Origin of the sequence: Cryobacterium sp. Y57 (genome assembly GCF_002929505.1) — a bacterium.
Classification (GTDB): Bacteria; Actinomycetota; Actinomycetes; order Actinomycetales; family Microbacteriaceae; genus Cryobacterium.
This window is the reverse complement of the sequence record NZ_PJJL01000064.1, coordinates 57672-114291: the sequence shown is the minus strand read 5'-3', so window position 1 is coordinate 114291 and position 56620 is coordinate 57672. Positions and strand designations below refer to the sequence as shown.

The following is a 56620-nucleotide window of genomic DNA, read 5'->3' as shown; positions in this document are numbered from 1 at the left end:
GCCATCATGGTGGAGCGCACCCGCTACCGGGATTCGGTCGGCGCCGAGGTGGAGCGGATTCCGTCCGACTGCCCGTCGGTGACTGCCTGGCTCGCAGCGACGGCCAAAATCACCTTCTCCCGCGCGGAGCACCAGTTTTCCGCCTGTCCAGCAGGGGCGGAAGATGCCCGGCTGCTCGATGTGCGCCGCGGATCCCCGATGCTCATGCATAAACGGATGAGTTTCAGCCGCGACGGCGTGCCGCTGGAATGGTCGGTCGACCGCTACGTCGCCGACACGATCAGCCTTGTGGTCGACAACTCCCTCAACGCCAACGCCTTGCGCTGGAAATGACTGCGAGAGCTAGCGTGCCAGAGTGGGCCCCCGGCATCCATTCACCGGAGCGCCACCGGCTCGGCTAACCCTTGGTCGACCCGGCGAGCAGTCCGCGCACGAAGAAGCGTTGCAGGGCGAAGAACACGATCAGCGGAACCAGAATCGACAGGAAGGCACCGGCCGTGAGCAGATGCCAGTCCTGCCCACGGGCACCGGAGAGTTCGGCGAGCAGTTTGGTCATCGGGGCGACCGCGCCGTCCGCGAAGATCAGCGCCACCAGCAGGTCGTTCCAGACCCAGAGAAACTGGAAAATGGCGATCGACGCGATGGCCGGCATGGTCAACGGCAGTACGATGCGAAAGAAGATCTGTCCGTGGCCGGCACCGTCGACCCTGGCCGCTTCAATGACCTCGCTCGGTATCTCCGAGACGAAGTTGTGCAGCAGGTAGATGGCCAGGGGAAGAGCGAACATGGTGTGCGCGATCCACACTTGCGAATAGCCGCTGCCGGGATTGAGTGCCGCGACGACCGGAAACCCGAAAACCGTGCCACCGGAGAAGAACTGCAGCAATGGCACGAGGGCCATCTGAATCGGCACGATCTGCAAGGCAAAAACGCCGATGAACATGGCGTTCTTACCCCGAAAGTCAATCCAGGCGAAGGCATAGGCGGCGAGGCTGGCAATCATCAACGGGATGAGCGTGGCCGGCAAGGTGATCGCGATCGAGTTGATGAATGACCCGGCCAGGTTGAGCTGGCTGTTGCCCGCCGCCAGCGCCGCCGTGTAGTTGTCGAAGGTGACCCCGGTGTTGGTGAAAATAGTCCACCAACCGGTGGTGCGTACCTGCTGCGCCGGCCGGAAGGACGACACCAATAGTCCCAGCGTGGGGATAGACCACAGCACCGCGATGAGGAGCGCCCCAATGGTCGCCCCGCGGCTGGTGAGCCGTTTTTTGGTGTTGCGGGCGATAGGCGACTCCATCCGGCGCACGCCACGACGAAGTCGTCGCGTGGTCTGGGCGTCCACAGGAAGCCGTACAGGCATAACGGAGCTCATCGAATTTCCCTCTGCTTCTTGATCTGACGGGCGTTGTAGACGACGATCGGCAGCACCAGCAGAAACAGCACCAGGGCGAAGGCGGCTGAACGGCCCTGCTCGAAATTCTTGAACTGGGTGTACATCTCGTTAGCCACGACGCTGGTCTCGTTTGACCCGGCCGTGGTGGTGCGCACAATGTCGAAGACCTTGAGCGAAACAATAGAAATTGTTGTCAGAACGACCACGAGGGCGCTGCGGATGCCGGGGACGGTCACGTTCACGAACTGCTCCCAGGCGTTGGTGCCATCGAGCTCGGCCGCCTCCATTTGCTCGGTCGGTACGCCCTTGATGGCGGCAGACAGCACCACCATGGCGAACCCGGTCTGTACCCAGATCAAAATCACGATGAGAAACAGGGTATTGAACGGGGACACCGAGAGAAAGTCGACCGGCTGCCCGCCGAACATGACCACGAGCTGGTTCAGCAGGCCGATCTGCTCCTGGTCGGCTGGGCGGGCCGTGTAGACGAAGCGCCAAATAATGGATGCTCCCACCAGGGAGATGGCCATCGGCATGAAGACCAGAATCTTGAAGTACTTCTCACCGCGGCTCTTATCGATGAACACGGCGTACGCGAGCCCGGCGATGGTCGAGATGGTCGGAACGATCAGCACCCAGACAACGGTGTTGAGCACGATACGCACGTTCTCGGGCTGGGTGAAGATCCAGGCGAAGTTGTCCAGGCCAACGAACCGGTCACCGCGAGCGCTCATGAAGGCCTGCACCGTGGTTTGAATGGTCGGAATGACCAGGCCGATGCCGAGCAGGATAACGGCCGGGGCGAGAAAACCGACCAGCTGAAAGAGGTAGCCAGCCCCCTTGCGCGCGCGGTAGTCGATGTAGAAGAAGCCGAGTCCTAGGGCACCGGCCCCGATGATGGCCCAGGTGTAGGAGTTGGCAACCAGCAAAATCAGCAGTGGTGCCAGAACGCAGACGGCAAGACGAATGATCGTGTAGCCCCGGCCAGAGCGTGGGGCGATCTCGACGAAAAACAAGATGGCACCAACAACGACACCGAAAGCCAGGATGACGATGGGGACTTGCGCCAGCGCCGGTAATTGCGCCAGCCAGGAGAAGAAAGCGGACATCTGAAACCTTCCGAGTACGACAGTAAACCCTGGTATTCGCCCGACAACCGGTGAAAACGTATCGATAACGCACACCTGCCACGCACGGTGTACCGCCCAGTTCGAAGCGGACGGCACACCGTTTTCATGCCTGAGTGATGGCTGCTTCAGCTAGCTGGACGGCCAGCCAGCTTCGATGCTCGTGAGCACCTCGTCGGTCGGGGTGCCGTTGATCCAGCTGACGATGCCCTTCCAGAAGGTTCCCGATCCCACAGCGCCCGGCATCAGGTCGGAACCGTCAAAGCGGAAGGTGGTTTTCGGGTCCTGCAGGATAGTGATCGCTTCCTGCAGAATGGGGCTCGTTGCTTTGGAAGCGTCGAGGCCCTTGTTTGCGCTGATCACGCCGCCGAGACCGACCCGGCTATTCGCCCAGTCAGCGCTCGAGAGGTATTCCAGCACCTTCTGGGTGTCGGCGTCATCGGAGAAAGCTCCGACGATTTCGCCGCCACCGGTGACTGCCTGGCCACCGGCCTTGACCGAGGGAGTGATGAAGGCCCAGACGTCGGCATCCGGTCCGACTGTTCCGCCCGCGTCCTTGATGAATCCGTCGAAGAAGGAGGCCTGGTGGGTCAGCGCGCAGGTGCCGTTGGAGATGGGGGTGGCCACATCTCCGAACGGGGTGCTGTTGATCGACTTGACGTCGCCAAAGGCGGCGTTGACGTAATTGGGGTTGAGCAGAATTTCACCGACGGAGTCAAAGGCCTTTTTGATGGCCAGGTCAGTGAAGGGGATCTCGTTGGTGACCCATTTGTCGTAGGTCTCGGCGCCGGCCTGGCGCAGCACGAGGTCTTCGACCCAGTCGGTGCCGGGCCAGCCGGTGGCGTCACCGGAGCCGAAGCCGGCGCACCAAGGTTGCGTGCCGGTCTTTTCCTGGATGGTCTTGGTGACGGCGAGCAATTCGTCCCAGGTGGTGGGAACTTCAACGCCCCACTCCTGGAATTTCGCCGGCGAATACCAGATGAAGCCCTTGACGCTGGCCATCAGCGGAGCGCCGTACAGGGTGCCGTCCACGGTGCCGTAGGCCTTCCAGTCGGCCGACCAGTTCTTGTCGACATTAGCTGTGACGGCGGCGGGTGCTGGCTTGAGGAAGTTGCGGGACGCGAGGTCCTTCATCAGCCCGGGCTGCGGAAAGATCGCGATGTCGGGAGCGTTGCCGCCCTGCGCGCGGATAGAGATCTGGGATTCGAATTCCTTCGACGATTCATATTGAATGTCGATCTTGTTGTCTTTCTCCCAGCCAGCCCAGGACTGCTCGAGCAGCTGCGCTTCAGTGTCGGCGATCGTGCCGTAGACGGTGACGACGCCATCGCCCTTCGCGCCCGAGTCAGCGGTGGTGGCACCGGGTCCGCCGGAACAACCAGCCAGTGCCAGACCAGCTATCGCCGCCATGGCAATCGGTGCTGTAATTCGACGGTGCAGGGAAGGCCGCATCTTGTTTCTCCTCTTTGAGTGGTGCCGGATCAGGTTGTGCACGTGTGAACTGTGAATAGAGCTGGCGTTACCGAGGTGGAATCAACCGTTGGGACAGGTCTTTTGATCGGATCTCGGGAACCGGTTCCAGACCATAAATTACGTCACCCGAACGGGGATAGCAAGTCCGGAAATATAACAAAATGGCAAAGATCAGAGCCATATCGTCGCCCGATATCAAAGTTTAGCGGCTGCATCGTAGGAGAATCAAGGGATATCATGGAACCGATTCCATGCCCGGCAAACGCACGCTAGGGTATGAGAAGCAGTCACCACAGACGGAGGCACAGATGAGCGCGATCGCCGATGTCGCGCGCCTCGCCGGAGTGGCCAAAGCCACGGCCAGCCGTGCGCTGAGCGGTCGTGGCTATGTCTCCACGGAGACCCGAGCAAAGGTCATCGCTGCTGCCCGGCAAATTGGGTACGTCGCGTCACCGAACGCCGCAAGTCTTGTGACCGGCCGCACCCAGAGTGTCGGTGTGATCATCCCGTACATCAGCCGCTGGTTTTTCGGGGAGGTCCTGGAGAGCCTGGAATTAGCCTTGCTCGAACACGGCTACGACATGACGCTCTACAACCTTCCGCCTGCTTCCCCCGAGCGTGACCGGGTCTTTGAGTTCTTCCTGGCCCGCAAACGATTCGACGGTATTATCTCGGTCTGCGTCGCGCTGAGCGAGCAGGAGGTCGACCAGCTGCATCGCCTTCGCCGTCCCCTCGTCGGCATCGGCGGGCCCATCCGCGGCGTGGCCACAATCGAGATCGACGACGTCGCGGCCGCGCGACTGGCCACCGAACACCTGCTCAGCCTCGGTCATCGCGACATCGTGCACGTGGGTGGCAGCCAGGCCGACGAGATGGACTTCGAGGTACACAGTAATCGGCTGCGCGGTTTTGAGGCTGCGATGACGGAAGCCGGACTGCCGGTCAGTGGATGCTTTTACTCCTCTGATTTCACCATGCCTGGTGGGTACGCCAGGGGCCTGGCCATTCTCGGAGATCCGCGCCGTCGTCCTACCGCGATCTTCGCGGCGAGTGACGAGATTGCCTTCGGGCTGGTTCTCGCGGCCCGCGAGCTGGGTATCCGGGTACCCACCGAGCTCAGCGTCATCGGCATCGACGGGCACCCGCACTCCGAGATGTTTCGTCTGACCACCCTCGCGCAGCATCCGCGCACCCAGGGCCAACTCGCCGTGCGCACGCTGCTGGACGGACTCGCCAGCGGGAGCAGCATCGGCGCATCGACCATTTTGCCCACCAGCCTGGTCATCCGGTCGAGCACCAGTGCGCCGCGCGCGCTTCGCGCTTTGCGGGCCGAATGACGAGCGATTCACGCGCCGGCGTGCGCGACCAACCGGGAACTCATCACCACGAATGAATGACGGCGGGTACGACACAGGGGGCGCCGTCTCCTTACGGAAATGACGCCCCCTACGCAATGACCGGCACGAAGCCGGTCGGCTACGCCTCAATCAGAGCCCCTCACGGGGCCGAGATTACTTGAGGGTAACGGTGGCGCCGGCTTCTTCGAGCGAAGCCTTGGCCTTGTCAGCAGCGTCCTTGGCAACGCCCTCGAGGACGGCCTTCGGCGCGCCATCGACAACGGCCTTGGCCTCGCCGAGGCCCAGGCTGGTGAGCTCGCGCACAACCTTGATGACCTGGATCTTCTTGTCGCCGACGGCGTCAAGGATGACGTCGAATGCGGTCTGCTCTTCAACCTCTTCAGCAGCAGCGGCGGGGCCAGCGGCTCCGGCAGCGGCGATGGGAGCGGCTGCGGTGACCTCGAAGGTCTCCTCGAACGCCTTGACGAACTCGGAGAGCTCGATGAGGGTCAGGCCCTTGAACTGCTCAAGCAGGTCTTCAGTGGAAAGCTTTGCCATGATGTACTCCTTTTAGTTTCTTAAAAATTCGTGAACCGTGATGCCAGGCAGATGCCTAGTTCGCGGACTCCTGCTTCTCACGCAGCGCGTCGATGGTGCGAACAGCCTTCGACAGCGGTGCCTGGAAGAGATAAGCGGCTCCGAACAGCGATGCCTTGAAGGCGCCGGCCAGCTTGGCCAGCAGCACCTCGCGGGACTCGAGGTCGGCAAGCTTGCCAACCTCCGCTGCGGTGAGCGGATTACCGTCAAAGTAACCGCCCTTTACCACCAGGAGAGGGTTTGCCTTGGTAAAGGCACGCAGGGTCTTCGCGACGGCGACGGGGTCTCCGTGCACGAAGGCGATAGCGGACGGACCGACAAGTTCCTCGTCGAACGAGGTGATGCCGGCCTTGTTGGCCGCAATCTTGGTGAGCGTGTTCTTTACCACGGCGTACGTGGCGTCCTCACTGATGGACGTACGCAGGCTCTTGAGCTGCGCAACAGTGAGACCGCGGTACTCGGTGAGCAGAACGGCGGTCGAGCTCTGGAATTTCTCCGTAAGCTCGGCGACCGTTGCTTCCTTGTTCGCCATGGTGCTCCTCATTAATAATCATGTGCCGGGTAGCCCGGGGCGCAGACATGAAAAAAGCTCCAGCGCAGGGCGCCGGAGCTTGGAGAACAACCTAAAAGACTGTACCTGAACTTCGAACACCTGCGCGGGCCGTTCACGTGAATGAACCTTCGTCTGCACTTCTGTCTTTCAACAGGGCGCAGCAACCGGCGGTCTGTGGCTAGAGATCAGCATAGGCGAGCGGTCGACGCTGTGCAAATCGCAAGCGGATGACAAATGGTTGACATTGGTCTACTAGTTACGTATAGTTGGCCGTTGTCAACTACTTGCAGGAGTTTCATGAGTCGCGCATCTCGCCGCAGCACAGCATCCGTTCGCCACGCCCCCAACGCCAACGGGTCGATGAGCCATCGCCAGGTTTTGGAGTCCCTGTCCGGCCTGCTGCTGGGTATCTTCGTCTCGATTCTGGCCGGCACGGTCGTCGCCACCTCGTTGCCCCTGATCATCTCCGACCTCAAGGGCGACCAGTCGGCCTACACCTGGGTCGTCACCAATACACTGCTGGCGACCGCCGTTTCGACACCCATCTGGGGCAAGTTTGCCGACCTGTTCAACCGTAAACTGCTCATTCAGCTCGCCCTGGTGGTCTTCGTGCTTGGCTCAGCACTGGCCGGATTCGCTCAGAACACCGACACGCTCATCGTGTTCCGCATCATGCAGGGGCTCGGTGGCGGCGGTCTTGCCGCCCTCAGCCAGATCATCTTGGCCGACATCATCAGCCCCCGCGAGCGCGGCCGGTACGCCGGACTGTTCGGCGCCGTCATGGCTCTGGGCACCATTGGCGGGCCGCTGCTCGGCGGCGTCGTAACGGATGCTTTCGGCTGGCGGTGGAACTTCTTCATCGCGCTGCCCGTTGCTATTGTGGCCATCATCCTGCTGCAGGTCACCCTGCGCCTGCCCGAACGCATCAAGCGCGTGGTGAGCATCGATTACCTGGGCATCGTGCTGATCAGCTCCGGCGTGTCGCTCCTGTTGATCTGGGTCACCCTGGCCGGCAACTCGTTCGACTGGGCATCGCTGCCGTCATTGGCCATGGTGCTCGGCTCGGTCATTTTGCTGATCTGTGCCGTTATCGTCGAGTTCACGGCAAAAGAACCAATCATTCCGCTCGACCTGTTCAAGAATCGCACCGTCACCCTCGCCGTTATCGCGAGCCTCTCGGTGGGTGTCGCCATGTTCGGCACCTCGGTCTTTCTCAGTCAGTACATGCAACTCGCCCGCGGTGCAACGCCGACCGAGTCCGGCCTGCTCACCATCCCGATGATGGGCGGCCTGCTGATCTCCTCCACGTTCTTCGGCAACCTGATCAGCCGCACCGGCAAGTGGAAATCGATCATGGTCTCCGGCAGCGTGCTCGTACTGGACGGTTCGCTGCTGCTCGGATCGCTGCGCTACGACACGAGCCTGGTCTTCGTGGGCGTGTTCATGTTCATCCTCGGCGCCGGCGTTGGCATGATCATGCAAAACCTCGTGCTCGTCGTGCAGAACACCGTAGACATCAGCCACCTCGGTGTGGCCACCAGCACCGTCACCTTCTTTCGCAGCCTCGGCGGCACCGTGGGCGTTGCGGTGATGGGCTCCGTGCTCGGCACCGTGGTGGCGCAGTACATCCGCGACGGTGCCGGCGCTCTCAGCCCGGCCACTCAAGCTGTCGCCGCAGAGACCCTCGGTGAGGGCACCATTCCGCAGGTGTCGCTGCTACCGGCGGCCCTGCGCGTTATCGTGGAGTCGGCCTACGGAATCGGAGTGGGCGACGTGTTCCTCCTCATGGTGCCGTTGGCCGTGATCACCCTCGTGACGATCGCTTCGCTGCCCAACATTCCGCTGGGAACCATGACCGGCATCGACCGGGAGCGGAGCGCCGCTGCTGCTGGCCAGGCCGCTTCACCGGCGACCGGCCGGATCCTGGTCGACGTGAGTGCGGCATCCGTTGCCCTGCCGACGTCAGCCACCGAATTGGGCGAGGGTAAAATTCGATCATGACCATACTCACCACGGATGCTGCCGTGGCGGCCGTCGAGGAGCAGATGACGGTACTGGCGGGGAATATCCGCGTCAGTATGCGCGACACTGCCCTGTTCATCGACCCGACCCTGCAACCGTTCGGGCTCAAGTTCATGCGCACGCTCGAGCGTTGCGGGCCAACCCACGCTAGCGCCCTGGCCGAGAATCTGGTGGTCGATAAGAGCATCATCAGCCGCCAGGCCAGAGCGCTGCTCGATCTGGGGCTGATCAAGACGCAGACCGACGTCGACGATGGACGGGTGAAGTACTTCGCGCTCACCCCCCTGGCCGTGAAAAAGCTCGCCGAGGTGCGAGCCAACAAGTCGACACGCCTGCTCAGCCGTCTGCAGAACTGGTCGGGCGACGATCTCACCCGGTTTGCCGAGCTGCTCGCCCGGCTGAACACTCCCGACTGAACACTCAGGGCTGACCCCCGTCAGGCCAGCTCGTCAGGCCAGCTCGTCAGGCCAGCTCGTCAGGCCAGGGGCAGCGAGACGCGGAAGGTTGTCTGGCCGGGGCGGCTGTCGACGGTGACCTCGCCGTGGTGCGCGGCGACGACCGCCGCCACGATGGCCAAACCGAGGCCGGTGCTTCCGGTACTCGGCGCGCCCGTGGCGTTGGCGGCGCGAAAACGTGAGCTGTCGCCGCGGGCAAAACGCTCGAACAGGGTGGCTGAAAGCTCCTCGGGAATGCCGGGACCATCATCCGTCACCGATACCACCGCGTGTTCGTCGTGCTCGGCGAGCGCGACCAGAACCGTGGTGCCAGCATTGGTGTGCACTCGCGCGTTGGCGAGCAGGTTGGCGATCACCTGGCGCAGACGCGGTTCGTCGCCGATCGCCTCGAGGGGTTCGTCGGGCAGGTCGAGGGTCCAGACGTGATCGCGGCCGGCGGCGTGGGCATCGCTGACGGCATCGACGAGCAGCATGGTGAGATCCACCGGCTGCATGTCGCGCTCGCGGCCCTCGTCGAGGCGGGCGAGCAACAGCAGGTCTTCGACCAGCCCCGTCATGCGCACCGACTCCGACTCGATCCGACCGAGTGCGTGCATCGCGTCGGGCGGCAATTCCTGGCCGCTACGCCGGGTGAGTTCGGAGTAGCCCCGAATGGAGGCCAACGGCGTGCGCAATTCGTGACTCGCGTCGGCGACGAACTGGCGCACTTTGCGCTCGCTGGCCTGCCGCGCTTCCAAGGCGCGGTTGACATGGTCGAGCATGCGGTTGAGCGCCGCGCCGACCCGGCCCCCTTCGGTACGCGGGTCGGTGTCCCCCGCCGGAACCCGATCATCGAGGGACACCTCGCCGCGGTCGAGGGGCAGCTGCGCCACCCGAGTGGCCGTCGCTGTCATGCGTTGGAGGGGACGCAGGGCCAGCCGCACCACCCAGGCGGCAATGACGGCGACCACGACAAGCCCCGCGAGCGAGACCAGGCCAATGATCACAGCCAGCTGGGCTGCGGTGGCCGCCACTCCGGTCAGGGGCAAACCGACCAGATAGAGCGTGCCGGAGTGGGACGTATCGACCTGCACCCGATAGTCACCGAGCTCACCGCCGAGATCGACGGTTACTGGCGCCAACTGGTTGACGTGGTCGGCGAGAAGCTGCACCTGCTGGGTGGTGAGCGCTTCGATCACGCCGCTGCGGTCGTCGGTATAGCCGGTTGTGACGGTGGATTTATCGTAAACCAGCGCGAGCAGACCGGGCGGTTGGGCGGGTCCACTGAGAATACTGTCGGCTGTCGGCGTGCCAAAGTAGCGGCTCCCCGGAAGGTCGCCGGAACGATCGCCGTCGTTGTCACCGACACCGCCAAGCGCAACGCCCGATCGGTCAACGGCGGAGGCCAGCTGCACGTCGAGGCGATCAAGCAGGGACGCGCGCAAAATAACCACGCTCACCACGCCGATCGTGACGCTCACGAGCGCGAGCAGCCCGACCACGGTGAGCACGAGACGCCGCTGCAGAGTCCAGGGCGAGCGGAGTCGGTTGAGGCGGCGCGGCATCCGCTGCTTGGTCATACCGTCTTGAGCATGTAACCGGCGCCACGCACCGTGTGGATCATCGGCTCCCGGCCGGCATCGATCTTCTTGCGCAGGTAAGAAATGTAAATCTCGACAACGCTCGACTTGCCGCCGAAGTCGTAGCTCCAGACCCGGTCGAGAATTTGCGCCTTGCTGAGTACCCGGCGCGGGTTACGCATAAGAAAACGCAGCAGTTCGAATTCGGTCGCGGTCAGTTCGATGGCTTCGCTATCGCGGAAGACCTCATAGCTGTCTTCGTCGAGGGTGAGGTCGCCGACGTTGATGCGGGGGTCGGTTGAGTCTGCAACGGCGAGGGTGGAGCGGCGGATAAGGCCGCGCAGCCGAGCGACGACTTCCTCGAGGCTGAAGGGTTTGGTGACGTAATCGTCGCCGCCGGCGGTGAGCCCCGCGATGCGGTCGTCGAGCGAGTCCTTGGCGGTGAGAAAGAGCACGGGAGTCTCGTAGCCGTCGGCGCGCACCCGCTGCAGCACCTGCAGGCCATCGATGTCGGGCAGCATGATGTCGAGCACGATGGCGTCCGGCCGAAATTCGCGGGCGATGGTCAGCGCCTGACGGCCTTCGCCGGCGGTGCGCACCTCCCAGCCTTCGTAGCGCAGGGCCATCGAGAGCAGATCGGTGAGCGTGGGCTCGTCGTCAACGACCAGAACCCGGATGGCGCTGCCGTCGGCCTTGGTCAGGCGCGGGCCGTGGCCGGTGTGGGTGCTCTCACGTGTGCTCATTCTGATGAGTATCCGGCAGTTGCCTATGAACGCGCTATGAGTGCACCGTCGGATGCCTGTGGCCCGCCTAGCCGTCAAGGGCAGCCAGCAAGGCCGGCGCGGGCACGAACGCCGCGCTGGCGAAGAGTCGCCGGCAGCCGTCGAGCTCGACCTGGATCGGACTGTCCAGCCGGGTGCCGGCGCGCTGGGGCCAGATCACCGCGAATCGGGTGAGGTCGGCCGTGCACTCGGGGGCGGGCAGAGCGGATGCTGCGGCCGGAAGCAGCGCTGTGGCATCCGCTCCAAGGATGGTCGCGCTGTCGAAGGTACCGAACGGCAGGGTAAGCATGGAGCCCAGCGCGTGGTTGCTGGATTCCATGCCGTCACCGTCCCTCAGCTTCCCGGACTCGGATGCGGTGGTCGGGTCCACCGTGTAGAAGCAGACGCTCGCGCCGTCGACGCCCTCGTAGGACACAACTTCTGCCGGGGGCACGGGAACCGGCAGGATGTTTTCGCCGACCTCGCCGGTGGTAGTGGACGTCGGCAAGCCGGTGACCCCGAACTGCAGCGATTGCTCAGGCGTGCCAGCGCTCATGACGCAGCCGGCGTCGAGGGCCGGGCGGGTGATCTCGAGCACGAGTGGCAGTTTTACCGTGCCGGTCAACGCGAGCTTCTCGAGCGCTTTCCACGTCGCCCGCTTGGTCTTGCCGCAGGCGGTGCTCGGCCAGGCCACCCGCATCGCCTCACCCGGAGCGTTTTCAAGCCACAGCTCCGGCACGAACTCCATGTCGGCGGTGCAGGCCTGATTGAACCCGGCCTCGTCGCTGGGTTCGGCGAGCGCAGACAGTAGCGGACCGAAGTCTCCGGTGCGGGTCTCGACCGTCACGGCTGCCCAACGGCCTTGGTCGTCGTCGACGCTACCGGAGAAAGTACAGAGGTACGCGGCGACCGGTTCAAAGTCGGCCGGAACCATGCCCGGCTCCGGGGCGTCGGGGTGCGTGGCCGTCAGATCGGTCTGGGGGGGGGCAGCGCCTTCCCGGAAAACCATCCATTCGTTCTTGAGGTTGGGCGCCTGGCAGTCGACGCCGGCGACGAGCTGCGCCACCGGAGTGCCAGTCGCAGCCGGGTAGCCGGGGAGGCCGGCGCATCCGCTGAGCAGCAGGGCCAGCGTGACGGCCCCGGCGAGCGTGAATCGTACTGGAAGCTGCAGCGCCATCTGTTCCCCCGATTGGTTGCCGTCGTCTCAGGCTAGCGAACCCCGGTCTCGTCGCGATAACAATTCTCACGGCAGCGGATGCGTGACTACCGCTGGGCAGACGGGCCTGGCGTCGGCCGCACGAGCGGCCTCAATCAGGCCGCGCCCCGTGGCGGTGGCGCGCCGACCGGTCCCGCGGGGACACAATAGAGGAGTGCCAAATTCCACGCTGTTTCTGTTCAACCTGGACCAGACTTTAGCGCACCCCGCTGTATTGACTGTGCTGCCGACAGCGGAACGTCCACCAGCACCGGCGCCGCACACATTGCGCATCGTCGCCGACTCGACCGACCGGGTGGCCTGGCTGCGCGCGCGTAACCAGGGCATCACCGCAACGGATGTCGCCAAACTGTCGACCCCGAAATCCATCGTGAACGCCGCACACGACAAAATGCACGGTACGAGCTTCTCCGGCAACAGTTACACCGACCATGGTCGCGCCCGAGAACCCGTCATCGCCGCGTGGGTGCTGGAAAACTACGGCATCGAGCCGAGCACGAACCTGTTTCGGTCGCTCGGGCATCCGCGGCATCTGGCGACCCCCGACGGCGTCGGCGTCGTAGCCGGCGGCGACCTGCACCTGGCCGAGATCAAGACCACGAGCAAACCGTGGCGCAGCATTCCGCGCAGCTATCTGCGGCAGGTGTGGTGGCAGCAGTATGTGCTCGGTGCCGACCGCACCCTGCTGGTCTGGGAAGAGCACCTCGACTTCGTACCGGTGGCGGCCGTACCCGAATGTCGCTGGATCGAGCGGGACGAAGACCAGATCGCCATTCTGGTCGGGCTCGCCAATGCCCTGATCGACAATCTCGACGAGCAGGCTCGTCGCTAGTCTCCCTCTTTTTGCGGACGGGGCCTGGGCCCCGTCCCCGGGCCCAGGTTATAAACTAGGCCCGCGTTCGGGGCCCGGGCCCCGTTCGCAGTGCATGGGCGGAGAATGCAGCACAATGGGGAGCATGGCTCCTGAATTCGAACTGCCGCAGACCATGCGCGCCCTGGTCATCGACGAGACCGGCGCCCCCGAAGTGTTGCACTTGGCCGATCGAATGCTGCCACGCCAGATTGTCGACGAGGTTCTCGTCAAGGTCATCGCGGCCGGTCTCAACCCGATCGACGCCAAGACGCGCTCCGGCACGGGTGTCGCGGCCGCCATCGAGAGCTACCCGGCCATTCTCGGCAACGATTTCAGCGGAATCGTTGTGCGCGCTGCCTTCGAGGCCGCGCCCCTCCAGCCGGGCGATGCCGTCTATGGCATGGGCCGGGTGCCGCGCATCGGTGGCAGTTTCGCCGAGTATGTCTCGGTGTCGAGCATGAGCGTCACCCGCAAACCCGCCCGGCTCAGTCATGCCGAGGCGGCCGCGGTTCCCCTTGCGGCTCTGACCGCATGGGGCATGGTCAAGCTGGCCGGAGCCGCCCCCGGGCAGTGCATGCTCGTGCACGCCGCCAGCGGCGGCGTCGGCCACTTCGCAGTGCAGTTCGCCCGGGTTCTCGGCGCCCACGTGACCGCCACGGCATCGACCCGCAACCTCGATTTTCTGCGCGAGCTCGGCGCCGACGAGGTCATCGACTACACGACAACGCGCTTCGAAGACGTGGTCCACGACCTCGACTCGGTCATCGACCTCATTGGCAACGTGCATGACGACACCGGCACCCGTTCCCTCGGTGTGCTGCGCCCCGACGGCCTGCTCGTGAACGCGCCGACCGGCAGCTGGCCGACCTTGGCAGCGGATGCCGCAGCAGCAGGACGACGCGCAACCGATTTCAAGGTGTCCCCCGACGCACGCGTGCTCGACGAAATCTCGGCGCTGCTCGACGCGGGTATCGTGCGGGTGCACGTCGACTCGCTGTTCGACCTCGCCGACGGTGCCGCGGCCCATCGGCTGCTCGAGGAGGGTCATACCCGTGGCAAGATCGTGCTGCGCGTGTCCTAATCGTCAAGCGATTGACCGGTCATCACGAGCGCTCAGCCGCGCCCTTCCCCGTCGCGCCCGCGACGCCCGGCTGGCTGGTATCGGCTGTTCGCGAGCGAGTTCGTTTGCGATCAAGCACGCCTCCGGCGACCATGAATCCGGCGTAACCGAAAAGCGCGACGGTCAGCACGGGGATGATCCAAGCCCGGTTTGCCCCGTTGACCACGTTGTTGACGTAGCCGACGTAGGGCACCGCGTACCAGAGCCGGCCCTGAACCTGCTCAGCCAGCACCGGATCGTCGTCGGGCACGCTGTTGTTGTCACCCTGCACGATAAAAGAACGCGATCCGTCTGAGCTCGACGTGATCGAGATGATGCGGTGGGTCACGACCTTGGCATCATTCGACACCATTTGATACGTGACGACGTCGCCGATGCGCAGCGTCTCGGCGGCGACCGGACGCACGATGACCAGAGTGCCCGGTGGAAGCCCCGGCTCCATGGAGCTGGTCAGCACGGTCAGCGGGGTCGCGCCGGTCACCTTGGGAATCACCACGAGCAGCACCCCAAGACCGACAACGAGCAGGAGCAGGGCCGCGCTGAGCGCCAATCCGAGGTACCGCCAGATACTGCTCTCGGGGGGTGCGGGCGAAGCGGCTGCAAATTCCTGAGGTCGGTCGACAGACGCGAGTGTCTGATGTCCGGTCACGGCTCGCGCCGACGCCGGGTGACGAGAAGCCCGCCGACACCGAGCATCAGCCCTCCGCCGATGAGCGCGGGAATGGGCAGGTCGACACCGGTGCGCGGCAGGGCAACCGACCCGAGCGGCGCCGCCAGCACTGCCCCTGCCGCTGCCGTTGCCGTTGCCGTTGCCGTTGCCGGGATCAGTACGCCGTCGTCGTCGCACGCCGAAGGCCCGAACGGTCCGGCCTCTTTATCGCGCAGGGCGACCAGGATTCCCAGGTCGGCGCGCGTGTTTTGGGCGGTCAGCCCGGTCACGTTCATCATCTCGATGGTGAGCGCAACTCGCAGGGTTGCTCCGGCAGCGAGCGGCTGGGCCGGCGTGAGTACGGCGCAGTCCTCACCACCCCGTAGCGGAACTGTCGTCACGATGTCGGACGCGACGTCGTGGACACTCAGTGTGAGGTAGTCCGTCAGATCAGCGGATGCCCCGCCCGGCTCGCGCAGGCTCAGCCGCACGTTCGCGGGCGCGTCGCTCGGGTTCTGAATCCACAGCTCCGAGCGCATCGACCCGCCAGGAATCAACGTGCCGAAAGAGTCGAACAGCCCGGCAGGCAGGCTGCTGGCAAAATGCACTCCGTCGCTGCTGACCCGCATGTCGGTTGCTGCCCCGCGATTGGCCGTGTCGTTCAGCGCAGCACGCGCAGGAGTGGCGACCCCGGTAATCGCGACGAGCACAAGCACGCCCGCTGCCACGCGCGCTCCGATCAGATATCCGCTCATGGTGTCACCTCGACCAGGGTGAATTGCTGGTTGTCCTGGCTGGGAATCGTGGTGTCGCAGGACTGCATGGTGAGCGCGGTACCCGAAGCGCCCGATTGCATACAGTGTTTACTTACCTGCATGCTGCGAATCTGGAATGCTCCGGTCGTGTCATCAATGCTGATGAGAGCGAAGTGTCGCTCCAATCTCTGTGGTCCGCCATCTTCGACGCTCAGTGTCACGTCGGACGAGCCCTGCTTCTTAGCCCTGGAATCCCACACCCTGGCGTTCGTTTTTGCGTTGACCGTGTAGGCGCCCTCTCCATCCGCGACGAAGCGAAAGCTCGATGATGAGGCCGTCGAGCACAGCGTCGTTGCAAGAACTCTGCCTTCTTCTTGCGGAGCTGCGGCATCGACGCAGCTTCCGTCTGCGGTAACGACGTGGTACCAGGTATTCGGCGCCGGCACCTTTCTATCCGTCGTGACAGCGAGCACGTTCGAGGCTGCCAGACGGTTGTTGTCGCCATCCACGGAATACACCGTGTAACCGTAGGCAGTATTTGCCGTCAGGCCCGTGTCCGTGAAGGTGGTTGCGGTCTGCACCGACGAGACTGCCGTACTACCGCGATACAGCTGGTATCGCGTCACGGATTCATCGTTGGGCGCATCCCAGCTCAACGAGATGGAGCTGGCCGTCTTTCTAGCCGCAGCCAGCGACCGCGGCGCAGTGTCAGCCACTTTCTGCACGATTGTCAAGGTCGTCACCGGTGAGGTCCAGTTGGCGGCACGCGCTTGCAGATCCATTCGCGCCGTCATCGTCGTGCCGAGCGCGTTCCCAGCGGCCGCGCTGGTGATGGCGGTCTGCACGCAATAGCGCGCCGAAGCCCCCGCCGCCAGGGAGCCGCTGAGTACGACTCCACTCGCCCAGGTGCTGCTTCGTGTGCTGGTCGACGGCGTCGAAGCGCAGGTACCGGCCTCGGCGATCGCCCAGGTGCGCACGGTGATTGCCTCGGCGAACGAGGTCGGGGTAGACGAGGCTGAGCCGAGCACCAGACTGTAGCTGGCTGGCACACCTTCGTTAGATACCGAAATCAGCTTGGTGGTCGAGAGGCCGGTGGACGTGTACGTCGTCGCGAGCTCGGCAAACCCCGTCTGGCTGATCGTCACGGCGCCCGACCGAACGGATGCCGTGGGATGGACCGCCGCGGCGGTCCAGAGGGCTTGGGCAGCTCCAGAGCCTGAGAGGGTCAACAAGACAGCGCTCGCGATCGTGAGGGCTGACCGGGTAGCGGGCCAGCGAGGCCGGGATACCCGTCGGCGAACAGTCGAACGCCGTGTTCGCAGTCGCAGGGAACGCGGGAAGTGACGGTGCAATTTCACGGGCTAGACCTGTCGTCCATCAATCAAAAGTCCGAAACTGGTCGCAGTCTGGGATTGGCTGGCGCTCTGGGCATCCGCTGACAGCCCCACCGAGACGCAGAGTATTGCCGTAGCCCCCGGGGCGAGGGTCGTACCGAGCTCGGCAACCGGCGCGGAACGAAAAGTTCCGGTAATGGTCGGTGTCAGGCTCGACGTGCACTCGCTCACCGCCGACACTGTTCGAGCACCCACGATCAAGTCCTCAGACAATGCGGTCTGGGCCGTCGGCGGCGTCAGTCCAAAAAGCCGAAGCGCGAGCGACACAGTGCCGTCGTTTCGCACTTCGACCGTGCCGACATTTCTCGCTCCCGGATACAACGGGGCATTCGACAGCACGAGGGGTGACGTGATGCTGAGGGCTGCCGCTCCGGCCTGAATGGTCACCGCCTGGCCGGCCGAGGCGCTTGAAGTGAGCAGGGCATAGGTTCCGCCGACAGCGGCCGTCGCCAGGAGGGTAGCGCCCAGAATCGCCGCGCTGGCGAGTAAATACGTTTTCAAAAGATCACCGGCTTTCGCGAATCGAAAGGACACTGCGTGCTGGCCGTTTTCGGGGTGCCCACCGTCGAATGGTGGGCACCCCGGCACAGACCGGTTACTGCTGGGTAAGCGTGACCGCCATGTCTTGAAGGGTGACCGAACCGAGCATCATGGTGTTCTCACGGCCCAAGGCGCCGTTCGGGAAGGTGATTGTCACCTCGACGGTGACGTCTTCATCGACCACTCCCGTTCCGGGCGTGACGACATATTTCGTCGAGCCGGTGGCCACCGTCCGGTAGGACTCGGAGTAGTTGTCGGTAATTCCAGTACCCCTCGCTGTCAGAACCGCGGTCCCCTCGAGATATTCTGCGAGATTCTCATCGGCAGGAACGCTTGTCTTTGTAGCTTTGATCGAACCCGGGGCAAGCGCCAGATCGGCGACGAGGTTATCGCCACTGGCCGTGATGTGCATGGACTTGGTGTACACCAGCACATCACCGGGCGAGGCTTTGAAATTGGCAAGCACAGGGATCTCCGTGCCCTCGGCGGTTTCGTCCTTCACGCTCCAGATTCCTGCGACTTCGACGCCGTTGGACACAGTGGGGGTAACGACCAAGTTGCCGGCGATAATCGTGCCGCCGGAAACCGCAGCCGAGGAGTTCCATAGTGCGAAAGTCGTGCCGCCGCCGAGTAGCAGGGTGAGACCGGCAGCGCCGGCAATCGCGGCTTTAGTGAGCTTGTTCATGAGTAAAACCCTTCGAGTACTGGTCTGAAAACTTCGGGTGATCGCAGGCCAGAAATCGGCAGGCGTGGAGCAACGGTGAGAGAACCCGCCAAGTGGCCGGCGTGGGGTAAGCACGCCGTTGTTGCGGTTGGCTGCCACGGCTCTGGGTATCAAGCCATGAATTGCGACAAATCGCCGATGATTTTTTCGGCTGTAGCGCCATCCGCGATTCACACACTAGATGGGACAGACGGATATGTCTGTCCTACTCAAACCCCCAGAATAGGGAATTGGGTTTTTGAGCAAATACGGTGTTTTTATCCAGTATCCGTACAGTTTTATGCTGATTTTCGTCGTTTTTTACAGTCACACCGAGGTTTTCGCGTCTGAGCTTCCTCGGTGCACCATAGAAGGTCAGTCCAATACAGAGCGTTCTACCTCCGAATTGGTCTACTCGCCGGAAGGGTCCACACTGGAGTTCTCTGGAGGAGACGCCCATGACTGCACCCCCCGCCATCACCCCCCACCCCGACGAGCCCGCCGGCCCCGTCGTCGTCTGGTTCCGCGACGATCTACGGGTTGCCGACCATCCGGCCCTGCACGCCGCCTTGGCCCGTCAACGACCGATCGTGGCCGTGTACGTGTTTGACGACGAATCTCCCGGCGTGCGTCCGCTCGGAGGTGCGGCTCGCTGGTGGTTACACCAAAGCCTGCGATCTCTGGCTGCGACCCTCGAAAAGCTCGGCGGGCGACTCATCCTGCGCCGGGGTGCTGCGGCCGCAATCATCGCTCAGATTGTGCACGACACGGATGCCGCGGCGGTCTTCTGGAATCGCCGCTACGGCGAGGCCGAACGCACGATCGACACCGCGATCAAGGCCGAGTTGCGCGGGCGCGGCGTGGACACCCACAGTTTCGCGGGTTCGCTTCTGTTCGAACCCTGGACGGTGCAGACCGGGCAAGGCGGCTCTTACTCGGTTTTTACGCCGTTCTGGCGTTCCTGCACAGCAGGCCCGCCGCCGCGCGCGCCGTATCCGGCACCCACCAGTATTGCCACCTCGACGGGCGACACCGCGACAGACGGCCTCGACTCCGACAACCTGAACGACTGGGGCCTCGAGCCGAGTGCGCCCGACTGGGCCGCCGGGCTGCGCGCCGCCTGGACGCCGGGCGAAGCATCCGCTCAGAGAATGCTCGAGCGCTTTCTCGCAGAGGCGCTTCCGCGCTACGCCGCCGACCGTGACGAACCGGCCCAGAACGCCACGTCGCGCCTGTCACCGTACCTGCGCTGGGGCGAGATCAGCCCGCATCAGGTTTGGGCCGCCACGCAGCAGGCTCAGCGTGAACTCTCCGGCCCGGCGCTGACAAGCGCGACCCGATTTCTCACCGAGCTCGGCTGGCGCGAGTTCGCTTACCACGTGCTCTTTCACGCTCCCCAGCTCGCGACGACAAACCTGCGCCCCGCCTTCGACGCTTTCCCGTGGCCACCGGTTGACGAGCGTGCACTCGCCGCTTGGAAACAGGGGCGCACCGGCTTTGCGCTCGTCGATGCCGGGATGCGCGAACTGTGGCGCACTGGAAGTATGCATAATCGGGTACGCATGGTTACCGCATCATTCCTGATCAAGAATATGTTGGTCGACTGGCGCGAAGGAGAGCGCTGGTTCTGGGACACTTTGGTCGATGCCGACGCTGCGAGCAACCCTTTCGGCTGGCAGTGGGTGGCCGGCTCCGGAGCGGATGCTGCGCCCTACTTTCGCATCTTCAATCCCGAGTTGCAGGCGGCCAAGTTCGACCCGCACCAGCAGTACATCCGGGAATACGTACCCGAGTACGGCACGGATGCCTACCCGGAGCCCCTCGTCGACCTCGGCGAAACGCGCCGAGCCGCCCTCGCCGCCTACGAGAGGGTCAAGGCCCAATCGGCGAGTTAGACCACCTGAACGGACACGATTCCCGGGATTTTCTCGGAGGGTTTCTTCTCAGGCTTTTGTTCCCGTTTCTGGTCGGACGACCCGATGTACCACATGCTCAGGACACACATAATGAGGGAGCCGAGGGCCAACGGATTCTGCAGGTAGACCACCAGATAGCCGAGCCGCGGCACAAAGGCCGTCACACCGCCAATGACATCAGCGGTGGGCACGGTAAAGGGGTCGACCGTGTTATTCGCATCACCCTGGGTGGTCAGGGTGCCATCGTCGTTGACAGCAACAAGTCGGTGGGTGGTGCGATCGCCAGCGTGCCGAAAGGTGATGATCTGGCCGACCTCGTACTGGTCGGCCTCAGCGATAACGACGCTGGCCGGCAGAATGGTGGGCGACATCGACCCTGTGCGCACGACATACGCACGGTAGGGCAGAGCGCCCGTGGCCACGAGAGCTACCGGTGTGAGCACGGCGGCCAGCACAAGCAACAAAATCACAGTGCCCTTGAATCGCTTCACGGTGCCCCTTCAGCTCGAAATGAAATGTGGAATGGCCCGGACGTCGCTACCCGACAGCGATATCCGAGCCATTCACTCACGCCTTAGAGGCTCGGTTTCTGCCCCACCTGTGTTGCGACGATCTGGTACGGCAGTCCTGCATTTGTGGCCTTCACGGGCGGTCCATTTTGCTGCTTGACCGGGTACGGGAGCCATTCGCCGCCGCCAACCTCGGACTGGCCGACAGCTTTGGCGGCGATCATAGCGCTGAAGGAAACTTGTCCGATGGACCCCGGCGTGAGGTTTTCCTGCAGCTTGTACGCACGTTCCAAAGGCCAGCAGCCGTCCGGGGAAAATTCCGGGTCACCCGAGCATCCGGGAACACCATCGCCATTGTCGTTCAGGTTCGCTGAATCAAATAGGGCTGTGCCGTTTGCCGAAAGATGGAATTCCATGAAGGTGCCTTCGTCATTCAACGCGTGCAGCGCCTCGGCGTTATTGAAGACGACCCAGACATCCTGGGGACTCCGGCCGTTGTTCGTGTACCGTTCGGAGACAGTCTGCAGCTCACCCGGGAGCATGTTGGTGAAGTGCAAGTCGAGGCTGTCGACGCCTGCGATCTTAATCGAGCCCTTCGTGCCATCAATGCTGCCCTGCTCGGTATCGCTGAAGTACGCACCGGTCGGCCCCAATGCCGCGAGTGCCATGGTCAGCGCCACAGCGACGCCCCCGGCCCCAATGATGGCCTTCTTGCGGTTTAACATAAGTTTCACGTCAGTCTCATCTCAAATTGTCAGTTTTGAAGTGGATAATGAGGGCTTTTCATTATCCCCATCCAGAAGCGTAGGTTTGAGCACTCCTCATGTATGCCCCCCATCAGGTGTAGCTAACCCCCAATCTGGGTGCTGGAACGCCTACCGATGACGGTTCTCAAAACGTGCCCGCAACGGATAGAGATAGATTTTTCTAGCTTCGTTCGTCGACATTGACGCCAGAATCACCGGCAGCCGAGTCGAGCGTCGTCCCGCCCGACTGGCCCGTTCTGCGCCGCTTGCGCACGCTGGCCACGACGCCGGCGAAGATCATGGAGCCCGCGTAGGCGAACAGCAATGACGCGGCCACCGGAATGAGCCAGACCCGGTTGGCGCCATTGACCGCATTATTGACGTAGCCAATCAGCGGAACGGAGTACCAGAGCCGGCCTTGAATCTGCCCTTCGAGCACTGCGGACGCATCGGCCGCACCGTTGTTGTCACCCTTCGTGACGAACGTGCGCTCACCCGCGGTCATATTGATCGCGATGACGCGGTGGGTAACGACACCGGGTTTTCCCGTCTCCATTTGGTAGGTGATCACGTCGCCCAGGGCCAGGTCTTCAACTGCAACGGGTCGAACGATAATCAGCGTGCCGGGTGGAAATCCCGGCTCCATCGAGCCGGTAAGCACGGTAAGCGGGATCGACCCAGTGACCTTCGGCACGACGACTAGCACGGCGCCGAGACCGATTACCAAAAGTAATACGGCCAGACTCAATGCGAAACTGATCTGACGCCACAGGCCAGCGGCCTGCTTGGTCGGCTTGGGCAAAGGACGCGGGTCAGCGTCGACAGTCACGCGCACTGCGACTTGTTTCACCCGACTCCCCTGCGTGAGCGCTCAGTGGTAATGAGCGGCTACGGGGTCTGCGTGAGGATCACGCCGAGATTGGACAAGAGGGCCGATGCGTTCTTCGCGTCGTCGTCGTCAACGTCATCGAAGCTCTCCAGGAATTCGATCACGACCGTAACGCGGAGCTCGTGGTCGCCTTCGCTCAGGTCGAACCAGGTTTGATCGTCGCTATAGGCGTGGGGGACGTATATTGCGTCGCCGATGTCCACCGACACAATGGTCGTCTTGTCGAGGAGGATCTTAAGCGCCGTGCTGGCATCAGAGTTTTCAGAGCTGATCGAGCCGTGGTCGATAGCTATTCGCGCATGGAGGTTGTCACCTCGTGCTGTGACGTTGAGGAACGATGTGTAAGTAAGGACGTCCCCGGGCACGATCTTATAACTCTCCAGATTGATCTCGGTGCCGTACTGGTCGGTCCAGAAAACAACGTCCGCCGTCTCAACCGTCAGCGTGCCGGCAGTGAGGGGAGCGCCAGCGATGGCCGCGGAGCTATTCCAGAGCGCGAAGGTTCCCGCCCCGCCAAGAAGAAGTGCCATACCAGTAGCGCCGGCGATCGAACCGGTGAGGATCCGCTTCATGAAAATCTTCCATTCTACAATCGAGGTGAACCGAGGAAATCTCTCTACCGTTTGCCGCGCGGAGCCCTTGGGGAACGCAAAACCGCACCTGGGTCCCCGCCCGAGGATGGAACGCCCTGTGTCGGCGGGTCCCAAACCGTTGGAAAAATATGTCTTGGCGTTCTGCGTCGGTGCCGGCGACATTCATTCAATCGCCGAGTTTTATTTTTGAACGACATTCCGGCTAACCGGAGTCCACGGGGAGAGTCGCGCTCGCACCTGCGATTTCACGCGACTCTCCTTTCGTGGGGCGCCGAGGTCCTATTCGGCGACCGGCGCGGGGGCGGGGGTCTGCGTGAGGGTGACGTCGAACGCGGACAGATCGACCCTTCCGGCCTGCGCAGCGTTGTCGTCACCTTCGGCACCGCTCGGGAAGTCGACCGCGACAGTCACGAGATACTCCTGCGACTCCCCTGCCGACACGTTGACCTTATAGGAACCGTCGACTTCGGCTTCGATCGCCACAGTGCCCCCGTCCTCAACGGTGGTGACCGTGGTCATCACCTCGAGAGCCTCGTATAGCGCCACGTCCTCCTTGTCGGTAGTGGCGTGGGCCGCGATCGAGCCCTGAGGGATATTAAGGGTCGCTTGAAGGTTATCGCCCTGCGCGTTCACAGTCAGTGTGGTGGCAGAGGTGAGCGTGTCGCCCGGAACAATGAGGTACTTTTCCGGTTCGGTGATTTCGGTGCCCGCACCGTCGCGCCAGGTGCTCTCCGACGCTTTGACCGTCAGCGTGCCAGCAGTGATGATTGCACCGGCGATCGCCGCGTCGTCATTCCAGAGCGCGAAGGTTCCCGCGCCGCCAAGGAGAAGAGCAACGCCGGCAGCGCCAGCGATGGATCCTTTGAGCATTTTGTTCACGATTGTGCCTCTCAATTGTCAGTCCCAAGGTGAGATGATGAATTTTATTCATCATCTATATTCAGAACAATAGAGATGAGACATTCTCATGTATACCCCCGTTGGGTGGCCAAGACCCCCCAGACTGGGGGATGGAACGATGGGTCTGCTCTCAACAAAAACGGGCAGACGGATGCTGCACCCCTGTGATCATGCCGGGGTGCAGCATCCGTCTGCCCGTTTTCGCGAACGTCGAACGAGTTAGAAGAAGCGGGCGTACGCTCCGACCGTCAGGAAGGTCGGGAACTCGGGCTCGAGCGCTGAGGTACGCAGCACCATGAGTGCGTCGTCGAAGCGGTCGGTGGGCGTGCGCTCGAGGCCGTCGACGATCTCGTCGAGCACCTCTTCAACCCAGTCGGAGTCGATCCGGCGCCCCTCGGCGGTGACCGAGTTCTCGTGGATCCACTGCCAGAGCTGCGAACGAGAAATTTCCGCCGTAGCGGCGTCTTCCATAAGGTTGTCGATCGCCGCGGCACCGACCCCACGCAGCCAGGACTCGATATACCGCAGAGAGATGAGTACGTTGCCCCGCACGCCCGCCTCGGTGATCTGGCCGCCGACCGACGCAACGTCCAGCAACTGGGCGGCCGTCACGCTCACGTCAGGGCGGGTGCGCTCGATTTGGTTCGGGCGGTCGCCGAGAACCGTGTCGAACTCAGCCTGAGCGGTCGGGATCAGGTCGGGGTGGGCAACCCAGGAACCGTCGAAACCATCGGTGGCTTCACGCTTCTTGTCCGCCGCAACCTGGGCGAGAGCCTGCTCGGTAACCGCCGGATCGCGGCGGTTCGGGATGAAGGCGCTCATTCCGCCGATGGCGAAGGCTCCGCGACGGTGGCAGGTGGCGACGAGCAATTCGGTGTACGCCCGCATAAAGGGCACCGTCATGGTGATCTGCTTGCGGTCGGGAAAAACAAAGCGGCTGCCCCGGGACCGAAAAGTCTTGATGATGCTGAAGATGTAGTCCCAGCGTCCGGCGTTCAGACCGGCGCAGTGGTCGCGCAGTTCGTAGAGAATTTCTTCCATCTCGAAGCCGGCCTGGATCGTTTCGATCAGCACCGTGGCACGGATGGTGCCGTGCTCGATGCCCAAACGCTCCTCGGCGTAGGTGAAGATGTCATTCCATAGGCGCGCTTCCTTGTGGCTCTCCAGCTTGGCCAGATAGAAGTATGGGCCGGTCCCGTTCTCGATAAGCTTTTGAGCGTTGTGAAAGAAGTACAGCCCGAAGTCGATGAGGCTTCCCGAGGACTTCATGCGGCGGTTGGCGCGATCAACGAAGGTGATGTGCTTTTCAACGAGGTGCCAGCCACGCGGACGCACCACGATGGTCGGCGTCGACTCGTTGGTGATCTCGTACTTTTTACCTTCGGGGCTCGTGAAGCTGAGCTGACCGCGTACCTGATCGAACAGGGTCAGCTGGCCCTCGATCACGTTGGTCCAGGTTGGGCTCGTGGCGTCTTCCTGGTCGGCGAGCCAGACCTTGGCGCCCGAGTTGAGGGCGTTGATAGCCATCTTGCGGTCCGTCGGGCCGGTGATCTCCACCCGCCGATCCTCGAGGCCGGGTCCAGCTCCCGCAACGCTCCAGGTCGGGTCTAAACGGATGCCTTCAGTTTCGCTGAGAAACCGGGGGTCGCGACCATTCGCGGTGTCCACTCGGGTTTGCAGCCGAGCAGCGAGCAGGTCGTGTCGGGTCCCGGCGAAACGCTCGTGTAGCTCGGCGAGAAATTGGAGGGCGTCTGGGGTGAGGATCTCGTCGTAGCGTTCTCCGAGCGGGCCAGTGACCTCGAGGTGCGGACGAATCGTGGCGAAGCTGCCAGTGCTCGTCTTCACGATTTCAGAGTTGACCGCCTGATCGAGGGTGGGGTTCGGGGTGTTCATGATCTGACTCCTTGCGAAAGTAGGTGGTACTGACGGCGGTCGAGCTGTAGGTGCGGTGCGACCGATTCCAGGTGGCGGGGGGGAGCTGTTTTGCTTCGGCCGAATGAGCGAGTGTAGGGGTGTGCCATCACGATTCGACAGTGGTATTTGCCTGTACCTTTACTCTGCCCGACCGGGGCCGGGCCGAACCATAATAATTGGGCAGAAGAAACCTTGTTCTTCTGATTGTGGAAACTTTTGCGATCTGCGACACTGGCGCTATGGTCCCCGCCGAAGCCCTCGCAGCGCTCTCCTCTCTCAGCAGTGATGAACCGGAACTTGACGCGCTCACGCTGGGGCGTCGCATTCGGGAGCTGCGTACCGCGCGGCGCATGACGCTCGACGCCCTCGCTGCCGCGATCGACCGCGCGCCGTCGCAGGTGTCGATGATGGAGAACGGCAAGCGCGAACCGCGCCTCTCCATGCTGCGCACGATCGCCCTCGCGCTCGGCACCACCGTCGAAGATCTGATGCGAACGGATGCCCCCTCCGAGCGCGCTGCCCTGGAAATCTCGGTCGAGCGCGCCCAGCGTGGGCCGGTCTTCCAGGCCCTGGGACTCCCCCGCATTCGAGTGAGCAAAGGCCAGAGCGACGAAACACTGCAGACCATCCTGAGCTTGCATAATGAAATCGACCGGCTCAACCGCGAACGCGCGGCGACTCCGGAGGAGGCACGACGGGCTAATTCCGCGCTGCGCCAGATCATGCGTCAGCAGGATAACTACTTTCCCGAGCTGGAGACGCAAGCCCTCGAGCTGCTCACCGCAGTCGGGCACTCCGGCGGCCCGGTGTCGCAGCAGCTCGTTGCCGACATGGCCACCCACCTGGGTTTTTCGCTGCACTATGTGAACGATCTTCCACACTCCACCCGGTCGGTCACCGACAAGCGCAACGGGCGCATCTACTTACCCACCCAGCATTCGGCATCACGAGATTCCCGTTCGCCGATCGTGCAGGCCTTCGCAAGCCACCTCTGCGCGCACGAAGAGCCAAAAAATTATGCTGAATTTCTGCGCCAACGGGTGGAGACCAACTATCTCACCGCCGCTATCCTGCTGCCGGAGCGGGACGCGCTGCGTATGCTGACCGAGGCCAAGACCCTGCGGCGCATCTCCATGGAAGACCTGCGGGACGCTTTCGCGGTCTCCTACGAGACGGCCGCTCATCGCTTCACCAACCTTGCTACGGCACGGCTAGACATTCCCGTGCATTTCATGAAGGTGCACGAGTCCGGCACGATCATCAAGGCATATGAGAACGATAACGTGCGGTTCCCAAGCGACGCACTGGGCGCGGTCGAGGGCACCACTGTCTGCCGCAGCTGGACGGCTCGTACCGTCTTCGACGTCGAAGACCGGTTCAGCGCCTGGTATCAGTACACGGACATGCCGGCCGGAAGCTTCTGGTGTACCTCCCGCATCGAAAAAGCCAAAGAGGGCGAGTACTCGGTGAGCGTTGGCGTGCCGTTCGCTCACGTGAAATGGTTCCGAGGCAGGGAGACGGCGAACCGCGCCGTCTCCCTGTGCCCCGACGAATCCTGCTGCCGCCGCGCGCCTGACAATCTGGCCGTTCGCTGGGCCGGGCAATCGTGGCCGGCCGCACGCACCCCGACGAGTCTGCTTGCCGCGCTGCCCACCGGCACCTTTCCCGGCGTCGACCAGACCGAGGTGTACGAATTTCTTGAGGCGCACTCACCGCGCTAACCTGCTCGCGAAACCTATGGATACCCAGCCACTCTTAACTAAACAAACCGGTACGTCGCCGGTAATACTTTTCGATACCATTACTATGACGTAAATAAGCGCTCTGTAAATAGTGGCCTTGTTGCGGTACCACGCACCAGAGATTGTCGGTTGGGCTTGTCCTACGCGTCGCCGCCTGTCTCGACCTACTGAAATGCGAGCCGACAATGTATGACGCTCGCAGTGTGTTGCGTCATCTCAACCGTGCCGTGCACGCGGGAATCCCGTCGGTGAAACCGTGGATGAACGAGCCGCACGATCAGGTTGAGCCTCCCCCGCCGGCCGAGACGACGGCGCCCATGCCATCACACTGGTTTCGCTCCTCAGCGCTACTCGATGTGCGCGGGCTTCAGGTTTCGTCGGCGGCGCACGTGAACGCACGGCGTTTGGTGCACGGCATCTCGCTCTCCATCACCTGCGGCGAGGTCATCGGGCTGGTTGGCGATGCGTCTTCTGGAGCCCTCGAAGTCGCGCAGAGCATCGCCGGCGTGCTCCCTGCCCCGGCGAGTATCCGATCCGGCTCGATTCTGTACAACGGCGTCGAACTGGTCGGACTGCCGGCACGATCTTTCTCTCGACTGAACGACACCAAAATCGCGTATCTGCCGCGCAGCCCACGGGACAGCCTCGACTCGAATATGACGGTGGGAACCCAGCTGGCCGCACTGCTGCGTTCCCGCGGCGGTCTGTCGAAACCGGCCGCCTACGAACGGTCGCTGGATCTGCTGGGCCAGGCCGGTGTCGAAAATCCGGAACATACCTTTACCGCCTATGCGCGCGATGTGTCGGCGATCCTGGCACGGCGCGTGCACATTGCCCATGCCCTCGCCGGCAGCCCGAATTTGCTGGTGGCCGACGACCCGACCGACACCCTGAACGCAGCTGACAGCGTCGACATTCTTGAGCTCTTGAGTAAGTTGCAGCGCAAACACAAGTTGACGATGATCATCGTGACACGCTCGGTGCATGTGGCGGCCCAGATCTGCCATCGTGTTGCTGTGGTGCGTACCGGTGCGATTGTTGAATACGCGTCGGTCGCCGACCTGTGTGGCTCCCCCAAACACCCGTACACCCGCGCGATGCTCCACGCGTCCGAGAATGAGTCACTGGGGTGCACCGCCTTATAGATTGGGCGCATGGACGAAGCTTCGTGTTGAAAACGGATGCCCCGCGCAGCACCCTCGTGCAGGCCCGCCACCACGGTCTCGCCCGGTGGGAGATCTACTCGGCGACGTGAGGAATCCGCTTGCCGGGTGCCACTTCAGTGCCTGCCCGGGCGTCGAATTGATGATTTCCAGCCCCGCGTGGCTCGGCGAAAACACGATTGTATTCCTACTGATTTACGATATCGTCACGATAGGGTACCGCCGCCCGTGCCGTCTCCTCGGCTTGTCGAAAGGACCACATGTCTACCCGTGAACTCCGCAACTTCGTCAACGGGGACTACACGTCGTCCTCGGCCAGTGAACAATTGGACATCATCAACCCGGCCACCGAAGCGGTGTATGCCCGCGCGCCCATCTCGACCGAGGTCGACGTAGCCGCCGCTTACACAGCCGCCGCCACTGCATTCGAAATCTGGGGACAGACCACTCCGAGCGAACGCCAGCTCGCCCTGCTGGGGTTCGCGAACGCGCTCGAGTCGCGGGCCGAGGAACTCGCCGACGCCGAGTGCGAGAACACCGGCAAGCCGCGCGCCGGTATCGTGGGCGACGAGGTCGAGGTCATGATCGACCAGGTGCGCTTTTTTGCCGGGGCAGCCCGCCTCCTCGAAGGCAAGGCCGCCGGCGAGTACATGAAAGACCACACGTCCTTTGTCCGGCGCGAGCCGATCGGCGTCGTCGGCCAGGTCACTCCGTGGAACTACCCGATGATGATGGCCATCTGGAAGATCGCTCCAGCCCTCGCCGCCGGCAATACCGTCGTGCTCAAACCGAGCGACTCGACCCCGGTCTCCACCCTGATGCTGGCCGAGATTGCCTCCGAATTTCTGCCTGCCGGTACCTTCAACGTCGTGACCGGAAACCGCGACACCGGTCGAGCCCTCATCACCAACCGCACCCCGCAGCTCGTCTCGATCACCGGATCGGTCCGCGCCGGCATGGAGGTCGCCGGCACTGCCGCCCTCGATCTCAAGCGAGTACACCTCGAGCTCGGTGGCAAAGCGCCCGTCATCGTGTTCAACGACGCCGATGTTCAGCAGGCCGTTGAGGGCATCGCTGCGGCCGCGTTCTACAACGGCGGGCAGGACTGCACGGCAGCTACCCGCGTGCTCGTGCAGGAAGGCATCCATGACGAGTTCGTGGCCGCACTCGCCGCCTACGCCAAGGACAACGCCCGCACGGGCGCCCCATTCGATGAGGGGATCCTGTTCGGTGCCCTTTCGAGTGCCGAGCAGCTCGCTCGGGTCGAGGGTGTCATCTCCCGTCTACCCGACCACGCCACCCTCGCACTCGGCGGCCACCGCCAGGGCACCACGGGCTACTTTCACGAAGCCACGATCATCGCTGACCTACTGCAAAGCGACGAGGCCGTGCAGAACGAGATCTTCGGCCCGGTCATCACCGCGCAGAAGTTCAGTGATGAAGCCCAGGCGCTGGCCTGGGCCAACGACGTGGAATACGGCCTCGCCTCATCGGTGTGGACGTCGCACCATGGTGTCGCGATGCGCATGGCCAAGAACCTCGACTTCGGCTGTGTCTGGATCAACACGCACCTCCCCCTCGTAGCGGAGATGCCGCACGGTGGCTTCAAACACTCCGGCTATGGCAAAGACCTTTCCCTGTACGGCCTCGAGGACTACACCCGCATCAAGCACGTCATGAGCTACATCGGCTAGCGGCATCCGTTAACAGAAGCAGGGCCCGTCCACAGACGGGCCCTGCTTCTTGCTCTAGCGAATGCTCAGATTCTTTGAGCCTTAGATGCTGTTGACGTCGAGCTGGATGCCAGGACCGAAGGTGGTCGAGACGACGCCCTTCGTGATGTAACGGCCCTTGGACGAGCTCGGCTTGAGACGGACAACTTCTTCGAGAGCGGCGGAGATGTTCTCATTCAGCTGCTCGACCGAGAACGAGGCCTTGCCGACGACGAAGTGCACGTTGGAGTGCTTGTCGACGCGGAATTCGATCTTTCCGCCCTTGATGTCGGAAACGGCCTTAGCGACGTCGGGCGTCACGGTTCCGGTCTTCGGGTTGGGCATGAGACCACGCGGGCCGAGCACCTTTCCGAGACGACCGACCTTACCCATGAGCTCGGGGGTCGAGACGGCCGAGTCGAATGAGGTGTAACCGGCGGCTACCTTCTCGATGAGCTCGTCGCCACCGACCTCGTCGGCGCCGGCTGCGATAGCGGCTTCGGCGGCAGGGCCGGTTGCGAAGACGATGACGCGGGCGGTGCGGCCGGTGCCGTGCGGGAGGATGACGGTTCCACGAACCATCTGGTCGGCCTTGCGAGGGTCGACTCCGAGGCGGAGGGCGACCTCAACCGTGGAGTTGAACTTTGCGGAGCCGGTTTCCTTGGCGAGGGCTACGGCCTCGGACGGGGTGAAGACGTTGTCTTCGCCGATTTTCGCGGCGGAGGCGCGGTACGCCTTTGACTTGGTTGCCATGTGAAATCTCCTGTATGTACTTCAGAGTGTGGTGCGAGCCTGGCAGGCTCTTCCACTAATTGCTAAGGGTGCACAACAGACGCCGTGAGGCGCTGATGCGGGGGTGTGCTTAGGCGCTGACCGTGATGCCCATGGAACGGGCGGTTCCGGCGATGATCTTCGCGGCGGCGTCGATGTTGTTGGCGTTGAGGTCAACCATCTTCGCTTCAGCGATCTCGCGGACCTGGGCCTGCGTGAGGTTGGCAACCTTGACGGTGTGCGGGGTTCCGCTGCCCTTGGCGACGCCGGCGGCCTTCTTGATGAGCTCCGCTGCGGGCGGGGTCTTCAGAATGAACGTGAACGAGCGGTCGTCGTAGACGGTGATCTCCACGGGGATGACGTTGCCGCGCTGGGCTTCGGTCGCCGCGTTGTAGGCCTTGCAGAACTCCATGATGTTCACGCCGTGCTGGCCCAGTGCCGGCCCAATGGGCGGTGCGGGGTTGGCTGCGCCGGCCTTGATCTGAAGTTTGATCAGACCTGTAACCTTCTTCTTCGGTGCCATTGTGTTGTCCTTCGTATTGATGTGCGAGCAGCCCGGAGGCCGCTCTCCCGGTGGCCCGGATGGGCCCCGGTGGTTTGGGGAAACCAGCGTGGATGGCCCTGGCGGGGCATCCGTTCTGATTGGTTAGAGCTTGGTGACCTGGTCGAAGCTGAGCTCGACGGGGGTCTCACGCTCGAACAGGGAGACAAGCACGATGAGCTTGCCGCTCTCCGGCTTGATCTCGCTGATCGAACCGGGCAGGCCCGCGAACGAACCTTCCTTGATCGTGATGGTCTCGCCGATTTCGTAGTCGATCTCGGCGGCGATGACGCGCTGCGCCGACTTTCCGGGGGCGCCGCCAGCCTTGGTGGGGGCTTCGACAATCTCCACGAGTCCCTTGAGCATGCCAAAGGCCTCTTCGAAGCGCAGCGGCGTGGGGTTGTGGGCGTTGCCGACGAAGCCGGTCACACCGGGGGTGTGGCGAACAACCGACCAGCTGTCCTCGTCGAGGTCCATACGCACGAGCACGTAGCCCGGGATGCGCACGCGGGTGACCATCTTGCGCTGGCCGTTCTTGATCTCGACGACGTCTTCCATGGGAACTTCGCACTGGTAGATGAAGTCTTCCATCGCCATGGACTGCTTACGGTTTTCAATGTTCGACTTCACCCGACGCTCGAATCCGGCGTAGGAGTGAATGACGTACCACTTGCCCGGCAGGAAACGAAGTTCCTTGCGGAAGGCTTCGTACGGGTCGATCGGGGCATCTGCTTCGGTCTCGACGTCCGCGTCGGCGGTGACGAGCTCGTCTTCGTCTTCGACGGCTTCGACGGACGCCTCGGCTTCTTCGGCCGAATCGATGTCGAGGGCGTCATCGACGATGGCATCAGCTTCGGGATCGGGGGATTCGGTGAGGGCGTCGAGCGCGGCATCGAGGTTGATCTCGACATCGGCGCTTTCGTCCACGACGTGCAGGGCCGCCTGCTCGGCAGCTTCTACGGAGTCTTCGTCGGCGGCAAGCGTGTTGCCTTCCTGGGCCTCGTCTTCCTCGGAGGACTGCTCGGCGGCAGTGGCCCAGTCGACATCGTCGTGCTTCGTCTCAGTCACTAAATCTCAATTCCTAATTTGTTCTACGTGTGCAAGTTTTGTCTGGACACGTTTCCATGCCGGTAATGTGGGCGCTCTGCCCGAGCGGATGCCGATGGGACTCTCTGCGGATGCCGGTGAGGCTCTTTTAACCCGGCGTTCCAAACACGTAGAGAACGGCAAGTCCGAAGACCCAGTCGAAAGCCGAGACGATAGCCATCATGATAATCACGAAGACGAGTACGACGCCGGTGTAGTTCAGCAGCTCTTTACGAGTCGGAGTGACGACCTTGCGCAACTCGGCGAAAACCTGCTTGATGAACAGGGACAACCGACCAAAAGGTCCACGATTGGAGTCGCGGGCAATTCGGGCGTTCGCGACGACTTCCTCACTAGGTTCGTCGACAACTTTTCGGGCCACCTGTTTCACCTCTCATGATCGGAAGAATTCTACCGATGTGCAGGGCGGACAGGACTCGAACCTGCAACCTGCGGTTTTGGAGACCGCTGCTCTACCAATTGAGCCACCACCCTATGGACGTAAACCCGCAAAGCCGCCTGAACTTCAACCACGTAGAAACACGTGGAAAAAGGCGCAGAAAAGCATGGCGAATTCAACTACCAGAACAAGTCTAGGTCACGGACCGGCCACTGTAAAGCTGAGGCGAACAAGCGCGAGGGGCGAGCCACCGCTTCCCGGTCAGCTTGGCACCCGAACCCTTGAGCGCGCACCTTCCCAAGAAGTGAGTCGTCACTGAGGGAACCAGTGTCACCCGACCCGTCACGGTTTATTTTCTCAGCTGAACGCGCGGCCAGCACTTGGGATCAGGGACGATCGAGGCGGCCGATCAGCTTGTGCATCGCGGTCATGGCGCCGCCGAGCACGGCCGGGATACCGCCGCCGGGGTGCACCGACGCGCCCACCCGCCACAGCCACGGACGTGCGCGGCTCGTATAGCCGGGGCGGTGGAACGGCCCACTCTGCCAGAGTGGGTGGGTTGCGCCGTACAGTGCTCCATCGGTGGAACCCCAACTGCCGAAATACTGCGGGTCGAGCACGACATGGTCGCGAAACAGCTCGCTGATCGGCCGGTCCAGGCCCACGGCGGCGCTGACCCGAGCAACCTCACGTGCCACCCACGGGCTGTCGAGATCGTAGTGGCGGCCATCGGCGGGCGCGGTGAGGAGTACCGCTACAGTGGCCCGGTCATTGGGATAGACCTCGTGCGGGCGATAGTAGTTCAGGAAAGCCATCGTCTGCTCCGGCACGAGTCCCGCATCGAGGCTGCGGTGCAGGGCAGCCGGGTCGTCGGGTAGCACGACGGAGTGCGTAGCCGTGCCCTCCGGCAGCGGCGTCTCGAGCGCCGCATAGATGGCCACCCCCGAGCACGAGCGTGCCCGCGCCCGTGCCGGTGACGCGCCGAGCAGACCGTCGAGCACCACACTGTCGAGTCCGCTGACGACCACGTCGGCCGGGTATGTCGCCGATGCCGTGGTCACGAGACTTTTTGACACGGATGTGACAGGCTCGCCGGTGTGCACATTGGCGCCAGCATGCAGCGCCAGGCGGTGCAACGCGAGTGGTAGCTCGTTCACTCCCCCCTCGGGAACCCACACGCCGTCCCTGGCCATAATGGCCGGCATGCTCGCGTACAGGGCGAGAGTCTGCCGGGGCGAGACCCCCGCGTTGAGGGTGTGGATGGCGATGACCTCCCGCAGGCCGTCGGGCATCCAGCTCAGGCCGTCAAGAAAGCTGCGCGTGGTCAGTCGGGTGCCGTACCGGCGAAACACGCTGCGCACGGCCGGCAGCGATGCCGGATCCAGCGGGTCGGCCGTGAGCATGGTCGTGAGTTGGGGCCCGAGGCCACCGTGTTCCCGTTCGAAACGGGTCCAGGCCGCGTACCAGGGATGCCCGGCCGGCACCGGCAGGGTGGCTGCTTCTCCCCGGTAGAAGTACCGGCCCACTTCAGGCAGTCGGTGCAGCGTGACCCCGGCTACCGCTGCGGCCTCCACGGGAGCAGACCGGCGGGCGCCGAGCGCGTCGTAGCGAGCGAGCAGTTCCTCCCAGACCCGCGGGAACGTGACCAGTGCGGGTCCGGTGTCCACACGCTGCCCGTCAATCTCGAGGCGCCTGCTCTTGCCGCCGATCCAGTCGGATCCTTCCAGTACGGTCACCGAATGACCGGCGCGGGCCAACAGCGCGGCGGCCGTGAGCCCCCCGATGCCCGCGCCGAGCACGACTATGCGCCGCGGGGATGTATTCGGGCGTGATCGGGTCATGGATAGCCTCCCAGCAATATGGCTGCCACGATTTGGGCCCCCGCTACGGAACCGGCAACGTAGGGGAACACGATCGAGAATCGATACAGTCGGCGGGCCGTTGCCGGTGTGGGGCTGCGCCCCAGCGAAATTACCAGCCAGCCGGCGATGAGTGCATTCACCGCGGCGACCGGCCAACTGATCAGCGCGAATCCCACGGTGGACAGAGCCCACCACACGCCGCTCCACACCGTAGCGCCGCGCGCACCGAGATGGACGGCAGTGGTGTGAATTCCGGCGGCGCGGTCCTCGTCGATATCCTGCACCGCGTCGTAGGTGTGCTTGGCTACGCTCCACGCCATCAGCCCGATAGCCGCCGACCAGACCGGCGACGTGCCGAAGGCCAGGGGCACGAAGATCAGCGGGAACGCGTAGGCGGCGTTGCTGAGCGAGTCGAGGTAGCGCCGAGCCTTGAAACGCAGCGGGGGTGCCGAGTAGAAGATGAAGATCACCGTGTACGCGGCAATCCAGGCAAGCGCGGCCGCCGGCAGCGTGAGGAGAAAGTACACCAGGAACGGTGCGTTGGTCAGCACGACCGCGAGCACAATACTGCGAGTTTCCGAGCCGAGGATACGAGCCCCCTCGAGGCCGCCCTTGCGGGCGTTCCGGGCATCCGTTTCCTGGTCGAAGATATCGTTCACGCCGTAGATCAGCAGGTTGAACGGCAGGGTCGCCCAGAGCAGCAGCGGAACAATGTCCCAGCGCCACAAATCCCCGATCAACCACATGCCGATGACGGTCGTTCCGACGGTGTTGACCCACAGCACCGGCCGAGAGATCTGAACCAGGCGGGTGATCATTTGATCACTCTATTCCTGCGGAGACTCAATTTTTACGGGTATCCCCTGGCTCAGCCGGTGCGCGGCAGATCTTCGTCACCGCAGCTGGCACGAGCGCTGGCTCCACCGGGGCCTGTGCTCGCGCGCGGGTCGGGTGGCTAAACTCAATACGTGGATCACGAACTCAAGCGAATTTCAACTCGGATCGGTTCTATTGCCGAGTCAGCGACCCTCAAGGTTGACGGCAAGGCCAAGGCGCTGCAGGCGGCGGGAAGGCCGGTGATCAGCTTCGCGGCGGGGGAACCCGATTTTCAAACGCCTGAGCACATCGTGGAGGCGGCGCTGACCGCCGTGCGCGACCCGAAAAACTATCGATACACCCCAGCGGCTGGTCTGCCTGAGCTGCGCGAGGCCATCGCGGCCAAGACGCTGCGTGACAGCAGCCTCGTGGTCTCGCCGAGCCAGGTCGTCGTCACCAACGGTGGCAAGCAGGCCGTTTACCAGGCCTTCGCGACCCTGCTCGATCCCGGTGACGAGGTCATCGTGCCAACCCCGTATTGGACCACTTACCCCGAAGCGATCCGCCTCGCCGGCGGCGTGCAGGTCGACGTCTTCGCCGGCAGCGATCAGGGCTACCTCGTGACCGTCGAGCAGCTCGAAGCCGCACGCACCCCGCGAACCAAGGTGCTGCTATTCGTTTCACCGTCCAACCCCACCGGCGCCGTCTATACGCTGGAGCAGACCCGTGCCATCGGTCAGTGGGCCGAAGACAACGGCCTCTGGGTCATCTCCGATGAGATCTATCAAAACCTCACCTACGACGGGGTTCGTGCCATTTCGATTGTCGAGGCCGTTCCGGCGCTGGCCGACCGCACCATCCTGGTCAACGGTGTCGCAAAAACGTATGCGATGACCGGCTGGCGACTCGGCTGGATGGTCGGCCCCGCCGACGCCATGAAGGCGGCAGCCAACCTGCAGTCCCACCTCTCTTCGAACGTGTCGAACATCTCGCAGCGCGCGGGAATCGCAGCGCTAAACGGCCCGCAGGACGCCGCCGAGGCCATGCGGGTCGCCTTTGACCGCCGCCGCAAGTTGATCATCGCCGAGCTGAACCAGATTCCCGGCGTCGTGACGCCCACCCCGCAGGGCGCGTTCTACGTCTATCCCGACGTGACCGGCCTGCTCGGCCGTCCGTGGGGCGGCGTGACTCCAACGACGTCGCTCGAACTGGCCGACCTCATTCTCGATCAGGCCGAGGTGGCCGCAGTTCCCGGTGAAGCTTTCGGACCGAGTGGATTCCTGCGCATGTCATACGCTCTCGGCGATGACGTCCTGCTCGAGGGTGTGCAACGCCTGCAGCGCCTGTTCGCCTAGTACGGCATCCGTTCCCGTCCACTGCTGGATGAGGAAGACGATCACCAGAGGTGGTGTGGAAAGCGCGGGAGTGGGACTCTGGACCTATGACATCCACTCCCCCGGCTGTGCAGGTGCGCGATCTGCAGAAATCGTATGGCGGCGTCGAGGCGGTACGCGGCGTGAGTTTCTCGATCGCAGCCGGTGAGACCTTCGCCCTGCTCGGTCCAAACGGCGCCGGCAAAAGCACGACGATCGAGATTCTCGAGGGCTATCGTGCCCGTTCCGGTGGCGAGGTGAGCGTGCTGGGCACTGATCCGCACCGGGGCGGCCTGGAGTGGAAGGCCCGCCTGGGCATTGTGTTGCAGACCAGCAACGAGAGCGGCAATGCCACCGTGACCGAGCAGCTGCGTCACTTCGCCGGGTTCTATCCCCATCCGCGCGACGTCGACGAGGTCATCGACGCGGCGGGCCTGCGGGAGAAAGCGAAAACCCGCGTCAGCAAGCTTTCCGGCGGGCAGCGTCGCCGAGTGGATGTCGCCCTCGGCATTATCGGACGTCCCGAGTTGTTGTTTCTCGACGAACCGACCACCGGCTTCGACCCCGAGGCTCGGCATCAGTTCTGGCACCTGATTCGCGGGCTCAAGGCGGAGGGCACCACCATTCTGCTGACGACCCACTACCTCGACGAGGCCGCGCAACTCGGCGACCGTGCGGGAATCATCGCCGGTGGCCAGCTCATCGACATCGGCCCGCTCGACAAAATCGGCGGAGCGGATGCCCGCGTTCCGGTCGTGCGCTGGCGTGACGGCAACGGACTGGTACGCGAAGAGCGCACCAGCCGCCCGGCGCAGGTCGTGGCCGAACTCGTCCGCAGCTTGAACGGCGCCGAGCCTGAGGATCTCGAAGTGATCCGGCCCAGTCTCGAAGACGTGTACCTGTCGCTCGTGCGGGGACATGAGGCAATTCCGGCTGGGACCGGGGCTGCAGCATCCACTAATGACGGCCGGCCGGATCCGAGCCGACGTACCTATAAGGACGTACGAGCATGAGCGCCACGGTTTCGGTCGCCCGCCCGCAGAACAAGGCTCCGGGCACGCTCGCGCTCGGCCTGTCCCGCATCGGCTATGAAACGCGCCTGTACTTTCGCTCCCCCGACACCCTGTTGTTCACGTTCTTTTTTCCCTTCATCATGCTGGGCATTTTCACCGCCGCGTTCAGCTCCTCCGGCAATATCGGTGCCAATCCCGACGGCACCGGCGGCGTCAGCGTGGGTACCTACTATCTGCCCGGCATGCTCGCTGCCGGCATGCTTCTCTCCGGTGTGCAGAACCTCGCCGTCGATATCGCCGGCGAGAAAAGCGACGGCACCCTCAAACGCCTCGGCGGCACCCCGCTCTCCCCGCTGAGTTATTTTCTCGGCAAGATCGGGCAAGTCTTCGTCACCGCGATTCTTCAGGCCGGCCTCCTGCTGCTCGTGGCACGGCTTGTGCTTGATATCGCGCTGCCGACTGAGCCCGAAAAGTGGGCGACGTTCGCCTGGGTGTTCGTATTCGGCGTGATCACGAGCGCGTTTCTCGGTATAGCGCTCGCGGCGGTACCTCGGTCGGGGCGCAGCGCCACGGCCGTGGTGGCTCCCGTGGTGCTCGTGCTGCAATTCATCTCGGGCGTCTATCTGCAGTTCACGACGCTGCCGGAGTGGATGCAGAACTTGGCGAGCATCTTTCCGCTCAAATGGATGGCGCAGGGCATGCGTTCGGTCTTTCTACCGGAAAGCTTCGCGGTTGCCGAGCAGAGCGGCACCTGGGATTTACCCTGGGTGGCCGGCGCCCTCGGTATCTGGCTGGTGCTGGGACTCGTGCTGAGCCGGGTGACGTTTCGTTGGATTCGGCGCGACGCGTGAGCCTGGCCTGACGCCCGAACGTTCGAGCAATTTGCGCTCGAGTGCCCCGGCGGTCAGTGCATGCTGATTCGACAGCTGCAGTGTGCGCAGCACGGACGAGACATGCGTTTCAACGGTGGTCGTTCTTGGCGGTCGTTCTCTGCGGTCGGCGACAACGTCTCATCGCTCAACGCGAACACCGCCACCCCTGCCCAGATCACAAGCTACGCCATGATCGTCCGGCCGTCCACGCGGTGAAGCTAGAGCGTCAGCCCCACCAGCACCGGCTCGGGCTGCAGGTTCACCCCGAACTCCGCCTGCACCCGGCCGAGCACGTACCGGGCCAGTTCGGCGACCTCCTCGGCGGTAGCCCCGCCGGTATTCGTCAAGGCCAGGGTGTGTTTGCTCGACACCGCCGCTCTCGACCCCGGTAGGCGAAAGCCGCGGCTGACCCCCGCGTGTTCGATCAACCAGGCGGCGCTGAGCTTGACCATACGCACGGGTTCCTCACCGGGAACAGGTCCGACCCCGCTATATTCCTCGAGCGGAATAACACGATCGGCCGGCTCCGCGGCAAGCGGCCAGCGCGGCACATCCATCGGCAGCGAGCGCGCAAATGCCTCGGTCACGATCGGGTTGGTGAAGAACGAACCGGCGCTGAAGGTGTCGGGGTCGCTCGGGTCGAGCACCATTCCCTTTTCGGCCCGCAGCCCCAGAACGGTGGCGCGTACAATCTGCAGCGGCACCCGGTCGCCGAGCTGAACACCGAGGGCCCCGGCGAGTTGGGCGTACTTCAACGGTTGACCGAGGGCGCTTCCCAAAACGGATGCCTCGGCCGCGGTGTCGTGCAGCTTCAGCTCGATCGCGAGCACGACGCCGCGCAGCCCCTGTTTGAGCGCGGAGGTGCGGTAGCCGAGGCCCAGGTCGGCATGCTCGAGTCGTTCGATCTCGCCGGTTTCATAGGAGAGAAAGTCAATGGCGACGAGGCTGTCCGCGAGCTCCTGGCCGTAGGCGCCAATGTTCTGCACCGGGGCGGCACCGCACGATCCGGGAATGCCCGACAACGCCTCGATGCCGGACCAGCCGCGCTCCACACTGTAGGCGACGAGGTCGTCCCACGGTTCGCCGGCCTGTACGCGCAGTCGCACGCAATCGGTCGGCCCGGTGCCGGCATCCGCTTCGCTCGTGGTTTCACTGCGGAGTACCTCGATACCGCGAGTCACGACGTGGATGACGATACCGTCGAAGCCGTCGTCGGCGACGACGGTGTTGGAGCCGCCGCCGAGCAGCAACCAGTTCTCAGCCATGCCCCAGACCACGAGGCTCTCGTTGATGAGGTCCTGCTCCGTGACCGGTGCCACCCGTGCAACCGGCGGCCCGCCGATGTGAAAGGTGGTGAGGGTGCTGAGTGCAACGGGTTCGATCATCTTTCAGGCCAGGTTGACGCGCGCCTGCGCCTTGCCGAGAACCGTCGCGCCGTTGAACGTCACGGTCAGGTCGATACGGGCAATGAGGGCTTCGGGGTCGACGGCACCCACCTTGGCGACGACCGCCACGGTGGCGCCATCAGTGGCGTCGACGAAGACCGGGCGGGTGAACCGCACCTGATAGTCGAGAACCCGGGCCGGGTCGCCGGCCCAGTCGACGACGGGCTGCACGGCCAGCCCCATGGTGAGCATGCCGTGGGCGAGCACACCCGACAATCCCACTGACTGCGCGACATCATCGCGGTAGTGAATGGGGTTGAAATCACCGGATGCCCCGGCATAGCGCACGAGGGAATCGCGCGTCAGGGCGAAACTCGCCTCGGCGACGACGTCGCCGACCGTGAGGGCGGTCGCATCGGGGATCATTCGTCTCCCCTGACGACGAGAGTGGAGATGGCGGTGACGACGTGATCGCCCGCGGCGTCGACGATGGTGGACTCGGCGGTCACCATCGAGTGGCCACCGAGGCTCTTGATGCTCGTCACCGCGAGAGTTGCCGTGAGCTCATCGCCGGCGATGATCGGCCGGGTGTAGCTGAAGCGTTGGTCACCGTGTACGACGCGGGTGAAGTCGATGCCGCCATCCGGTTCGGCCAGAAGTTGGGCCAGGGTGGCCTCCTGCACGACCACGGCAAAGGTGGGCGGGGCGACGACGTCGTGGTGGCCGGCCGCGCGGGCCGCTTCGGGATCGTGGTTGATCGGGTTGGTCGCGAACACGGCGCGGGAGAATTCGCGCACCTTTTCACGGCCGACTAGATACGGGGCGACCGGCGGAAAGACCCGCCCCTGCAACTCTGGGTTCACTGACACCCACCGAGTCTACTCAGAGAGATCGCGCCGATTGTCAGGAGCGCACCGCGACAAGGCGCACACTATTAAGCGTGAAATGTGTATCCGTGCGCTTCGGTGACCCCGAAGTTGCCCCTCTTCTGCTTGACCTGCACCGTGAATACGAGACCCGATACGGCGATGGCGATTCTGTGCATGACGTTGACGGGGCCGAGTTCGATCCGCCCGGCGGAGGATTTCTCGTGCTCGTCGACGGTGACATCACTGTTGCCGGCGGCGGCCTCCGCCAGTACGACGCCACCACCGCCGAGGTCAAGCGCATGTGGACCAACCCCGATTACCGCCGCCAGGGCCACGCGAAGATGATTCTGCGCGAGCTGGAATCCCTCGCCCGAGATCTCGGCTACGAGCGGATGCGTTTGGAAACCGGCTTTGCGCAGCCCGAAGCACTCGCCCTCTACCGCAGTCTCGGTTTCGTCGACATCGGCAACTACGGTATCTACGAGCAGGCCTCCGGTTTCGAGCTGCTCCTCTCCTAGCAGCTCGCGCCAGCGCACAAGGTGCCTGTTTGACACTCGCAATCGGGCACTTTTTGCGCTCTTACGGGCTGGAAACTGCGGAGGGGAGGTAGCGTTAGAGGGCTATGCAAAACAAATTGATTCCGCACCCCGACCTTCCGATCGATCTGCCGACCGATGAGCGCATTCGCGCCGCTGTCACGCACTACGGCGAGAACATCGTCATCGACAATGCCGTGGCTCTGTTGCGCGCCAAGAACGCCGGAAAAGACTTTCTGCTCTATGCCGGCGGGCGCCACGCGCTCGGCATCCTCGAGGGTGCACCCGCCCTGTACTGGCCCGAACTGTGGGGCGCCCGGGCGCTGCTGCACGTCTGGGGAGAGCAGGCCGCACCGTACATCGTCGTCGGCCTGAACAATCAGGCGTGGCGCGTGCGTGAGATGTGCGCCAAGGTTGTGCTGCTGCGCGGCCTGCAGGTGGTACCCAAGCTCGTGCGTCTCACGACCGACGAGAACCCGCGCGTACGTTCGGCCGCGCTGCACGCCCTCGCCGATCAGGGCACCACCGACAACATCGCGACGATCGAGGTGCGCCTGCGCGACTCCGACAAGGGAGTGCGCCGCGCCGCCCAGCAGGCCCGCGACGCCATCCGCTCCCGGCTCAAGCTGACCGAGCCCGAAACCGAGCCCGAGGCCTGACCCGACCTGGGCATCCGCTCACTACGGCCGGCGGAGCAGTGCACCCTCGTGTCGACAGGTCGCCGCGGCGGTGAGCATGGCGTCGGCCAGCAGCGCCTCCCACGCCGTGGAATCCTGCGGAACCCCACCGTTCACGATGGTGCACACGGATGCCGCCAGCGTTGCGTCCCCCGCCCCCATCGTGTCAACGATCGGGCCGTCAAGCGCGGCGATCGGGACGCTGACCAGTCCATTGTCTTCGAACGCAACTGAGGCACCGAGCCGCCCGGCGGTCGCCAGCACCGTCTGCGCGCCCCCCTCGACGAGTCGTTCACGCAGTTCGTCGAGCGTGCTGCCGTAGAGAAGGTCGGCGTCTTCGTCGCCGACCTTCACGAGCAGACTGCGCGCGGCGAGCGCTTCAAAGTTGCGTACGAACCGCGGTCCGTCGTGCAGCATGCCGGCGCGTGGGTTCGGGTCGATCACGAGGCGGTGCACCGGGTCGGTGATGCAGGCGATGAACGCCTCGGTCTGCGCGGTGTCGTCGAACGGAAAGCAGCTTACGACGACGACGACGGCGGCGGCCAGCGCGGCCCGCTCGACCGCGCCGAAGTCGATTCGGCGCGCTTTGGCGGCGTCGTTGAAGAAGTAGCGGGGTTCGCCATCGGTGCGATCCGATACGGCCCGGGAAGACCCGAGCAGGGCCGGTGTCGCGATCAGCTGCACGCCGTACTGGTCGAGGAACGACCGAAGCACCACGCCATCAGCATCGTCACCGACCATCGCGATCAGGGTCGTCGGCACCCCGAGTATGGCCAGGCCCACCGCCACGTTCAGGGCTGCACCGCCGGCGAATTCCCGACTCGCCTCGGAGTCACGCAGCACATCGATCAGGGCGTCACCGACGACGACGACACGGGAAGGGGCGTTGAGTTCAGGCATGGGGTCCAATCTGTATCAACTCCGCAGCAGCTTGTTTGGGCAGAGAAAAAGCCGGTAGAAGGAGTTTATTCTCCTTCTACCGGCTGCTCTGGCACCATATCGCGTCAGGCGCTCTTGCGTCCAGACATTGATCGCATCAGGAACATGATCACCGCGATGATCGCCAGTACGATACCGACCCAGAGCAGAAATTGAAGCGACTGCACCAGACCTCCGGTAATGAGCAGTACCACCGCAACAATGGCCACAATGATGAGTAACGGGTTCATAGTTTGACCTTTCATTTCATGCGCGGGAAATCCCCGATTGCCGCGATACTACCCCCTTATGGGGGTAGACAGCAGATGCCATGTATGGCCTCTGCCTTCGTGTCGCGACCGCGCGCTTTAGTACGTCGAGAGCGTGGGCTCGATCTCTTTCACCCAGGCCAGAACGCCGCCCTCAACCTGACGCACATGCTCATAGCCTTGCCGCTGCAGCTCGGCGCAGACGGCAGCCGAGCGCGGGCCAGCCTTGCAGTGCACGACCACGTCGCGGTCCCGGGCAAGGCACGCCGCTCCGGAGAGGATGGCGCCCTGCGGCACGAGTAGCGCCCCGGCAATGTGTACGATCTCGTACTCTTCTGGTTCCCGAACGTCGATGAGGTCGAAGTCGATCTCGCCCCGCTGCCGAGCCCCGAGCATGACGGCGAGTTCCTGCACGGAAATCGCATCGTCACTCAGGGCCGATGTCCCGCAGAACGCCTCGTAGTCCATCAGCGCGGTGATCGCTTCGGCCGCAGGGTCGCGCGCAATGCTGATTTCGCGCCAGGTCGCCTGGAGCGCATTGAACAGCACGACCCGGCCCAGCAGTGTGTGTCCGACCCCGGTGATCAACTTCACGGCTTCGGCGACCATCGTCGAGCCGATCGTTCCGCAGAGCATTCCAAACACTCCTCCCTCGCCACAGCTGGGCACTGAGCCAGCTGGCGGGGCTTCCGGATACAGGTCTCGGTAGGTGGGTCCGTGCCGGTTCCAGAACACGCTGACCTGCCCGTCGAAGCGCAGGATAGAGCCCCAGACGCAGGGTTTGCCGAGCATTGCGGCAGCGTCACTGACCAGGTAGCGCGTGGCGAAGGTGTCGGCGCCGTCGATTATCAGGTCGTACTGGGCGAACAGGTCGAGGGCATTCGTCGCAGTAAGCCAGACGTCGTGCTGGTGCACCGTGACCAGCGGATTGAGCTCGGCGACCGCGGCCGCTGCCGATTCCAATTTCGAGTGGCCGAGGCCTGAGGTCCCGTGGATGATCTGGCGCTGCAGATTGCTGAGGTCCACGGTGTCGTGATCGACGATGCCGAGCGTACCCACCCCGGCGGCTGCGAGGTAGAGCAGCACCGGCGAGCCGAGTCCGCCGGCGCCGATTACGAGAACGCGCGCATTTTTCAGCCGTCGCTGGCTGAGCACTCCGATTTCGGGAATAAGAATATGGCGCGAATACCGCTCACGCTCGGCTATGGTGAGCTCCTCGCCGGGTTCGACGAGCGGCGCGAGCACCGGCATCCGCGTCACAGGTCGGGCCGCCCGGCCATCGGTGACGACGCCAGCGCGTGCTGACGCCGCGGAATGCGGCCGGCCTGGGCGGCCCGCCGTCCTGCCAGCACGGCGTGTTTGAACGCATCGGCCATGAGCGGCGGGTTCTGCGCGCGTGTCACGGCGGTGGCCAGCAGCACTGCATCGCAGCCCAATTCCATCGCCAGCGCAGCGTCAGAAGCGGTACCGATTCCGGCATCGAGCACCACGGGAACACCGGCGCGGGCCACGATCAGCTCGATATTGTGCGGGTTGAGAATGCCGAGCCCGGTGCCGATCGGCGCCCCGAGCGGCATCACGGCCACGGCGCCCAGGTGTTCGAGCCGGAGCGCGAGCACCGGGTCGTCATTGGTGTACGCGAACACCTTGAAGCCTCGGGCAACGAGCTGTTCGGTGGCCTCCACCAGTTCGACCGCATCGGGCAGCAGGGTCTGCTCGTCGGCGATAACCTCGAGCTTGATCCAGTCGGTTTCGAGGGCTTCCCGAGCGAGCTCGGCGGTCAGTACCGCATCGCGCGCGGTGAAACAGCCGGCGGTGTTCGGTAGCACCCGGATGGAATTCTCGACCAGCAGTTCGAAGAGTGAACCGGTGGTCGCTGCGCTGTGCCGCCTCATGGCGACCGTGGTGAGTTCGGTTCCCGACGCTCGCAGTGCTTCACCGAGGCCATCGAGACTCGGTGCTCCCCCGGTGCCCATGATTAGGCGCGAGGTCAGCGCCACGCCGTCAATCACCAGGGTGTCAGTGTTCGTGAAGTGTGCAGTCTGCACGGTCAACCTCCCTGGACTGCAGAAACAATTTCAATCTCATCGTCCGCCGTTAGCCCGGTAGTCGACCACAGGCTGCGGGGAATGACCGCGGCGTTTCGTGCCACGGCTACTCCGAGGCGGCCTCCGTCGGTTGCACGGCCGTCTGTTTCGATGGGTCGCCCGGTGATCTCGGCTACGAGGTCGGTCACGGTGCCGCCGGATACGGTTCGTTTCTGGCCATTGACAATGATGATCACGGTCACTACAGGCCTCCTTTCAGTAAAGCGGATGCGGGCTCTCGGCTGGCCGAGAATCGATCGGGCCGAAAGTTTCGCCATCGATCGTCTGCGCTTCCCTCGATGAGCTGCAGACAGTACGCGGCTGCGACCGGGGTGAGCAGTACACCGTGACGAAAGAATCCGGTGGCAATGATGAGGCCGGCGATGTCACCGTTTGAACACCCGACGCGGCCGAGGAACGGTGCATTGTCCGGCGTGCCCGGACGCGCCCGAGCGGTCGTTTCGATCAGCTCCAGCTCGCTGACCGCCGGCACCAGGGCCTGTGCATCACGCAGCAGCTGATAGACGCCGCCGGCCGAGACCACGCCCGAGCCGTCTTCGCGCTGGGTGGCTCCGATCACGAGCGTTCCGTCGGTGCGCGGAACCAGATAGACCGGCACCCCATGCACCAACCCGCGCACCGTGCAGGTGAGCAGCGGCCGAAGATGCTCGGGCACTCGCAATCGAAGCACGTCACCATAGACCGGGCGAAGCGGCAGGCTCAGGTGCTCGGGGAGCCCGTCCAACTCGCCCGCCCAGAGCCCATTGGCCACGACCACCTCATCGGCTTGGATCGAGCTGCCATCGGCCAGGGCGACACCGGTAACGCGCGAGGAGGCATCCGTTGCATCGGCGTGCAGTAACCCGCGCGCGCGCACCCGAATCACGGCGTCCTGACCGTTTGGCGCGAGGGCGGTGAGCGCGAACTGGATGCGCTCCGTGAGCCGTCGCGGGTCGACCTGGTGATCTTGTTCCACCAAAAAAGCGCCGGAAACCTGAGGGCTCAGCAGCGGTTCAAGCACCCGCGCTTCGCGCACGGTGAGGGGCTCGACACCCAATCCATTGGCCACCTGCACAGCACGCAGGTCGGCGAGGGCTTGCCGGTCGGCCGCGTCCGCGCCCACGTTCAGGGTTGTCGTTCGCTGGTATCCGGTAGCGTCGCTATCGGCTCCGAGCGAGTCGATGAAGTCGGGATACAACTTCGAGGACGCCAGCATGAGCTCAAGCAATGCCTCTTCCCGATAGTGCAGTTCGCTCACCGCGGCGAGCATTCCGGCTGCAGCGAAGGTGGCACCGCCGGCCGGGTCGGGGTCGATGACGACCACGCTCCGGCCGGAATGCGCCAGCGTCCAGGCGATGCCGAGCCCGATGACGCCGCCGCCAATGACGGCGATATCAACTGTTCGCTGCGCTCCCCGCTCACTCATGATGTGCACCGATGCCACGGCAGCGCCCCTTAGGGTTGGTCGCATGGACCCCATCACCGCCCGGCTGTATCTCTGCACCGATGCGAGAAGGAATCGCGGCGATTTCGCCGACTTCGTGGATGCCGCCTTCGCCGGCGGGGTCGACATCATCCAACTGCGCGATAAGAATATCGACGCGGCCGAGGAACTTCACTATCTCGAGGTTCTGCACACGGTCGCCGACCGTCACGCCCGGCTCTGGGCGGTCAACGACCGAGCGGATATCGCCAGCCTCTCCGGCGCGCCGGTTTTTCATGTCGGCCAGACCGACCTGCCGCTGCCCGCCGCGCGCACACTGCTCGGCACGGCTGCGCGGATCGGCTTGTCCACCCACACCACCGAACAAGTGGATGCCGCCGTCACCGCCGATAACCTCGACTATTTCTGTGTCGGCCCGGTCTGGGCTACGCCAACGAAACCCGGCCGGGCAGCGGTCGGCACCGACCTGCTGCGCTATGCGACCGCGCAGAGCGCCACCGTCGGCAGCCTGCGCCCCTGGTTTGCCATCGGCGGCATCGACCTGGGCACCATCGACCAAGTGGTCGACGCCGGCGCCACCCGGGTAGTGGTGGTGCGCGCGATCACCGACGCCGACGACCCGACGGATGCCGCGCAGCGCCTGCTCGCCAGCCTCCCGCCGCTCGGGTAGTTCCACCGACCGTACCGCGTTCATCGCACGCCTGCGGTCAGAGCGGATGCCGCTGTTGCACGGGCGAACAGCCGATGAAAGTGGTGAATCGGGCCATTTCCCTGGCCGACCTCGAGGTCGTCGGCGTGGGCCAGGGCGTCCTGGAGCCAGTCTTTGACCTCGACGAGGGACTGAGCCCAGTCACCGGTTCTCGCCTGCACCGTGGCCATGGCTGAGGAGAGCGAGCATCCGGTGCCGTGCGTGTTCCTGGTGCGGATACGTGGCAACGCAACCTCGACCACGCTGTGCGACAGCAGCCCCTGGGTGTTGACCAGGGCATCCGGGCAGCTGGTTTCGTTGAGATGGCCGCCCTTGACCAGCACGGTGACACCGGTGCGAGCAGACAACCTTCCGCCCTGCTCCAGGGCCTCCGCCCAGGTGGCCGCCGGGTGCTCGTCGAGCAGAACAGCCAGCTCGGGAACGTTGGGCGTGACGAGATCGACCTGAGGGATCAGGTCGCGCAGCGCCTGCTCGGCTGAGCGGTCAAGCAGCCGGTCACCACTCGTTGCTACCATCACCGGGTCGAGCACCACCAGGGGCGGTCGACACTCCCCGAGCCAGGAGCGCACCTCGGTAATGACGTCGAGTTGAGCGAGCATGCCGATCTTGACGGCGTCAATGGTCACATCGTCGCTCACGGCGTTCAACTGTGCGCGCAGAAAATCCACAGGCGGGGTGTGCACCGAGCGCACCCCGCGCGTATTCTGCGCGACCAGAGCACTGATCACCGCCATACCGTAGCCGCCGTTGGCCGCAATGCTCTTCAGGTCGGCCTGAATCCCGGCGCCGCCGGTCGGATCGGTTCCGGCGATACTCAAAATTCGTGGCGTTTGCCGCAACGCGAGCTGGGAGGTTCGATCAGTCATCCGTGACATTCCTTCGCTAGTACTAACTAGACAGGTTCGACGGGTATTGATCTCAGCACGCACACTATGTGCGGCACCCCGTGTCAACATTCACCCTATATGCGCGCGCATTCAGCGCACAACCGCCGCTATTGCTACATAGTGGCTCTCCTACACTGACGCACGCTGGTAGAGCGCCTGCGCAGCCATCGGTCGAGCAATCCGCGTGCACGGTCCCGGCGGCTTTACCCCGCTAGTGCACGCAGCGCGGCCAGGTGGCCGTCGATTGCCGCCCGACCACGCAGGGCGAGGGCGACGCTTGTCGTGCGGCGCGCAGACCCTTAGACTGGTTGGAGCATGAATTGCTTCATCAAAGCGTGGCTCAACCGACGGCAGTGAGAGCCAAGCAGCATGCGCCTGCTGAAACCAGTCGGGCTTCAGCCTGTTCTGCTGGTCATCGGCGTCATGACTTGACGTCTTTTGCCGCCGCACGCAGTGCTGCGTTGTTGTTGTCTCGGAGAGTGGCCAGCAGCGCTGCCGGCGTTTCGGGATCGTCGAGACTGATCGCGAACTGCTTCTCGTTCGTTGTCGTCACAATCAGCCCGGGTCCCTTTCGGAGGATGACTGCTGATCGTCCGGGCATGATGCGATAGCCCCACCCGCCCCACTCGGTGGGTCGTAGTTCCGCCGCCTCGATCACGTCGATCGCGTCGAGACGGATGCGTTTCAGCGGAATCCGAAATATTGCCGAGACCACCCGCAGGCCGCGCCAATCCGCAGTCACGCGCAGACGGATGAACAGTGCCACCACGAGAATCGCTACAGCTATCGTGATCATCCCAAGGAGTCCGCCGATGATGCGCCCGTCGATGATCGCGGGTCCGTAGAGCACAGCGCCTAAAATGATCAATCCAATCGTTGCCCAGGCAAACAGAGTTCCCGTGATTGTTTGGGACCATGCTCCACTCTCACTGGGCGCGAACTTGAATCGCCTCTCGACATCCGTCGCCTCGAGACGGGGCTTGGGTGAGATAGCGAATGGAATGAACCCGTATCCGGCCGCGACAAAAGACACTATGACCCAAGGCCCGAGTACAACCTCATACGGGTCGCCCATCTGGATCGTCAGACCAACGGAGAGCAACCAAGTGGTAGCGCCCATCCCGCCGAACACACCCAGAAAGAAAAAAACACCTCGCCTGGCCCGCGCGCTGATTCCGGGCCACAAACCGATCGCGACGCCGGCAACGGCCGGCACACCCGTCAGAACGAGATTCAGGGCGAGCAGCGCGCCCGCAGCCATCGCGTCATCCGCTGGCCCCAAACTCGACCAATGCGACGCGAGTTCGGCCGGAAGATGATCGCGCCAGGTCCACCACGAGATGATCACCACCAACACCGGCACGCACAACGAGGCCCCGGCCAGGGCCCTCCGAGCTCTCTCCGAATTCCCACTTTTACCACTCACGTAGTCCCACCCCTCTGCATCAATCGCAAAATTTCTGGCTGCGTCAGCCCAAGCTTGCGCGCCTCGTACTTCAATTGGGCGGCCAGTTCGGTCACTCGGATAAGTCCGGCGCCAGCGTCTTGACGCACGAACGCCCCGCGCCCCTGACGCATTTCAATGACCTCGTCGTCCCGCAGCTCCGCGTAGGCACGCAATACCGTGTGCATATTCACGCGCAGAGACTTTGCCAGGTCACGAGCCGGAGGCAGCCGATCGCCAGGCTGGAGCTCACCATTCACGACCCCCGCACGCACCTGTACCGCGATCTGCTCCGCCAGCGACACTGTCAGAGCTGCATCCACTACGAACAACATGTTTGCAACACTACTAGAACAATACAGACTCTCACATCTGATCAGTCCCTCTTCTTGGGAATTGCCGGGCACCGGGCGGAGGTTTCAGAGCAGTGGCACCGCCAGAACATTAATCCCGCCGCGATGTCCCCGTTGTCGGTCATGCCGCATCGGTGATTCCTCTGGCGCCTCTTGTCGGCACCCCCCGTTCGGGTTACGCTGACGAAAAGTGCCTTACCCGTTCGCCGGCTTACCCCAGTACCGGCCCCGCGCCCGCACATGATCTCGATGTCGAGGCGTGTCCTTTTGCAAGACGGCCCCACCCCACGCGCTCCGCGGTGCTGACTGGGGCCCTGTCACTTTCGTTTGGAGAACACCGTGTCCCGTTCTAATTCATCTGTTAAGAAACGTCTTCGTCCCAGCAGATCGGCGCTGGCAGTTGTTGCCGTGGTGGCGTTGTTTCTGGGTACGACCAGCGTGCTCAACGCGGCGATGCCACCGACGTCTGCTGCAGCTGCAGACCAAGATGTCTCCAGAATCAAGGCTGATGCGGTCACCAGCCTGCCGGTTTCCTTCGAGGTTCAGAATGTCAATCGTTCAAAAGTGGCCTGCGCCAGTGACGGCAAAACCTATACCGTCCGCGGTCACATCGTCGGCCCCACCCAGGTTCTCGAGCGAGAAAAGGCCACCGGCGCGACTCTGTACTTGCACGGTCTGAGTTTCGGGGAGTTCTTCTGGAACTTCGCCCAAGCGCAAAATTACGACTTCGCCGCCAATCAGGCGAAGGCCGGTCAGGTGTCGGTTGTCATCGACCGCCTCGGATACGGCAGCAGCGACAAAGCCGAGGGAAACAGCATCTGCGTTGGCTCCCAGGCTGATATTGCCCACCAGATCGTGCTCGCACTGCGCGCGGGCTCCTACCAGGTGAACCCCTCGGGGCAGGCTCCGGAGTTTTCACGAGTCGTCCTCGCCGGTCACTCCTACGGTGGCCAGATCGCCCAGGTCGCGGCGTACTCGTTCGGCGACATCGACGGATTGATTGTCATCGGCTATGCCGATCGCGTGCAATCCCAGCTTCTGCGAGACAATTCCGCCTTTGCCGCAAATGTATGCGCAAGCGGGGGCCTGCGCGTCGGCGCCGTCGGACCAGCGGGTTACGCTCCCTTCGGACCACCAAGCGGAGCTGCGGCCGCCTTATTCAATAGCACTGAACCAGCCGTGCAGAGTGCGGCATTGCAGTTGCTGACTATTGATCCGTGCGGTGATACAGCATCGTTCGCTCCGGCTGTGGCCGTCAACTTGGTGAATGTTCCATCGATCAAGGTTCCAGTCCTGATTATCGCCGGAGGAAGCGACGCTTTATTCCCTGTTCCGGCCGGCCCGGATCAAGCGTCTCTCTTCACCGGCGCCGCAAGCGTTGACCAGGTTACGTTGCCCACCGTCGCGCATGCGGTCACCCTCGAGCACGTCTATGCACCTTCGGCTCTGCGACCGCTCAACGACTGGCTGCACAAAGTGTTCCGCAGATAGTCACGCCAACGACGGGAGCCTGCCTACGAATGGTGGCGCAGGCTCCCCTCGCCTTCTTGGGCAGAACGGGCAACTCGCAGGGTGATGATCTGGAAGGCACGCAGCACCAGTCGACCACCAGCATCGCTTGTCGACTGCACAGCTACCGGGGCGACAGTTCGTTCGAGCAGATCAGTCTCGACGATTTCTGAGACAGTGAAGCCGAAGCTGACAGTGCCAGTGGAGCGCGAACCGCTCGCCTCGGACAGTCGCACGATAAGGTTACCGGAACGGTCTTCAGCCAGTTTTACAGCTTCGACCACGATCGATGGGCACTCGCTCACGACTACGGGTTTCACCGCTGCGCCGCCCACGTCGCGCAGCGGCAGGTTGATCCGGTAGCCCTGCGCCGCCGCTCCGAGTACGTCTGGCGTCAGGCTGATCGAAGTGCGAAGCGTGTGCACTCCTTGATCCGCAGTTGGGTCAGGGAACGTCGGCGCACGCAGCAGTGACTCCCGCACAGTCGTGGTCGTTCCTCCCCCGACTCGTGTAGTGCGGCTGATGTCATGCCCGTAGGTTGAGTTGTTGGCAATCGCAATCCCGAAGCCCGGCTCCCCGACGAAAACCCACCGGTGTGCGCAGGTCTCGAAACGGGCAGCATCCCAGGACGTGTTGACGTGGGTCGGCCGATAAATGTGGCCAAACTGTATTTCTGACGCAGCGCGGTCAGCGTGCACGTCGAGCGGAAAAGCCAACTTCAACAATTTGTGACGCTCATGCCAGTCAACCGTCGTCACGATGTCCAGGCTCGGCTGGTCACTGAGTACGGTCAGGTCCTGCTGAACGGATGACCCCCCGAAGCGGCGCGTCACGCGCACCGTGACCAGTCCTGAACTCTGCACGAGCACCGTGACTTCTTCTGCTTCTAGAAGTTCCACGCCGTTTCGGTCGTAGTGCTCGTCGATGTCCCACGCGTCCCACTGCGTCGGGGTATCCCGAAAAAGTTGGAGCACATTGCCCGCTTGCCCCGCGGGCACGGCTTCTCTTCCGCTCACGCGATCTACCAAGGAAATGAGGAGCCCGCGTGCATCGATGGATGCCCGCACGACGTCGTTCTCGAGCACGAACCCCCCATCGGCCTGATGTAGGCGCACGGCTCCGGTTGGTATCCGCGGCGCAGCAGACAGGGCAGGCACTCCCGCTACTGGGAATGGTGACGCATTGAAGCTCACCGGCGTTGCATCCGTTTGCGCCGAGGAGGCGAGCGCCGCCACGGATGTCGCGATCAGGTCTTCGAGATCGATTCGCACGGTCTCGTAGGCCGCTTCAGCAACCTGATGCACCCACGCGATAGAGCTTCCGGGCAGAATGTCGTGAAATTGATTGAGCAACACGGTCTGCCAAGCGGTAGCCAGTCGTTCGTAGGGGTAGTCAGCGCCGGCATAAAAGTACGCCGTTGATGCCCAGAGCTCGGCCTCTCGAAGCAGATGCTCGCTGCGACGGTTTCCGGATTTGGTCCTGGACTGCGACGTGTAGGTGCCCCGGTGAAATTCCAGGTAGAGCTCCCCCGACCACACGGGCGGATTGGCATACGTCGCCTCCGCCTCCTCGAAGAACGCCCGCGGGCTGGCCATACGCACGGTCGGTGAGCCCTCGAGAGAACGCGTGCGTTCCGCCGCTGCGAGCATCTCCCGATTGGGCCCACCGCCACCGTCTCCATAACCGAACGGCACCAGCGACACGTTTGACGCACCCTTCTCGGAATATTGGCGTTGAGCCCGGGCCAATTCTTCCCCAGATAGCAGGGAGTTATAGGTATCGACCGGCGGAAAGTGGGTGAAAACCTGAGTGCCGTCAATTCCCTCCCACGCAAAGGTATGGTGAGGCATGGTGTTGGTTTCGTTCCAACTGATTTTTTGGGTGAGGAAGTACTTCGATCCGGCCGCGGTCACGATTTGCGGGAATGCCGCCGTGTATCCAAACGAGTCTGGCAGCCAGATTTCGAGGGGTTCGATGCCGAACTCCTGCATGAAGAAAGCCTTGCCCACGAGCAGCTGCCGAGCCAGCGACTCCCCGCTGGGCATGTTGGTATCGGATTCGACCCACATGCCGCCCACCGGAACGAAACGGCCCTCGAGTACGCGCGTACGGATTCGTTCAAACAGCTCCGGATAGTGCTGCTTCATCCATGAATACTGTTGCGCCGACGAACAGGCGAAGATGAAGTCGGGGTCTTCATCCATCAGGTGTAACACGTTTGAAAACGTGCGCGCACACTTGCGAATGGTTTCACGCACCGGCCAGAGCCAGGCCGAGTCGAGGTGGGCATGCCCGACAGCGATGACTCGGTGAGCGCTGGCGTAGGCGGGCTGCGCCAGAAGGGGCGCCAGCAAAGCGCGACCACGGGATGCCGTGCCGCTCACATCCTCGGGGTCCATTTGGTCGGTCATTTTTTCCAGCGCCCGAAGAATCTCAGCGGTACGCGGTAGGTCAGGGCTCAGCTGTTCCATCAGGCCGAACAATGTCCACACGTCCCGGTCTAGTTTCCACACTTGGGTGTCGAGCAAGGCAATGTCCATGCGGCGCAGGCGGTAGATCGGTTCGATGCCCGCCGTAGCCTTGTCGCCCACGGGTGTCGGCTGAAAGCCCCAGTCACGTCCCACGTCGGGGTTGGACGCAGCTTCAATGTAGATATCGACCTGCTCTCCCGGCTGGGCGATCAGCGGCACATAGTTATTGAACGGCTCCACAGCTTTCACGATGTGCCCCTGCGGGGTGAAGACCAGACCTTCCGCCTGGAACCCGGCCTGACGCGACAGAAAACCGAGGTCCACGATGACTTCCGTGCGCGTGTGGAGGTCGTGAAACCGAGACCAGTCGGCGGGAACCAGGCCGGTGATGTGGAACCACGTCGTGCCCCAGGGCTTGCCCCAATGTTGGCCGATGCTGAACGGAATGAAATCCTGACCTTGCGCCTCAGAAAACGGCACGGGCTCGTCGGGAACTTCCCACGCGCTAATGGTCAGCGGTGACGAAACCCGGTACAGCGCCGGGGCGACCCGCTCGCTGACGAAACGACGGATGCGGGCTCGAATGAGGGCGGAATTGTCGTGCACTTGGTGCTCCTTGCGCTGGAAGGGTCAGAGCGTGACGGCATTGGCCATGGCCGAGGATCCGGCGAGAACACGCGACTCTTTCATGAGTTGCCTGAGTCCCTGACGCTGTGCTCCTTGGCATCGTTGCCGGTGATTCTGCGTATTCCATACAAACAACGGTTGAACTACTTGCTGTCCAGATTTACTCTAGGAATGTAACAGGACTGAGACTTCCAAAAAAGGCCAGAAAATATACAGCGTCAATAACCGCCGGGTCGGTGTGCACGCCGGATCGTGTCGAAACCACTGCCTGGTTAAATCCGCTCTGCGCGTGAAGGTTTCCCCGCGGGAGAGTCGGCGCACGTGATCGAACCGTAACGTCTTGCTGCGCCCATCGGGGGATGGCCGTGCGAGACTAGGATGCATCTTCGCCTATGGCTCTCAGCCCGCGTCCCCTCCAGCTCCGCATCGGCGCCTCCAGTTGTGCCCGTGCCGGTGGCGGGAAATCAGTGTGTGATCGAAGCAAAGGGGTTTTGATGTGTGGGATTTTTTAGGAGCTCAGTATGAGCAGATCCTGTTCAGCAGCTGGCAACACTTTAGTCTCGTCGTGCAGTGCCTGATCCTGGCAACTGTCCTCGCTGTCGTGCTGGCCGCGGTGGTCTACCGTAGTTCCGCGCTCACCGGGATCGCCAACTCGGTGTCGGCCATTGGATTGACTATCCCGTCGTTTGCGTTCATCGGGCTGCTCATCGCGCCGCTTGGCTTCGGCGTGGTTCCGGCCGTCATTGTCGTGGCGTTCTTCGCCACTCTGCCCATTCTGCGCAACGCGGTCGTGGGATTGGCGGGTATAGCACCGTCGATCGTGGAATCCGCGCGCGGCATCGGCATGAGCCGGTTCCGCACGCTCCTGCAGGTGGAACTGCCAATGGCGTGGCCAATCATCCTCACCGGTATTCGGGTATCCGCTCAAATGGTCATGGGAATCGCCGCGATCGCCGCGTATTCCCTCGGCCCGGGCCTGGGCGGATTCATCTTTTCCGGCCTCTCCCGCCTCGGCGGCGCCAACTCCCTCGAGTCGGTACTGACGGGCGTCATCGGCGTTGTCGTGCTCGCTCTTATTCTTGATCTTCTTCTCGTCGGCCTGGGCCGCCT

56 protein-coding genes, 1 tRNA gene, 1 pseudogene and 1 riboswitch (2 of these 59 only partly in view) are annotated in these 56620 nt (G+C 63.4%); of the genes and pseudogenes, 19 read left to right on the top strand and 39 right to left on the bottom strand.

The window, feature by feature from the left end:
- Window positions 1-333, top strand: partial view of a GntR family transcriptional regulator gene (locus CXY72_RS08110; RefSeq protein WP_158252523.1) — the 3' portion only. 399 nt of this gene lie to the left of the window's left edge; the window shows 333 of its 732 coding nt (coding positions 400-732); the start codon falls outside the window, past its left edge; the stop codon is at window positions 331-333.
- 64 nt (window positions 334-397) lie between these two features.
- Here the strand turns inward: CXY72_RS08110 and CXY72_RS08105 are convergent, their stop codons facing one another.
- The 3 genes from CXY72_RS08105 to CXY72_RS08095 form a co-directional block, all read right to left on the bottom strand.
- Complete coding sequence (locus tag CXY72_RS08105) at window positions 398-1372, bottom strand: carbohydrate ABC transporter permease (protein WP_104127177.1); 975 nt, start codon at window positions 1370-1372, stop codon at window positions 398-400.
- A complete protein-coding gene (locus CXY72_RS08100) occupies window positions 1369-2502 on the bottom strand; it encodes a carbohydrate ABC transporter permease (protein ID WP_104127176.1) in 1134 nt (377 codons plus the stop codon). Before CXY72_RS08100 ends, CXY72_RS08105 begins: the two co-directional genes overlap by 4 nt.
- A gap of 150 nt (window positions 2503-2652) precedes the next feature.
- Window positions 2653-3972 (bottom strand): ABC transporter substrate-binding protein, encoded by a 1320-nt coding sequence (locus CXY72_RS08095; protein ID WP_104127175.1) that lies wholly within the window; start codon window positions 3970-3972, stop codon window positions 2653-2655.
- Window positions 3973-4301: 329 nt separating this feature from the next.
- Here CXY72_RS08095 and CXY72_RS08090 point away from each other — a divergent pair, with 329 nt between their 5' ends.
- A complete protein-coding gene (locus CXY72_RS08090) occupies window positions 4302-5330 on the top strand; it encodes a LacI family DNA-binding transcriptional regulator (RefSeq protein WP_104127174.1) in 1029 nt (342 codons plus the stop codon).
- Window positions 5331-5504: 174 nt separating this feature from the next.
- On the opposite strand, the gene rplL is transcribed toward CXY72_RS08090, so the two are convergent.
- Together rplL and rplJ are read right to left on the bottom strand one after the other, a co-directional pair.
- A complete protein-coding gene (gene rplL, locus CXY72_RS08085) occupies window positions 5505-5888 on the bottom strand; it encodes a 50S ribosomal protein L7/L12 (RefSeq protein ID WP_104127173.1) in 384 nt (127 codons plus the stop codon).
- A gap of 55 nt (window positions 5889-5943) precedes the next feature.
- On the bottom strand, window positions 5944-6459 hold the full coding sequence (rplJ, locus tag CXY72_RS08080) for a 50S ribosomal protein L10 (RefSeq protein WP_104083138.1): 516 nt from the start codon (window positions 6457-6459) through the stop codon (window positions 5944-5946).
- A 318-nt stretch (window positions 6460-6777) separates the two neighbouring features.
- Here rplJ and CXY72_RS08075 point away from each other — a divergent pair, with 318 nt between their 5' ends.
- Both CXY72_RS08075 and CXY72_RS08070 read left to right on the top strand, forming a co-directional pair.
- Window positions 6778-8481 (top strand): MFS transporter, encoded by a 1704-nt coding sequence (locus tag CXY72_RS08075; RefSeq protein ID WP_255409266.1) that lies wholly within the window; start codon window positions 6778-6780, stop codon window positions 8479-8481.
- Window positions 8478-8918, top strand: coding sequence for a MarR family winged helix-turn-helix transcriptional regulator (locus CXY72_RS08070; protein WP_104127172.1), 441 nt, complete (start codon window positions 8478-8480; stop codon window positions 8916-8918). The genes CXY72_RS08075 and CXY72_RS08070 overlap by 4 nt, the downstream gene beginning before the upstream one ends.
- Window positions 8919-8977: 59 nt before the next feature.
- Here CXY72_RS08070 and CXY72_RS08065 read toward each other — a convergent pair whose 3' ends face one another.
- The 3 genes from CXY72_RS08065 to CXY72_RS08055 all read right to left on the bottom strand — a co-directional run bounded on the left by CXY72_RS08065 (window position 8978) and on the right by CXY72_RS08055 (window position 12454).
- The gene (locus CXY72_RS08065) at window positions 8978-10516 is read right to left on the bottom strand and encodes a cell wall metabolism sensor histidine kinase WalK (RefSeq protein ID WP_104127171.1); all 1539 of its coding nucleotides are present in this window, start codon (window positions 10514-10516) and stop codon (window positions 8978-8980) included.
- Complete coding sequence (locus tag CXY72_RS08060) at window positions 10513-11259, bottom strand: response regulator transcription factor (protein WP_104127170.1); 747 nt, start codon at window positions 11257-11259, stop codon at window positions 10513-10515. The genes CXY72_RS08065 and CXY72_RS08060 overlap by 4 nt, the downstream gene beginning before the upstream one ends.
- Before the next feature lie 67 nt (window positions 11260-11326).
- Complete coding sequence (locus CXY72_RS08055) at window positions 11327-12454, bottom strand: hypothetical protein (RefSeq protein ID WP_104127169.1); 1128 nt, start codon at window positions 12452-12454, stop codon at window positions 11327-11329.
- 259 nt (window positions 12455-12713) lie between these two features.
- Here CXY72_RS08055 and CXY72_RS08050 point away from each other — a divergent pair, with 259 nt between their 5' ends.
- Entirely contained in the window at window positions 12714-13325 is a 612-nt protein-coding gene (locus CXY72_RS08050) for a YqaJ viral recombinase family protein (RefSeq protein ID WP_233197714.1), read from the top strand.
- Between the two features lie 124 nt (window positions 13326-13449).
- Window positions 13450-14427: an NADP-dependent oxidoreductase gene (locus tag CXY72_RS08045; RefSeq protein WP_233197710.1), complete on the top strand. Its 978-nt coding sequence runs from the start codon at window positions 13450-13452 to the stop codon at window positions 14425-14427.
- Between the two features lie 22 nt (window positions 14428-14449).
- On the opposite strand, the gene CXY72_RS08040 is transcribed toward CXY72_RS08045, so the two are convergent.
- The 5 genes from CXY72_RS08040 to CXY72_RS08020 all read right to left on the bottom strand — a co-directional run bounded on the left by CXY72_RS08040 (window position 14450) and on the right by CXY72_RS08020 (window position 18489).
- Window positions 14450-15115: a signal peptidase I gene (locus CXY72_RS08040; RefSeq protein WP_104127168.1), complete on the bottom strand. Its 666-nt coding sequence runs from the start codon at window positions 15113-15115 to the stop codon at window positions 14450-14452.
- On the bottom strand, window positions 15112-15870 hold the full coding sequence (locus CXY72_RS08035; protein WP_104127167.1) for an LPXTG cell wall anchor domain-containing protein: 759 nt from the start codon (window positions 15868-15870) through the stop codon (window positions 15112-15114). Before CXY72_RS08035 ends, CXY72_RS08040 begins: the two co-directional genes overlap by 4 nt.
- Complete coding sequence (locus CXY72_RS08030; protein ID WP_104127166.1) at window positions 15867-17102, bottom strand: fibronectin type III domain-containing protein; 1236 nt, start codon at window positions 17100-17102, stop codon at window positions 15867-15869. The genes CXY72_RS08035 and CXY72_RS08030 overlap by 4 nt, the downstream gene beginning before the upstream one ends.
- 129 nt (window positions 17103-17231) lie before the next feature.
- Window positions 17232-17765 (bottom strand): hypothetical protein, encoded by a 534-nt coding sequence (locus CXY72_RS08025; protein WP_146071111.1) that lies wholly within the window; start codon window positions 17763-17765, stop codon window positions 17232-17234.
- A gap of 94 nt (window positions 17766-17859) precedes the next feature.
- A complete protein-coding gene (locus CXY72_RS08020) occupies window positions 17860-18489 on the bottom strand; it encodes an alternate-type signal peptide domain-containing protein (RefSeq protein WP_104127164.1) in 630 nt (209 codons plus the stop codon).
- 476 nt (window positions 18490-18965) lie between these two features.
- On the opposite strand from CXY72_RS08020, the gene CXY72_RS08015 reads away from it, so the two are divergent.
- Window positions 18966-20402 (top strand): deoxyribodipyrimidine photo-lyase, encoded by a 1437-nt coding sequence (locus CXY72_RS08015; protein WP_104127163.1) that lies wholly within the window; start codon window positions 18966-18968, stop codon window positions 20400-20402.
- Here the strand turns inward: CXY72_RS08015 and CXY72_RS08010 are convergent.
- From CXY72_RS08010 to aceB, 6 genes are all read right to left on the bottom strand, one after another.
- The gene (locus CXY72_RS08010) at window positions 20399-20914 is read right to left on the bottom strand and encodes a signal peptidase I (RefSeq protein WP_104127162.1); all 516 of its coding nucleotides are present in this window, start codon (window positions 20912-20914) and stop codon (window positions 20399-20401) included. The two genes, CXY72_RS08015 and CXY72_RS08010, sit on opposite strands and share 4 nt — an antisense overlap.
- Before the next feature lie 83 nt (window positions 20915-20997).
- Window positions 20998-21666: a hypothetical protein gene (locus CXY72_RS08005; protein ID WP_146071110.1), complete on the bottom strand. Its 669-nt coding sequence runs from the start codon at window positions 21664-21666 to the stop codon at window positions 20998-21000.
- Between the two features lie 193 nt (window positions 21667-21859).
- The gene (locus tag CXY72_RS08000; protein WP_233197709.1) at window positions 21860-22528 is read right to left on the bottom strand and encodes a signal peptidase I; all 669 of its coding nucleotides are present in this window, start codon (window positions 22526-22528) and stop codon (window positions 21860-21862) included.
- Between the two features lie 38 nt (window positions 22529-22566).
- On the bottom strand, window positions 22567-23139 hold the full coding sequence (locus tag CXY72_RS07995; RefSeq protein ID WP_158252522.1) for an alternate-type signal peptide domain-containing protein: 573 nt from the start codon (window positions 23137-23139) through the stop codon (window positions 22567-22569).
- A 300-nt stretch (window positions 23140-23439) separates the two neighbouring features.
- A complete protein-coding gene (locus CXY72_RS07990; protein WP_233197713.1) occupies window positions 23440-24030 on the bottom strand; it encodes an alternate-type signal peptide domain-containing protein in 591 nt (196 codons plus the stop codon).
- A 249-nt stretch (window positions 24031-24279) separates the two neighbouring features.
- Window positions 24280-25953 (bottom strand): malate synthase A, encoded by a 1674-nt coding sequence (aceB, locus tag CXY72_RS07985; RefSeq protein WP_104127157.1) that lies wholly within the window; start codon window positions 25951-25953, stop codon window positions 24280-24282.
- 260 nt (window positions 25954-26213) lie between these two features.
- On the opposite strand from aceB, the gene CXY72_RS07980 reads away from it, so the two are divergent.
- From CXY72_RS07980 to CXY72_RS07970, 4 genes are all read left to right on the top strand, one after another.
- The gene (locus CXY72_RS07980; protein ID WP_104127156.1) at window positions 26214-27695 is read left to right on the top strand and encodes a helix-turn-helix transcriptional regulator; all 1482 of its coding nucleotides are present in this window, start codon (window positions 26214-26216) and stop codon (window positions 27693-27695) included.
- 224 nt (window positions 27696-27919) lie between these two features.
- A complete protein-coding gene (locus tag CXY72_RS07975; RefSeq protein ID WP_158252521.1) occupies window positions 27920-28861 on the top strand; it encodes an ATP-binding cassette domain-containing protein in 942 nt (313 codons plus the stop codon).
- Window positions 28846-28971 carry a hypothetical protein gene (locus CXY72_RS20345; protein ID WP_255409265.1) on the top strand — a complete coding sequence of 42 codons (126 nt, stop codon included), beginning with the start codon at window positions 28846-28848 and terminating at the stop codon, window positions 28969-28971. Before CXY72_RS07975 ends, CXY72_RS20345 begins: the two co-directional genes overlap by 16 nt.
- Before the next feature lie 168 nt (window positions 28972-29139).
- Window positions 29140-30573, top strand: coding sequence for an aminobutyraldehyde dehydrogenase (locus tag CXY72_RS07970; RefSeq protein WP_104127154.1), 1434 nt, complete (start codon window positions 29140-29142; stop codon window positions 30571-30573).
- Between the two features lie 81 nt (window positions 30574-30654).
- Here the strand turns inward: CXY72_RS07970 and rplA are convergent, their stop codons facing one another.
- The 7 genes from rplA to CXY72_RS07935 all read right to left on the bottom strand — a co-directional run bounded on the left by rplA (window position 30655) and on the right by CXY72_RS07935 (window position 36069).
- Window positions 30655-31344 carry a 50S ribosomal protein L1 gene (gene rplA / locus CXY72_RS07965; protein ID WP_104127153.1) on the bottom strand — a complete coding sequence of 230 codons (690 nt, stop codon included), beginning with the start codon at window positions 31342-31344 and terminating at the stop codon, window positions 30655-30657.
- Between the two features lie 109 nt (window positions 31345-31453).
- Window positions 31454-31885 (bottom strand): 50S ribosomal protein L11, encoded by a 432-nt coding sequence (gene rplK / locus CXY72_RS07960; protein WP_104127152.1) that lies wholly within the window; start codon window positions 31883-31885, stop codon window positions 31454-31456.
- Window positions 31886-32008: 123 nt separating this feature from the next.
- Window positions 32009-32971: a transcription termination/antitermination protein NusG gene (nusG, locus tag CXY72_RS07955; RefSeq protein ID WP_104127151.1), complete on the bottom strand. Its 963-nt coding sequence runs from the start codon at window positions 32969-32971 to the stop codon at window positions 32009-32011.
- A 127-nt stretch (window positions 32972-33098) separates the two neighbouring features.
- Entirely contained in the window at window positions 33099-33371 is a 273-nt protein-coding gene (gene secE, locus CXY72_RS07950; protein ID WP_104127200.1) for a preprotein translocase subunit SecE, read from the bottom strand.
- A gap of 40 nt (window positions 33372-33411) precedes the next feature.
- Window positions 33412-33484: transfer RNA gene (locus tag CXY72_RS07945), tRNA-Trp, on the bottom strand.
- A 291-nt stretch (window positions 33485-33775) separates the two neighbouring features.
- The gene (locus CXY72_RS07940) at window positions 33776-35230 is read right to left on the bottom strand and encodes an NAD(P)/FAD-dependent oxidoreductase (RefSeq protein WP_104127150.1); all 1455 of its coding nucleotides are present in this window, start codon (window positions 35228-35230) and stop codon (window positions 33776-33778) included.
- The gene (locus tag CXY72_RS07935) at window positions 35227-36069 is read right to left on the bottom strand and encodes a UbiA family prenyltransferase (RefSeq protein ID WP_104127149.1); all 843 of its coding nucleotides are present in this window, start codon (window positions 36067-36069) and stop codon (window positions 35227-35229) included. The genes CXY72_RS07940 and CXY72_RS07935 overlap by 4 nt, the downstream gene beginning before the upstream one ends.
- Before the next feature lie 150 nt (window positions 36070-36219).
- On the opposite strand from CXY72_RS07935, the gene CXY72_RS07930 reads away from it, so the two are divergent.
- The 3 genes from CXY72_RS07930 to CXY72_RS07920 all read left to right on the top strand — a co-directional run bounded on the left by CXY72_RS07930 (window position 36220) and on the right by CXY72_RS07920 (window position 39304).
- Complete coding sequence (locus tag CXY72_RS07930) at window positions 36220-37422, top strand: pyridoxal phosphate-dependent aminotransferase (RefSeq protein WP_104127148.1); 1203 nt, start codon at window positions 36220-36222, stop codon at window positions 37420-37422.
- An 86-nt stretch (window positions 37423-37508) separates the two neighbouring features.
- Window positions 37509-38453, top strand: coding sequence for an ABC transporter ATP-binding protein (locus CXY72_RS07925; RefSeq protein ID WP_104127147.1), 945 nt, complete (start codon window positions 37509-37511; stop codon window positions 38451-38453).
- Window positions 38450-39304, top strand: coding sequence for an ABC transporter permease (locus tag CXY72_RS07920; RefSeq protein ID WP_104127146.1), 855 nt, complete (start codon window positions 38450-38452; stop codon window positions 39302-39304). Before CXY72_RS07925 ends, CXY72_RS07920 begins: the two co-directional genes overlap by 4 nt.
- A gap of 239 nt (window positions 39305-39543) precedes the next feature.
- On the opposite strand, the gene CXY72_RS07910 is transcribed toward CXY72_RS07920, so the two are convergent.
- From CXY72_RS07910 to CXY72_RS07900, 3 genes are read right to left on the bottom strand one after another with little or no spacing between them, the layout of a single operon-like run.
- Window positions 39544-40710: a UDP-N-acetylmuramate dehydrogenase gene (locus tag CXY72_RS07910; RefSeq protein WP_104127145.1), complete on the bottom strand. Its 1167-nt coding sequence runs from the start codon at window positions 40708-40710 to the stop codon at window positions 39544-39546.
- A 3-nt stretch (window positions 40711-40713) separates the two neighbouring features.
- Window positions 40714-41136 carry a MaoC family dehydratase gene (locus CXY72_RS07905; RefSeq protein ID WP_104127144.1) on the bottom strand — a complete coding sequence of 141 codons (423 nt, stop codon included), beginning with the start codon at window positions 41134-41136 and terminating at the stop codon, window positions 40714-40716.
- The gene (locus tag CXY72_RS07900) at window positions 41133-41579 is read right to left on the bottom strand and encodes a MaoC family dehydratase N-terminal domain-containing protein (protein WP_104127143.1); all 447 of its coding nucleotides are present in this window, start codon (window positions 41577-41579) and stop codon (window positions 41133-41135) included. Before CXY72_RS07900 ends, CXY72_RS07905 begins: the two co-directional genes overlap by 4 nt.
- 71 nt (window positions 41580-41650) lie before the next feature.
- Here CXY72_RS07900 and CXY72_RS07895 point away from each other — a divergent pair, with 71 nt between their 5' ends.
- Both CXY72_RS07895 and CXY72_RS07890 read left to right on the top strand, forming a co-directional pair.
- The gene (locus CXY72_RS07895; protein WP_158252520.1) at window positions 41651-42097 is read left to right on the top strand and encodes a GNAT family N-acetyltransferase; all 447 of its coding nucleotides are present in this window, start codon (window positions 41651-41653) and stop codon (window positions 42095-42097) included.
- A 104-nt stretch (window positions 42098-42201) separates the two neighbouring features.
- Window positions 42202-42774 carry a HEAT repeat domain-containing protein gene (locus CXY72_RS07890; protein WP_104127141.1) on the top strand — a complete coding sequence of 191 codons (573 nt, stop codon included), beginning with the start codon at window positions 42202-42204 and terminating at the stop codon, window positions 42772-42774.
- A gap of 21 nt (window positions 42775-42795) precedes the next feature.
- Here the strand turns inward: CXY72_RS07890 and CXY72_RS07885 are convergent, their stop codons facing one another.
- The 6 genes from CXY72_RS07885 to thiO form a co-directional block, all read right to left on the bottom strand.
- Window positions 42796-43692: a PfkB family carbohydrate kinase gene (locus tag CXY72_RS07885; RefSeq protein WP_104127140.1), complete on the bottom strand. Its 897-nt coding sequence runs from the start codon at window positions 43690-43692 to the stop codon at window positions 42796-42798.
- Between the two features lie 104 nt (window positions 43693-43796).
- Entirely contained in the window at window positions 43797-43961 is a 165-nt protein-coding gene (locus CXY72_RS19800; protein WP_146071109.1) for a DUF2207 domain-containing protein, read from the bottom strand.
- A gap of 117 nt (window positions 43962-44078) precedes the next feature.
- Window positions 44079-45230 carry a molybdopterin-synthase adenylyltransferase MoeB gene (gene moeB, locus CXY72_RS07880; RefSeq protein WP_104127139.1) on the bottom strand — a complete coding sequence of 384 codons (1152 nt, stop codon included), beginning with the start codon at window positions 45228-45230 and terminating at the stop codon, window positions 44079-44081.
- Between the two features lie 5 nt (window positions 45231-45235).
- Window positions 45236-46027, bottom strand: coding sequence for a thiazole synthase (locus CXY72_RS07875; RefSeq protein WP_304466359.1), 792 nt, complete (start codon window positions 46025-46027; stop codon window positions 45236-45238).
- A gap of 2 nt (window positions 46028-46029) precedes the next feature.
- On the bottom strand, window positions 46030-46263 hold the full coding sequence (gene thiS, locus CXY72_RS07870) for a sulfur carrier protein ThiS (protein ID WP_104127198.1): 234 nt from the start codon (window positions 46261-46263) through the stop codon (window positions 46030-46032).
- 5 nt (window positions 46264-46268) lie between these two features.
- Window positions 46269-47492: a glycine oxidase ThiO gene (gene thiO / locus CXY72_RS07865; RefSeq protein ID WP_104127138.1), complete on the bottom strand. Its 1224-nt coding sequence runs from the start codon at window positions 47490-47492 to the stop codon at window positions 46269-46271.
- 43 nt (window positions 47493-47535) lie between these two features.
- Between thiO and thiE the strand changes: the two genes are divergently transcribed.
- The gene (gene thiE / locus CXY72_RS07860) at window positions 47536-48180 is read left to right on the top strand and encodes a thiamine phosphate synthase (RefSeq protein WP_233197708.1); all 645 of its coding nucleotides are present in this window, start codon (window positions 47536-47538) and stop codon (window positions 48178-48180) included.
- 68 nt (window positions 48181-48248) lie between these two features.
- Here thiE and thiD read toward each other — a convergent pair.
- The 3 genes and pseudogenes from thiD to CXY72_RS07845 form a co-directional block, all read right to left on the bottom strand.
- Window positions 48249-49094, bottom strand: a pseudogene (gene thiD, locus CXY72_RS07855) (bifunctional hydroxymethylpyrimidine kinase/phosphomethylpyrimidine kinase); the annotation flags it as partial.
- Window positions 49077-49176, bottom strand: a riboswitch (TPP riboswitch). Its footprint overlaps the pseudogene before it by 18 nt.
- A 351-nt stretch (window positions 49177-49527) precedes the next feature.
- Window positions 49528-50454, bottom strand: a complete 927-nt coding sequence (locus CXY72_RS07850; protein WP_158252518.1) for a hypothetical protein — start codon at window positions 50452-50454, stop codon at window positions 49528-49530.
- Between the two features lie 74 nt (window positions 50455-50528).
- Window positions 50529-50885, bottom strand: coding sequence for a GntR family transcriptional regulator (locus CXY72_RS07845; RefSeq protein WP_104127134.1), 357 nt, complete (start codon window positions 50883-50885; stop codon window positions 50529-50531).
- Between the two features lie 357 nt (window positions 50886-51242).
- On the opposite strand from CXY72_RS07845, the gene CXY72_RS07840 reads away from it, so the two are divergent.
- Window positions 51243-52394, top strand: a complete 1152-nt coding sequence (locus tag CXY72_RS07840; protein ID WP_146071107.1) for an alpha/beta fold hydrolase — start codon at window positions 51243-51245, stop codon at window positions 52392-52394.
- 23 nt (window positions 52395-52417) lie between these two features.
- Here the strand turns inward: CXY72_RS07840 and CXY72_RS07835 are convergent, their stop codons facing one another.
- On the bottom strand, window positions 52418-55489 hold the full coding sequence (locus tag CXY72_RS07835) for a glycoside hydrolase family 38 C-terminal domain-containing protein (protein ID WP_104127132.1): 3072 nt from the start codon (window positions 55487-55489) through the stop codon (window positions 52418-52420).
- Window positions 55490-56006: 517 nt separating this feature from the next.
- Here CXY72_RS07835 and CXY72_RS07830 point away from each other — a divergent pair.
- A protein-coding gene (locus tag CXY72_RS07830) for an ABC transporter permease (protein ID WP_104127131.1) crosses the window boundary here: on the top strand, window positions 56007-56620 show its 5' portion. It continues 28 nt past the right edge of the window; only the first 614 of its 642 coding nucleotides appear in the window; the start codon lies at window positions 56007-56009; the stop codon falls past the right edge of the window.

Bases quoted from the DNA above. Each gene is read 5' to 3' on its own strand.
- CXY72_RS08065 (WP_104127171.1), bottom strand. From the start codon at position 10,516: ATGACCAAGCAGCGGATGCCGCGCCGCCTCAACCGACTCCGCTCGCCC.
- CXY72_RS08100 (WP_104127176.1), bottom strand. From the start codon at position 2,502: ATGTCCGCTTTCTTCTCCTGGCTGGCGCAATTACCGGCGCTGGCGCAA.
- CXY72_RS08075 (WP_255409266.1), top strand. From the start codon at position 6,778: ATGAGTCGCGCATCTCGCCGCAGCACAGCATCCGTTCGCCACGCCCCC.
- CXY72_RS07845 (WP_104127134.1), bottom strand. From the start codon at position 50,885: ATGTTGTTCGTAGTGGATGCAGCTCTGACAGTGTCGCTGGCGGAGCAG.
- rplA (WP_104127153.1), bottom strand. From the start codon at position 31,344: ATGGCAACCAAGTCAAAGGCGTACCGCGCCTCCGCCGCGAAAATCGGC.
- CXY72_RS07990 (WP_233197713.1), bottom strand. From the start codon at position 24,030: ATGCTCAAAGGATCCATCGCTGGCGCTGCCGGCGTTGCTCTTCTCCTT.
- CXY72_RS07885 (WP_104127140.1), bottom strand. From the start codon at position 43,692: ATGCCTGAACTCAACGCCCCTTCCCGTGTCGTCGTCGTCGGTGACGCC.
- CXY72_RS08095 (WP_104127175.1), bottom strand. From the start codon at position 3,972: ATGCGGCCTTCCCTGCACCGTCGAATTACAGCACCGATTGCCATGGCG.
- thiO (WP_104127138.1), bottom strand. From the start codon at position 47,492: ATGAGTGAGCGGGGAGCGCAGCGAACAGTTGATATCGCCGTCATTGGC.
- CXY72_RS07970 (WP_104127154.1), top strand. From the start codon at position 29,140: ATGTCTACCCGTGAACTCCGCAACTTCGTCAACGGGGACTACACGTCG.
- aceB (WP_104127157.1), bottom strand. From the start codon at position 25,953: ATGAACACCCCGAACCCCACCCTCGATCAGGCGGTCAACTCTGAAATC.
- rplL (WP_104127173.1), bottom strand. From the start codon at position 5,888: ATGGCAAAGCTTTCCACTGAAGACCTGCTTGAGCAGTTCAAGGGCCTG.
- thiE (WP_233197708.1), top strand. From the start codon at position 47,536: ATGGACCCCATCACCGCCCGGCTGTATCTCTGCACCGATGCGAGAAGG.
- CXY72_RS08090 (WP_104127174.1), top strand. From the start codon at position 4,302: ATGAGCGCGATCGCCGATGTCGCGCGCCTCGCCGGAGTGGCCAAAGCC.
- CXY72_RS07940 (WP_104127150.1), bottom strand. From the start codon at position 35,230: ATGACCCGATCACGCCCGAATACATCCCCGCGGCGCATAGTCGTGCTC.
- CXY72_RS19800 (WP_146071109.1), bottom strand. From the start codon at position 43,961: ATGAACCCGTTACTCATCATTGTGGCCATTGTTGCGGTGGTACTGCTC.
- CXY72_RS08020 (WP_104127164.1), bottom strand. From the start codon at position 18,489: ATGAACAAGCTCACTAAAGCCGCGATTGCCGGCGCTGCCGGTCTCACC.
- rplK (WP_104127152.1), bottom strand. From the start codon at position 31,885: ATGGCACCGAAGAAGAAGGTTACAGGTCTGATCAAACTTCAGATCAAG.
- CXY72_RS07905 (WP_104127144.1), bottom strand. From the start codon at position 41,136: ATGATCCCCGATGCGACCGCCCTCACGGTCGGCGACGTCGTCGCCGAG.
- CXY72_RS08070 (WP_104127172.1), top strand. From the start codon at position 8,478: ATGACCATACTCACCACGGATGCTGCCGTGGCGGCCGTCGAGGAGCAG.
- CXY72_RS08060 (WP_104127170.1), bottom strand. From the start codon at position 11,259: ATGAGCACACGTGAGAGCACCCACACCGGCCACGGCCCGCGCCTGACC.
- CXY72_RS07995 (WP_158252522.1), bottom strand. From the start codon at position 23,139: ATGAAGCGGATCCTCACCGGTTCGATCGCCGGCGCTACTGGTATGGCA.
- moeB (WP_104127139.1), bottom strand. From the start codon at position 45,230: ATGCCGGTGCTCGCGCCGCTCGTCGAACCCGGCGAGGAGCTCACCATA.
- CXY72_RS07925 (WP_104127147.1), top strand. From the start codon at position 37,509: ATGACATCCACTCCCCCGGCTGTGCAGGTGCGCGATCTGCAGAAATCG.
- CXY72_RS07980 (WP_104127156.1), top strand. From the start codon at position 26,214: ATGGTCCCCGCCGAAGCCCTCGCAGCGCTCTCCTCTCTCAGCAGTGAT.
- CXY72_RS08035 (WP_104127167.1), bottom strand. From the start codon at position 15,870: ATGAGCGGATATCTGATCGGAGCGCGCGTGGCAGCGGGCGTGCTTGTG.
- CXY72_RS07890 (WP_104127141.1), top strand. From the start codon at position 42,202: ATGCAAAACAAATTGATTCCGCACCCCGACCTTCCGATCGATCTGCCG.
- rplJ (WP_104083138.1), bottom strand. From the start codon at position 6,459: ATGGCGAACAAGGAAGCAACGGTCGCCGAGCTTACGGAGAAATTCCAG.
- CXY72_RS08105 (WP_104127177.1), bottom strand. From the start codon at position 1,372: ATGAGCTCCGTTATGCCTGTACGGCTTCCTGTGGACGCCCAGACCACG.
- CXY72_RS08045 (WP_233197710.1), top strand. From the start codon at position 13,450: ATGGCTCCTGAATTCGAACTGCCGCAGACCATGCGCGCCCTGGTCATC.
- CXY72_RS08055 (WP_104127169.1), bottom strand. From the start codon at position 12,454: ATGGCGCTGCAGCTTCCAGTACGATTCACGCTCGCCGGGGCCGTCACG.
- CXY72_RS08015 (WP_104127163.1), top strand. From the start codon at position 18,966: ATGACTGCACCCCCCGCCATCACCCCCCACCCCGACGAGCCCGCCGGC.
- CXY72_RS07920 (WP_104127146.1), top strand. From the start codon at position 38,450: ATGAGCGCCACGGTTTCGGTCGCCCGCCCGCAGAACAAGGCTCCGGGC.
- CXY72_RS07935 (WP_104127149.1), bottom strand. From the start codon at position 36,069: ATGATCACCCGCCTGGTTCAGATCTCTCGGCCGGTGCTGTGGGTCAAC.
- CXY72_RS07910 (WP_104127145.1), bottom strand. From the start codon at position 40,710: ATGATCGAACCCGTTGCACTCAGCACCCTCACCACCTTTCACATCGGC.